At 67.6% G+C, this 53,925-nt stretch carries 62 protein-coding genes and 2 pseudogenes (1 of these 64 only partly in view); 15 read left to right on the forward strand and 49 right to left on the reverse strand.

Annotation, left to right across the window (positions count from 1 at the left end; translation table 11 throughout):
* The 3 genes and pseudogenes from V2B31_RS12240 to hemC form a co-directional block, all read right to left on the reverse strand.
* Window positions 1-401: pseudogene (locus tag V2B31_RS12240) on the reverse strand (hypothetical protein); the annotation flags it as partial.
* 7 nt (window positions 402-408) lie between these two features.
* Window positions 409-1,080, reverse strand: a complete 672-nt coding sequence (locus V2B31_RS12245; RefSeq protein ID WP_328278875.1) for a uroporphyrinogen-III synthase — start codon at window positions 1,078-1,080, stop codon at window positions 409-411.
* Window positions 1,077-2,003 (reverse strand): hydroxymethylbilane synthase, encoded by a 927-nt coding sequence (gene hemC, locus V2B31_RS12250; RefSeq protein ID WP_328278877.1) that lies wholly within the window; start codon window positions 2,001-2,003, stop codon window positions 1,077-1,079. Before hemC ends, V2B31_RS12245 begins: the two co-directional genes overlap by 4 nt.
* Window positions 2,004-2,047: 44 nt before the next feature.
* Here hemC and tsaD point away from each other — a divergent pair, with 44 nt between their 5' ends.
* The 3 genes from tsaD to V2B31_RS12265 are packed head-to-tail and all read left to right on the forward strand — an operon-like array spanning window position 2,048 to window position 5,616.
* Window positions 2,048-3,082, forward strand: a complete 1,035-nt coding sequence (gene tsaD, locus V2B31_RS12255; RefSeq protein ID WP_328278879.1) for a tRNA (adenosine(37)-N6)-threonylcarbamoyltransferase complex transferase subunit TsaD — start codon at window positions 2,048-2,050, stop codon at window positions 3,080-3,082.
* The gene (locus tag V2B31_RS12260; RefSeq protein ID WP_328278881.1) at window positions 3,079-4,050 is read left to right on the forward strand and encodes an NAD(P)H-dependent glycerol-3-phosphate dehydrogenase; all 972 of its coding nucleotides are present in this window, start codon (window positions 3,079-3,081) and stop codon (window positions 4,048-4,050) included. Before tsaD ends, V2B31_RS12260 begins: the two co-directional genes overlap by 4 nt.
* A gap of 45 nt (window positions 4,051-4,095) precedes the next feature.
* Complete coding sequence (locus V2B31_RS12265) at window positions 4,096-5,616, forward strand: lipopolysaccharide biosynthesis protein (protein WP_328278883.1); 1,521 nt, start codon at window positions 4,096-4,098, stop codon at window positions 5,614-5,616.
* On the opposite strand, the gene V2B31_RS12270 is transcribed toward V2B31_RS12265, so the two are convergent.
* The gene (locus V2B31_RS12270; protein ID WP_328278885.1) at window positions 5,613-6,611 is read right to left on the reverse strand and encodes an adenosine kinase; all 999 of its coding nucleotides are present in this window, start codon (window positions 6,609-6,611) and stop codon (window positions 5,613-5,615) included. The genes V2B31_RS12265 and V2B31_RS12270 overlap by 4 nt on opposite strands.
* A gap of 108 nt (window positions 6,612-6,719) precedes the next feature.
* Here V2B31_RS12270 and V2B31_RS12275 point away from each other — a divergent pair, with 108 nt between their 5' ends.
* Window positions 6,720-7,379: an EI24 domain-containing protein gene (locus V2B31_RS12275; RefSeq protein ID WP_328278887.1), complete on the forward strand. Its 660-nt coding sequence runs from the start codon at window positions 6,720-6,722 to the stop codon at window positions 7,377-7,379.
* Window positions 7,376-7,747: a hypothetical protein gene (locus V2B31_RS12280; protein ID WP_328278889.1), complete on the forward strand. Its 372-nt coding sequence runs from the start codon at window positions 7,376-7,378 to the stop codon at window positions 7,745-7,747. The genes V2B31_RS12275 and V2B31_RS12280 overlap by 4 nt, the downstream gene beginning before the upstream one ends.
* A 158-nt stretch (window positions 7,748-7,905) precedes the next feature.
* Here V2B31_RS12280 and V2B31_RS12285 read toward each other — a convergent pair whose 3' ends face one another.
* The 20 genes and pseudogenes from V2B31_RS12285 to V2B31_RS12375 all read right to left on the reverse strand — a co-directional run bounded on the left by V2B31_RS12285 (window position 7,906) and on the right by V2B31_RS12375 (window position 18,234).
* A complete protein-coding gene (locus V2B31_RS12285; RefSeq protein WP_328278891.1) occupies window positions 7,906-8,349 on the reverse strand; it encodes a hypothetical protein in 444 nt (147 codons plus the stop codon).
* Window positions 8,350-8,362: 13 nt separating this feature from the next.
* A pseudogene (locus V2B31_RS20060) lies at window positions 8,363-8,824 on the reverse strand (DNA cytosine methyltransferase); the annotation flags it as partial.
* A 4-nt stretch (window positions 8,825-8,828) separates the two neighbouring features.
* Complete coding sequence (locus V2B31_RS12290) at window positions 8,829-10,136, reverse strand: regulatory protein GemA (protein WP_328278893.1); 1,308 nt, start codon at window positions 10,134-10,136, stop codon at window positions 8,829-8,831.
* 4 nt (window positions 10,137-10,140) lie between these two features.
* Window positions 10,141-10,518 carry a helix-turn-helix domain-containing protein gene (locus V2B31_RS12295; RefSeq protein WP_328278895.1) on the reverse strand — a complete coding sequence of 126 codons (378 nt, stop codon included), beginning with the start codon at window positions 10,516-10,518 and terminating at the stop codon, window positions 10,141-10,143.
* Entirely contained in the window at window positions 10,515-10,682 is a 168-nt protein-coding gene (locus V2B31_RS12300) for a hypothetical protein (RefSeq protein WP_328278897.1), read from the reverse strand. The genes V2B31_RS12295 and V2B31_RS12300 overlap by 4 nt, the downstream gene beginning before the upstream one ends.
* A complete protein-coding gene (locus tag V2B31_RS12305; protein WP_328278899.1) occupies window positions 10,679-11,002 on the reverse strand; it encodes a helix-turn-helix domain-containing protein in 324 nt (107 codons plus the stop codon). The genes V2B31_RS12300 and V2B31_RS12305 overlap by 4 nt, the downstream gene beginning before the upstream one ends.
* Entirely contained in the window at window positions 10,999-11,982 is a 984-nt protein-coding gene (locus tag V2B31_RS12310; RefSeq protein WP_328278901.1) for an AAA family ATPase, read from the reverse strand. The genes V2B31_RS12305 and V2B31_RS12310 overlap by 4 nt, the downstream gene beginning before the upstream one ends.
* Before the next feature lie 70 nt (window positions 11,983-12,052).
* Window positions 12,053-14,020 (reverse strand): transposase domain-containing protein, encoded by a 1,968-nt coding sequence (locus V2B31_RS12315; RefSeq protein ID WP_328278903.1) that lies wholly within the window; start codon window positions 14,018-14,020, stop codon window positions 12,053-12,055.
* Entirely contained in the window at window positions 14,017-14,478 is a 462-nt protein-coding gene (locus V2B31_RS12320) for a hypothetical protein (RefSeq protein ID WP_328278905.1), read from the reverse strand. Before V2B31_RS12320 ends, V2B31_RS12315 begins: the two co-directional genes overlap by 4 nt.
* A complete protein-coding gene (locus tag V2B31_RS12325; protein WP_328278907.1) occupies window positions 14,471-14,887 on the reverse strand; it encodes a hypothetical protein in 417 nt (138 codons plus the stop codon). The genes V2B31_RS12320 and V2B31_RS12325 overlap by 8 nt, the downstream gene beginning before the upstream one ends.
* Window positions 14,887-15,435, reverse strand: coding sequence for a hypothetical protein (locus V2B31_RS12330; protein ID WP_328278909.1), 549 nt, complete (start codon window positions 15,433-15,435; stop codon window positions 14,887-14,889). The genes V2B31_RS12325 and V2B31_RS12330 overlap by 1 nt, the downstream gene beginning before the upstream one ends.
* Entirely contained in the window at window positions 15,435-15,704 is a 270-nt protein-coding gene (locus V2B31_RS12335) for a LexA family protein (protein ID WP_328278911.1), read from the reverse strand. Before V2B31_RS12335 ends, V2B31_RS12330 begins: the two co-directional genes overlap by 1 nt.
* Entirely contained in the window at window positions 15,701-15,847 is a 147-nt protein-coding gene (locus tag V2B31_RS12340; protein ID WP_328278913.1) for a hypothetical protein, read from the reverse strand. The genes V2B31_RS12335 and V2B31_RS12340 overlap by 4 nt, the downstream gene beginning before the upstream one ends.
* 2 nt (window positions 15,848-15,849) lie before the next feature.
* The gene (locus V2B31_RS12345; RefSeq protein WP_328278915.1) at window positions 15,850-16,089 is read right to left on the reverse strand and encodes a hypothetical protein; all 240 of its coding nucleotides are present in this window, start codon (window positions 16,087-16,089) and stop codon (window positions 15,850-15,852) included.
* Window positions 16,086-16,319 (reverse strand): hypothetical protein, encoded by a 234-nt coding sequence (locus V2B31_RS12350; RefSeq protein ID WP_328278916.1) that lies wholly within the window; start codon window positions 16,317-16,319, stop codon window positions 16,086-16,088. Before V2B31_RS12350 ends, V2B31_RS12345 begins: the two co-directional genes overlap by 4 nt.
* The gene (locus tag V2B31_RS12355) at window positions 16,316-17,023 is read right to left on the reverse strand and encodes a hypothetical protein (RefSeq protein WP_328278918.1); all 708 of its coding nucleotides are present in this window, start codon (window positions 17,021-17,023) and stop codon (window positions 16,316-16,318) included. Before V2B31_RS12355 ends, V2B31_RS12350 begins: the two co-directional genes overlap by 4 nt.
* Window positions 17,020-17,265, reverse strand: a complete 246-nt coding sequence (locus V2B31_RS12360) for a hypothetical protein (RefSeq protein WP_328278920.1) — start codon at window positions 17,263-17,265, stop codon at window positions 17,020-17,022. Before V2B31_RS12360 ends, V2B31_RS12355 begins: the two co-directional genes overlap by 4 nt.
* Complete coding sequence (locus tag V2B31_RS12365) at window positions 17,262-17,483, reverse strand: hypothetical protein (RefSeq protein WP_328278922.1); 222 nt, start codon at window positions 17,481-17,483, stop codon at window positions 17,262-17,264. The genes V2B31_RS12360 and V2B31_RS12365 overlap by 4 nt, the downstream gene beginning before the upstream one ends.
* Window positions 17,480-17,821 carry a hypothetical protein gene (locus V2B31_RS12370; RefSeq protein WP_328278924.1) on the reverse strand — a complete coding sequence of 114 codons (342 nt, stop codon included), beginning with the start codon at window positions 17,819-17,821 and terminating at the stop codon, window positions 17,480-17,482. The genes V2B31_RS12365 and V2B31_RS12370 overlap by 4 nt, the downstream gene beginning before the upstream one ends.
* Window positions 17,818-18,234 (reverse strand): MucR family transcriptional regulator, encoded by a 417-nt coding sequence (locus V2B31_RS12375; protein WP_328278926.1) that lies wholly within the window; start codon window positions 18,232-18,234, stop codon window positions 17,818-17,820. The genes V2B31_RS12370 and V2B31_RS12375 overlap by 4 nt, the downstream gene beginning before the upstream one ends.
* Here V2B31_RS12375 and V2B31_RS12380 point away from each other — a divergent pair.
* A complete protein-coding gene (locus tag V2B31_RS12380; RefSeq protein WP_328278928.1) occupies window positions 18,227-18,370 on the forward strand; it encodes a hypothetical protein in 144 nt (47 codons plus the stop codon). The genes V2B31_RS12375 and V2B31_RS12380 overlap by 8 nt on opposite strands.
* 809 nt (window positions 18,371-19,179) lie before the next feature.
* Here the strand turns inward: V2B31_RS12380 and queG are convergent.
* Window positions 19,180-20,205, reverse strand: a complete 1,026-nt coding sequence (gene queG, locus V2B31_RS12385) for a tRNA epoxyqueuosine(34) reductase QueG (protein WP_328279259.1) — start codon at window positions 20,203-20,205, stop codon at window positions 19,180-19,182.
* A 43-nt stretch (window positions 20,206-20,248) separates the two neighbouring features.
* Between queG and V2B31_RS12390 the strand changes: the two genes are divergently transcribed.
* The 3 genes from V2B31_RS12390 to msrB are packed head-to-tail and all read left to right on the forward strand — an operon-like array spanning window position 20,249 to window position 22,894.
* Complete coding sequence (locus V2B31_RS12390) at window positions 20,249-21,211, forward strand: ABC transporter ATP-binding protein (protein WP_328278930.1); 963 nt, start codon at window positions 20,249-20,251, stop codon at window positions 21,209-21,211.
* Window positions 21,208-22,398, forward strand: coding sequence for an ABC transporter permease (locus tag V2B31_RS12395; protein ID WP_328278932.1), 1,191 nt, complete (start codon window positions 21,208-21,210; stop codon window positions 22,396-22,398). Before V2B31_RS12390 ends, V2B31_RS12395 begins: the two co-directional genes overlap by 4 nt.
* Window positions 22,399-22,417: 19 nt before the next feature.
* Window positions 22,418-22,894 carry a peptide-methionine (R)-S-oxide reductase MsrB gene (gene msrB / locus V2B31_RS12400; RefSeq protein ID WP_328278934.1) on the forward strand — a complete coding sequence of 159 codons (477 nt, stop codon included), beginning with the start codon at window positions 22,418-22,420 and terminating at the stop codon, window positions 22,892-22,894.
* Here msrB and V2B31_RS12405 read toward each other — a convergent pair.
* The 6 genes from V2B31_RS12405 to V2B31_RS12430 all read right to left on the reverse strand — a co-directional run bounded on the left by V2B31_RS12405 (window position 22,881) and on the right by V2B31_RS12430 (window position 30,795).
* Window positions 22,881-24,641, reverse strand: a complete 1,761-nt coding sequence (locus V2B31_RS12405; protein ID WP_328278936.1) for a hypothetical protein — start codon at window positions 24,639-24,641, stop codon at window positions 22,881-22,883. The two genes, msrB and V2B31_RS12405, sit on opposite strands and share 14 nt — an antisense overlap.
* Before the next feature lie 5 nt (window positions 24,642-24,646).
* Window positions 24,647-26,182, reverse strand: a complete 1,536-nt coding sequence (locus tag V2B31_RS12410; RefSeq protein WP_328278938.1) for an NAD(P)/FAD-dependent oxidoreductase — start codon at window positions 26,180-26,182, stop codon at window positions 24,647-24,649.
* Window positions 26,183-26,469: 287 nt separating this feature from the next.
* Entirely contained in the window at window positions 26,470-26,802 is a 333-nt protein-coding gene (locus tag V2B31_RS12415; protein WP_328278940.1) for a UrcA family protein, read from the reverse strand.
* Window positions 26,803-26,957: 155 nt separating this feature from the next.
* Window positions 26,958-28,508, reverse strand: a complete 1,551-nt coding sequence (locus V2B31_RS12420) for a hypothetical protein (protein ID WP_328278942.1) — start codon at window positions 28,506-28,508, stop codon at window positions 26,958-26,960.
* Between the two features lie 53 nt (window positions 28,509-28,561).
* Window positions 28,562-30,151: a bifunctional phosphoribosylaminoimidazolecarboxamide formyltransferase/IMP cyclohydrolase gene (gene purH / locus V2B31_RS12425; RefSeq protein ID WP_328278944.1), complete on the reverse strand. Its 1,590-nt coding sequence runs from the start codon at window positions 30,149-30,151 to the stop codon at window positions 28,562-28,564.
* 86 nt (window positions 30,152-30,237) lie between these two features.
* Window positions 30,238-30,795: a DUF1993 domain-containing protein gene (locus tag V2B31_RS12430; RefSeq protein WP_328278946.1), complete on the reverse strand. Its 558-nt coding sequence runs from the start codon at window positions 30,793-30,795 to the stop codon at window positions 30,238-30,240.
* Window positions 30,796-30,942: 147 nt separating this feature from the next.
* Between V2B31_RS12430 and V2B31_RS12435 the strand changes: the two genes are divergently transcribed.
* Complete coding sequence (locus V2B31_RS12435) at window positions 30,943-31,554, forward strand: hypothetical protein (protein ID WP_328278948.1); 612 nt, start codon at window positions 30,943-30,945, stop codon at window positions 31,552-31,554.
* Window positions 31,555-31,558: 4 nt separating this feature from the next.
* Here the strand turns inward: V2B31_RS12435 and V2B31_RS12440 are convergent, their stop codons facing one another.
* The 4 genes from V2B31_RS12440 to V2B31_RS12455 all read right to left on the reverse strand — a co-directional run bounded on the left by V2B31_RS12440 (window position 31,559) and on the right by V2B31_RS12455 (window position 35,923).
* Entirely contained in the window at window positions 31,559-33,325 is a 1,767-nt protein-coding gene (locus V2B31_RS12440) for a heparinase II/III family protein (protein WP_328278950.1), read from the reverse strand.
* Window positions 33,322-33,984, reverse strand: coding sequence for a ribulose-phosphate 3-epimerase (rpe, locus tag V2B31_RS12445; protein ID WP_328278952.1), 663 nt, complete (start codon window positions 33,982-33,984; stop codon window positions 33,322-33,324). The genes V2B31_RS12440 and rpe overlap by 4 nt, the downstream gene beginning before the upstream one ends.
* A 90-nt stretch (window positions 33,985-34,074) precedes the next feature.
* Window positions 34,075-34,566, reverse strand: a complete 492-nt coding sequence (locus V2B31_RS12450; protein WP_328278954.1) for a diguanylate cyclase — start codon at window positions 34,564-34,566, stop codon at window positions 34,075-34,077.
* 52 nt (window positions 34,567-34,618) lie between these two features.
* Window positions 34,619-35,923, reverse strand: coding sequence for an RsmB/NOP family class I SAM-dependent RNA methyltransferase (locus tag V2B31_RS12455; protein ID WP_328278956.1), 1,305 nt, complete (start codon window positions 35,921-35,923; stop codon window positions 34,619-34,621).
* A 99-nt stretch (window positions 35,924-36,022) separates the two neighbouring features.
* Here V2B31_RS12455 and V2B31_RS12460 point away from each other — a divergent pair, with 99 nt between their 5' ends.
* Window positions 36,023-36,958 (forward strand): FkbM family methyltransferase, encoded by a 936-nt coding sequence (locus V2B31_RS12460; protein ID WP_328278958.1) that lies wholly within the window; start codon window positions 36,023-36,025, stop codon window positions 36,956-36,958.
* Window positions 36,959-36,961: 3 nt separating this feature from the next.
* On the opposite strand, the gene htpX is transcribed toward V2B31_RS12460, so the two are convergent.
* Complete coding sequence (gene htpX, locus V2B31_RS12465) at window positions 36,962-37,891, reverse strand: zinc metalloprotease HtpX (protein ID WP_328278960.1); 930 nt, start codon at window positions 37,889-37,891, stop codon at window positions 36,962-36,964.
* 91 nt (window positions 37,892-37,982) lie between these two features.
* On the opposite strand from htpX, the gene V2B31_RS12470 reads away from it, so the two are divergent.
* The 3 genes from V2B31_RS12470 to V2B31_RS12480 all read left to right on the forward strand — a co-directional run bounded on the left by V2B31_RS12470 (window position 37,983) and on the right by V2B31_RS12480 (window position 39,716).
* Window positions 37,983-38,156, forward strand: coding sequence for a DUF1674 domain-containing protein (locus V2B31_RS12470; RefSeq protein WP_328278962.1), 174 nt, complete (start codon window positions 37,983-37,985; stop codon window positions 38,154-38,156).
* A gap of 164 nt (window positions 38,157-38,320) precedes the next feature.
* Window positions 38,321-38,764 carry a hypothetical protein gene (locus tag V2B31_RS12475; RefSeq protein WP_328278964.1) on the forward strand — a complete coding sequence of 148 codons (444 nt, stop codon included), beginning with the start codon at window positions 38,321-38,323 and terminating at the stop codon, window positions 38,762-38,764.
* 73 nt (window positions 38,765-38,837) lie between these two features.
* Window positions 38,838-39,716, forward strand: a complete 879-nt coding sequence (locus tag V2B31_RS12480; RefSeq protein WP_328279260.1) for a UTP--glucose-1-phosphate uridylyltransferase — start codon at window positions 38,838-38,840, stop codon at window positions 39,714-39,716.
* A 138-nt stretch (window positions 39,717-39,854) separates the two neighbouring features.
* Here the strand turns inward: V2B31_RS12480 and ssb are convergent, their stop codons facing one another.
* From ssb to V2B31_RS12505, 5 genes are all read right to left on the reverse strand, one after another.
* Complete coding sequence (ssb, locus tag V2B31_RS12485) at window positions 39,855-40,448, reverse strand: single-stranded DNA-binding protein (RefSeq protein ID WP_328278966.1); 594 nt, start codon at window positions 40,446-40,448, stop codon at window positions 39,855-39,857.
* Between the two features lie 66 nt (window positions 40,449-40,514).
* The gene (gene feoB / locus V2B31_RS12490; protein WP_328278969.1) at window positions 40,515-42,371 is read right to left on the reverse strand and encodes a ferrous iron transporter B; all 1,857 of its coding nucleotides are present in this window, start codon (window positions 42,369-42,371) and stop codon (window positions 40,515-40,517) included.
* Window positions 42,368-42,634 (reverse strand): FeoA family protein, encoded by a 267-nt coding sequence (locus tag V2B31_RS12495; RefSeq protein WP_328278971.1) that lies wholly within the window; start codon window positions 42,632-42,634, stop codon window positions 42,368-42,370. The genes feoB and V2B31_RS12495 overlap by 4 nt, the downstream gene beginning before the upstream one ends.
* Window positions 42,635-42,706: 72 nt before the next feature.
* Entirely contained in the window at window positions 42,707-43,369 is a 663-nt protein-coding gene (locus V2B31_RS12500; RefSeq protein WP_328278973.1) for a COQ9 family protein, read from the reverse strand.
* 10 nt (window positions 43,370-43,379) lie between these two features.
* Window positions 43,380-44,261: a DMT family transporter gene (locus tag V2B31_RS12505; protein WP_328278975.1), complete on the reverse strand. Its 882-nt coding sequence runs from the start codon at window positions 44,259-44,261 to the stop codon at window positions 43,380-43,382.
* A gap of 86 nt (window positions 44,262-44,347) precedes the next feature.
* Here V2B31_RS12505 and V2B31_RS12510 point away from each other — a divergent pair, with 86 nt between their 5' ends.
* Window positions 44,348-45,430 (forward strand): alkene reductase, encoded by a 1,083-nt coding sequence (locus tag V2B31_RS12510; protein ID WP_328278977.1) that lies wholly within the window; start codon window positions 44,348-44,350, stop codon window positions 45,428-45,430.
* Between the two features lie 136 nt (window positions 45,431-45,566).
* Here the strand turns inward: V2B31_RS12510 and ribH are convergent, their stop codons facing one another.
* From ribH to V2B31_RS12550, 8 genes are all read right to left on the reverse strand, one after another.
* The gene (gene ribH, locus V2B31_RS12515) at window positions 45,567-45,992 is read right to left on the reverse strand and encodes a 6,7-dimethyl-8-ribityllumazine synthase (RefSeq protein ID WP_328278979.1); all 426 of its coding nucleotides are present in this window, start codon (window positions 45,990-45,992) and stop codon (window positions 45,567-45,569) included.
* A gap of 14 nt (window positions 45,993-46,006) precedes the next feature.
* On the reverse strand, window positions 46,007-47,293 hold the full coding sequence (gene ribB, locus V2B31_RS12520; protein ID WP_328278981.1) for a 3,4-dihydroxy-2-butanone-4-phosphate synthase: 1,287 nt from the start codon (window positions 47,291-47,293) through the stop codon (window positions 46,007-46,009).
* 213 nt (window positions 47,294-47,506) lie between these two features.
* The gene (locus V2B31_RS12525) at window positions 47,507-48,118 is read right to left on the reverse strand and encodes a riboflavin synthase (RefSeq protein WP_328278984.1); all 612 of its coding nucleotides are present in this window, start codon (window positions 48,116-48,118) and stop codon (window positions 47,507-47,509) included.
* Between the two features lie 134 nt (window positions 48,119-48,252).
* Window positions 48,253-49,245: a bifunctional diaminohydroxyphosphoribosylaminopyrimidine deaminase/5-amino-6-(5-phosphoribosylamino)uracil reductase RibD gene (ribD, locus tag V2B31_RS12530; RefSeq protein WP_328279262.1), complete on the reverse strand. Its 993-nt coding sequence runs from the start codon at window positions 49,243-49,245 to the stop codon at window positions 48,253-48,255.
* On the reverse strand, window positions 49,242-49,700 hold the full coding sequence (locus V2B31_RS12535) for a hypothetical protein (RefSeq protein ID WP_328278986.1): 459 nt from the start codon (window positions 49,698-49,700) through the stop codon (window positions 49,242-49,244). The genes ribD and V2B31_RS12535 overlap by 4 nt, the downstream gene beginning before the upstream one ends.
* A gap of 160 nt (window positions 49,701-49,860) precedes the next feature.
* Entirely contained in the window at window positions 49,861-50,541 is a 681-nt protein-coding gene (locus V2B31_RS12540) for an energy transducer TonB (RefSeq protein ID WP_328278987.1), read from the reverse strand.
* Between the two features lie 167 nt (window positions 50,542-50,708).
* Entirely contained in the window at window positions 50,709-51,974 is a 1,266-nt protein-coding gene (locus V2B31_RS12545) for a DUF445 domain-containing protein (protein ID WP_328278988.1), read from the reverse strand.
* A 59-nt stretch (window positions 51,975-52,033) separates the two neighbouring features.
* Window positions 52,034-53,925, reverse strand: partial view of an efflux RND transporter permease subunit gene (locus V2B31_RS12550; RefSeq protein ID WP_328278990.1) — the 3' portion only. Its footprint extends 1,273 nt past the window's final position; the window shows 1,892 of its 3,165 coding nt (coding positions 1,274-3,165); the start codon falls outside the window, past its right edge; the stop codon is at window positions 52,034-52,036.

Consider the following 53,925-nt stretch of genomic DNA (forward strand, 5'->3'; position numbering starts at 1 on the left):
CGGCGCGCGGCGAAGGCGACCAGCAGCCCTTCGGCGCGCGCGGCATTGCCCGACGCGGCCTGCGCCTCCACGGTGATGCGGTTGAGCCGTTCCTCCAGCTGCACGACGCGCGTGTCGAGCATCTGCGCGGCGTCGGCAGTGAGCGGGCGAGGGGCCACGCCCGTCGCCGCGACCGTGCCCACCATTGGCGTCGAAACGGCGGCCTGCGGCTTCGCGCCGCCGAAACGCTGCTGGATCTGCGGCCAGGCCCAGACGGTGACGCCCACGCCCACGGCAAAGGCGATCAGCAGCAGGATCAGCATGGGCAGCAGGCTGCGCCGACGCGGCGCGGGCGCGGGAGGCGTCACACCGATGCTGCCAGCCTCACCCACCTCGCTCATGCGGACCCTTTCGCCTGTCATTGCCCCGTCATTCGCATAATCGCGCGGCAAGGGCCAGCATCTCATCGTCGTCGGGCCGTCCGGCCGCCTGCGCGCTCGCCCAGCCGTCGCCGCAGGCCGCCAAGGCCGCCTCGCTGATCGCCACCAGATGCAGCATCGCGCGCCGCGCCTCGCCGATCTGCGCCGCCAGCCGCTCGCCCGCGCGCGGCGAATGGACCAGCAGCACCGCGCCATCGACCGCTTCGGACAGCAGGCGCGGATCGGGCGGCGTCGCGGTCATGCTGTAAACGGCAATGCGGGTCACGATAAGCCCGCTGCTGTCCATCGGCGCGACCGTGGTGCCGGCCAGATGCAGCAGCCGCCGATGCCCATCCCCCGCGATCCGCGCGGCAATCGCGCTGCCGTCCCCCGATCCGGCGACGACATCGGCAAAGCCCACCTGCTCCAATGCCCGCGCAGTCGCCGTGCCCACCGCATAGGCCGGCAACGCCCGATAGCGCGCCAGCCCCGGCCCCGCGAGCCGCGCCGCATGCGCGCTGGTCAGCAGCAGCGCGTCGAAATCATGGCGGTCTGGCGGCGTCCAGGCGATCGGCTCCGGCGCGAACAAGGGCGCCAGCCGCGCGTCCAGCCCCAGCGCCATCGCCCGCGCGGCGGTGGCGTCCGCGCCGGGCTGCGGTCGCAGGATCAGAACGCGGCTCACCCCTCGAACAGGCTGCGCAGCGCCGGGCTCGCCCGCTCCAGCAGCGCGCACCCCACAGCCGCCCCGCCAGCCAGATCGCCGCGCGCCAGCCTTGCTTCCTCGCGCACCGTCTCGGTCCCGTCCGGGCTGATGATTTCGGCGCGCAGGTGAAGCGCGTCCCCCTCGACCACCGCCAAAGCGGCGATCGGCGAATGGCAGGTGCCGCCCAATCCTTTCAGCACCGCGCGCTCCAGCATCACCGCGTCGAATGTATCGCGATGGTTGATCGCGCCGAGCGCCTCCAGCACCGGGTCATTGCCCGCCAGCGTCTCGATCCCCACAGCCCCCTGCGACGGCGCGGGCAGCGTCGTCTCGATCGCCATTGCGACGCCAATCCCGTTTTGCCCGAGCCGGTCGAGCCCCGCCGCCGCCAGCAACGTCGCATGAACCTCGCCCGCCGCCAGCTTGGCAAGCCGCGTCGCCACATTGCCGCGAAACAAAGTGATGGTCGCATCGGGCCGCAGCCGCTTGACCTGCGCGGCGCGGCGCGGCGAACTGGTGCCGACGATCGGATGGGCGGGCAGCGCGTCGAAGCTCTCCGCCCCCACCAGCCGGTCGCGCACATCGGCGCGGGGCAGCATCGCCGCAACCCTGAAAATATCGGGCCGGATCGTCTCGACATCCTTCATGCTATGCACGGCAAAGTCGATCTCGCCCGCTGCCAGCGCTCGGTCCAGCTCCTTGGTCCACAGCGTCTTGCCGCCGATTTCGGCCAGCGCCCGGTCCTGAATCCGGTCGCCGCTGGTCTGGACGGGCACGATTTCAACCGCCCCCTCGCGCCAGCCATGCGCCGCGATCAGCGCGGTCGCGGCCATGCGCGCCTGCGCCAGCGCCAGCGGCGATCCTCTGGTGCCCAGGCGCAACGGTCGTGTCGTGAACAGCATATGCGGCTTGCTCTAATGACCGGCGGCATTAGATGGAAGCGGCAATGACCATCATCCTCGGCCTGGAATCGAGCTGCGACGAAACCGCGGCAGCGCTGGTGACGGCCGATGGCCGCATCCTCGCGCATCGCCTCGCCACGCAGGAGGAAGCGCATCGCCCCTATGGCGGCGTCGTACCCGAAATCGCGGCCCGCGCGCATGTCGAGGCGCTGACGCCATTGGTGGAGGCGGCGCTGGCCGACGCGCAGATGACGCTGGCGGATGTGGACGTGATCGCCGCCACCGCCGGGCCGGGTCTGATCGGCGGGGTGATGGTGGGCCTCGTCACCGGCAAGGCGCTCGCCCATGCGGCGGGCAAGCCGCTGGTCGCGGTCAACCATCTGGAGGGCCACGCCCTTTCCCCGCGCCTCGCCGATCCGTCGCTGCAATTCCCCTATCTGCTGCTGCTGGTGTCGGGCGGCCACTGCCAGCTTCTCTATGTTCGCGGGCCGGGCGACTATGCGCGGATCGCCACCACCATCGACGATGCGGCGGGCGAGGCGTTCGACAAGACCGCCAAGCTGCTCGGCCTTGGCTATCCCGGCGGGCCTCGGGTCGAGAAGGCGGCAGCGCAGGGCGATTCCAAAACCGTGCCGCTGCCGCGCCCTCTGGTCGGCACGGCGGAGCCGCATTTCTCTTTCGCCGGCCTCAAAAGCGCGGTGATGCGTGCGGTCCAGTCCGGGCGATATTCGACCGAGGATATCGCCGCCTCCTTCCAGCAGGCGGTGATCGATTGCCTGGTCGACAGGACCGACAAGCAGTTGAGCTGGTGTCAAGATATGAGCGCCTTGGTCGTCGCAGGTGGCGTTGCTGCAAATCAGGCCGTTCGTTCGGCTCTGGAAACCTTGGCTGCTGAACATGGTGTTCCCTTCGTCGCGCCGCCGCTATGGCTCTGCACCGACAATGCCGCGATGATCGCCTGGGCCGGGGCGGAGCGCTATGCCGCCGGGCTGGTTGATGATCTGACCGTGCCGGCACGGCCACGCTGGCCGCTCGACCCGGCGGCGGAAAAGGCGCGGGGAGCGGGGGTGAAGGCATGAAGGCGGGAGTCATCGGCGCGGGCGCGTGGGGCACGGCTCTGGCGCAACTCATGGCGGCGGACGGGCGGGATGTCGCGCTCTGGGCGCTCGAACCCGACGTGGTCGATGCGATCAACGGCGCGCGGGAGAACCCGCTCTATCTGCCCGGCATCCCGCTCGCCCCCTCGATCCGCGCGACCGGCGCGATAGCGGAGCTTGTCGACTGCGACCTGCTGCTGGTCGTCAGCCCGGCCCAGCATCTGCGCTCCGTGGTCGCCCAAGCGCCGGAAGGCGTGCCGCTGGTCCTCTGTTCCAAGGGGATCGAGGCCGGCACCGGCCTCCTCATGTCCGAAGTCGCGGCGCAGGCGCAGCCCGCCTCGCCCATCGCCGTCCTCTCCGGCCCCACTTTCGCGCATGAAGTGGCGAAGGGGCTGCCCACCGCGATCACGCTCGCCTGCGAGGATATTGCCCTTGGCCAGCGCCTCGCCGCGCGCATCGCCCGGCCCTCCTTCCGCCCCTATGTCTCGGACGACGTCATCGGCGCGGAGATTGGCGGCGCGGTCAAGAATGTGCTCGCCATCGCCTGCGGCGTCGCGGAGGGAGCGGGGCTCGGCCTCAACGCCCGCGCTGCGCTCATCTCACGCGGCTTTGCCGAAATGACGCGCTTCGGCCTCGCGCGCGGCGCGCGGGCGGAAACGCTGGGCGGCCTATCGGGCCTCGGCGATCTCGTCCTAACCTGCTCCTCCACCAATTCGCGCAACTTCTCGCTCGGCAAGGGGCTGGGCGAGGGGGCAAGCGCCGCCGACCTGCTCGCCAACCGCCGCACCGTGGCGGAGGGTGCGCATACAGCGCCCGTCCTGCGGGATGCCGCGCGCGCTGCGGGTGTGGAGATGCCGGTTGTCGAGGCGGTATGCGCGCTGCTCGCCGACGCCGCGCCGCTTGGCCACGTTATCGACGCGCTGCTCGCGCGTCCGCTGCGGCCCGAATAAGCCGTCGCGCCTTCGCCCGAAACCGCCTACAACCCTCGCCCAGCCATGACCCAGGCCCCCCACCCCCTTTCGGCGAGCGATCGCATCTTGCCCGATGACGGCGACGACATCGCTGCGCTGGCGAAGGGCGGGCGGACCAATATCTTCGGCTTCCTGTTGCGCCTCGCCGCGCGGCTGCCTTTCCTCTTCATCGCCGGGCGCTGGTATGGCGCGGACGCGCTCGGGCGTTTCGCTTACGCCGTGCTGGTGGTGGAGTTCGTGGCGCAGATTGCGACGCTCGGGCTCAAGCGCGGCCTTGCCGGCGCGCTGGCGCAGACCGAGCGGCCCCATGCCCATGTCGTCACCGACGCGATGGCCGTGACCTTCGCCGCCGCTTTGCTGGGATCGGCGATCCTCGTCGCCTTCCCGCAGGCGATGTTCCCCAACAGCGCGATCAACGGCCTCGACCGGCTGCTCGCGCTGACGGTCATCGCGGTCGCCGGATCGGACGTGGCGCTCGCTGCCTGCGCCTATCGCTTCGACGTTGGCGCGACCGTGCGCGCGCGCTCGATCATCGAGCCGTGGGCGATCAGCATCGGCGCGTTCGCCTTCGCTTTCTATTCGACCCGCGACGGCCTCATCCTGTCCTATGCCGTGTCGATGATCGCCGCTTTGGTCGCCTCGCTCATTCCCATGACCCGCCATTATGGCGTTCCCCATGGCTGGCGACCCGACGCGCGGCGCTTGTGGCTGCTCGCCCGGCGCAACCTGCCGCTCGCTGCCGCCGACGGGGTGGAGTGGGGATCGCGCCGGCTCGACATGGCGATCCTCGGCCTCTTCGTCAGTCCCGCCGCGATCGGCATCTATTATGTCGCGCAGCAGGTCGCCTCGCTGCCGCAGAAGCTCAAGACCAGCTTCGACCCTATCTTAGGCCCTGTCATCACCCGCAATCTCGCCGAAAACAACCTGGCCGCCATCGCTCGGCAGGTGAGCCAGGTCGGATTCTGGATCATCGCCGCGCAGGCGGGCATCGCGCTCGCGCTCGGGATACCCGGCGAAGCGGTGATGGGCCTTGTCGGTCCGCATTTCGTCGGCGGCACCGGCGCGCTCGCCTTTCTGCTGCTGGCCGAAGTGATCGCGGCGACAGCGGTCGTCAGCGAATCGGCGCTGGTCTATATCGCCCGGCACCGCAACCTCATGATCTCGCTCGTCATGATCGGGCTCCAGGCGGGGTTCAGCTTTGCGCTGATCCTTGCAGCCCGGCGTATGCAGCTGCCCGTCATGTGGATCGCCGCCGCGCCCGCGCTCGCGCTCTGCCTGGCGCTGGGGGTCAGCGCCTTCGTCAAGGCGCGGCTGCTCTCGCGCCTGCTCGGCGCGCCAATCAATGCCTGGCGCTGGCCGCTGCTGAGCGCCGCTGGCGTCGCCTGCCTCGTCGGCGCGGCCTTCGTCGCGCTGCCGCCGCGCTTCGAGTGGGTCGAACTCGCGGTCGGCGTCTGGGCGATCCTCGCCGCTTACGGCGTCGTCATCTGGCGCTGGGGCTTCGGGCCGGAGGACCGCACCCTGTTCCGCAAGCAGAAGCCCGCTTAAGCGAACAGCCGGTCGCGGATCACGCCGAGATCATCCTCCGGCCGCGCGCCCCAGTGGGAAATGACCTCTGCCGCCGCCGCCGCGCCCAGCGCAAGGCAATCCTCGACGCTGCGCCCGTCGATATGGGCGGCCAAAAAGCCGGCGGCGAACAGGTCGCCCGCGCCGGTCGTGTCGATGATCTGGCTGACGGCAGCGGCCGGCGCTTCGTGCCGCACCCTATCGACGATCGCCACCGCGCCCTGTTCGCCGCGGGTCGACACCAGCACCGGCACCTTGTCTGAAAACCGCGCCAGCGCGCCCTCGAAATCCTCGACCTGCGCCAGCGACCGGATCTCGCCCTCGTTCGAGAAGAGAATGTCGATGAGGCCATTGTCGATCAGGTCGATGAAGTCGGCACGATGCCGGTCGATCACGAAATTGTCGGACAGGGTGAAGGCGACCTTGCGGCCCGCGCTCTTCGCCGCGTCGATCGCGGCGCGCATGGCGGCGCGGGGCTGCTCGGGATCCCAGAGATAGCCTTCCAGATAGAGGATGCCCGCCGACCGGATCATGTCGAGGTCGAGCGCTTCCGCCGGCAGGAACTGCGATGCGCCGAGGAAGGTGTTCATCGTCCGCTGCGCGTCGGGCGTCACAAGGATGAGGCAGCGGGCGGTGGGCACGTCGCCCTGGCGCGCCGGCGTGTCGAAGCGGATGCCGAGCGCCCGCACGTCATGCGCGAACACCGCGCCGAGCTGATCGTCATTGACCTGGCCGATGAAGCCGCATTTTTTCCCCAGCGCCGCCAGCCCCGCCAGCGTGTTGGCCGCCGATCCGCCGCTGATCTCCTTCGCCTGGCCCATGTCGGCATAGAGGGTCTCCGCCATGGCGGCGTCGATCAGCTGCATCCCGCCCTTGGTCAGCGCATGTTGGGCGAGGAAAGCGTCGTCGCTGCGGGCGAGCACGTCGACGATGGCGTTGCCGATGGCGACGACGTCCAGAGTGGGGGCAGCGGTCACGCAAATTCCTTCGGGCTGTTCGTAAATCGCGCCGTGTCTAGCCATCGCCGCGCGCCCGTGCAACGCCGCTGATTGACGCGGGCGGCGGGGGAGGGGATAGCTTGGCCCATGGTCCTGACCGCTGCCCTGCGCGCCATCCCCTCGCTCTTCCATGGCGCGACCTTGCGTCTGCTCGGCAAGACATTGGCGCTGACCCTGCTGCTCTTTGCCGCGCTGGCGGCTGGCCTCTGGGCGGGATTCCATGCGCTGCGGCTGTGGCTCGGCTGGGGCGGCGGCGGGCTGGCCGAGGCGACCGCGACGGTGATCGCGGTGATCGCGGCGGGATGGCTGCTGTTCCGGGCGACGGCGATGGCGGTGATGGGGCTGTTCGCCGACGACATTATCGAAGCGGTGGAGCGCGACGCCTATCCCCATGTCGCCGCCCGGCCGGTGGGGTGGGGGCGCAGCCTGCGCTTCGCGCTCGCTTCGCTCGGGCGGACGATCGGCTGGAACCTGCTGGCGCTGCCCGCCTATCTCCTGCTGCTGCCGACTGGGGTGGGCGCGCCGGCGCTGCTCGTGACCTTGAACGCCTATCTGCTGGGCCGCGACATGGCCGACATGGTGGAGCCGCGTCATCCCGCCCTCCCGCCGATCGGGCGGCGCAGCCGGTGGCTGATGGGCCTCGTCCCGGCGCTTCTGTTCCTGGTGCCGCTGGTCAACCTGCTTGCGCCGATCTTCAGCGCGGCTATGGCGGTGCATATGCTGCTCGGGCGAAAGATTTCCGCATGATCCTCCGCATCGGGCTGAGCGCTCTGCTGGCGCTGCCGCTCGCCGCCTGCGGCGCGGGGACGATCGTGCCGCCCGCCGCTTCGGTCGCCCCGCCGCCGGGGCCGCCGGCCAGCGCCTTCATGAAGCAGGGGCCGCTCCTCGGCTCGGACGCGCGGGGGTTGAACCAGATGTTCGGCCAGCCCCGGCTCGACATTCGCGAGACGGGCGTGCGCAAGCTGCAATATGGCAATGGCCGCTGCGTGCTCGACGCCTATCTCTATGCGCCCGCCAAGGGCAAGGAGCCGGTCGTCACCCATGTCGATGCGCGCACGCCGACCGGCGTCGATGTCGATCCGGCGACCTGCGCGACGGCATTGCAGGCGAAATAGGCCCGCCCAAGGTCACACCGGCGAAGTATACACTGTCGTCGGCTATTTTCGGCCCAAAGCCCCTGCGACGCCTCCGCGACGCGCTCGCGACGCGCCTGAAGCGCGACAAAAGCTTTTTGAGTGTCGGACAAGAGGTTTTGTAGCACTTCGCCATTCCCTCAGAAGCCTCTAAGCGGGTCCGAAAGCATCCTTGAGAGCTCGCCACGCGAGCGCTGCAGCCAAGCTGCAAACCCCGTTACCGGCTCCCCTGGTCCGGTCCAGCCGATCGGCCATCCCATCATCAGTTCGTAAAACAGCGGGTTGCAGGTGAGGCCAGCGAGAGAGGACTTGCGCCCATGCGTGAAGCTCACCCGGACCCGGAGCGAACAAGGGGATGTCGAAAACGTCGAAACCCCGAGCGCCTTGAGAACCAGCCACAGCTGGGTCCAGGCACGGCTCGCATTCTCTAGCGAAATTTGCCCGCCGCTCGTCTCCGATATCTCGGCAGGACTTGCCGGTTGCACCGACCCGTTGTGCACGATCAGGTCCGGCATATAGCCCGCGTCCGACGCCGTCGGCGTGGGCCAGGAGGAAGAGGCGGCGTCGCCGGTGGCTTGCGCCAACTTCTCGCGCCGTGAACAGTCCCGCCTTAACGCTGTAGCCCATGCGTTGAAGGTCTCTGACGACGTCGGACAATCCCAGAGAGAGGTGCCCTTCGACATTTTCGCAGAACACCCAAGGGGCCTCCATTTCGCCGGCGATGCGGGCGACGTGAGGCCAGAGGTGACGCGGGTCGTCTGCTCCTTTGCGATTGCCGGCGGTGCTGAACGGCTGGCACGGGTAGCCGGCAGAGACGATATGAACCTTTCCACACCAAGGTCGGCCGTCGAAGGTTCGCAGGTCGTCCCAGACAGGAGCCGGAGCCAAGGACGTGTCTTCCATCCGCGCCACGAGAGTGGCCGCAGCATGGGCTTCCCGCTCGACATAACACACAGTCCTATATCCGGGTTCGGCGATGTGGAGCCCGAGATCGAGCCCCCCGTAGCCTGCGCAAAGTGAGACGCCCCGTATTTCGGCATTTTCGGAACATGAAGCCACAATTTCATTCCCCTGGTGCCGCTCCGATTGCGGTCGTTTGGGGGCTCAAGGGCCTCATGATCGTGTATCGTCGACAACGCCGACATTTGATTTCGATGTCAGCAGCGATAGCGGCCGAGGCGGCTTTGAACAATAAGGCCCGGCAACCCGGACATCTGAACTCTTCCTTCACACTTTGCACCTCAAAAGCCCAACCGCCGGGGTGCCCGGTGGCGGGGATCGACTGCGCCTGATCAGCGCTGAGATGCAGGCTCATCCCCTGCGGTTGAGGGGCGTTGGCGCGCCCCTTGCCCCCCGCCTGATCGGCGGGGCATCCGTTCAATATTGCTCGATGAAGCTCACCGTCGTCGTCGCCGAGCAGGCGGCGTAGATCGCCGCGCCAGTGTCGAGGGTCAGCGAAGCCCCCACGGTCGCAGGCAGCGGGAAGCCGGTTGTTGTCGTGACGCCCGTATTGCCGAAGGCGCAGGTATTTGCCGCGCCGACCGAAAGCATGATCTTGCCCCGGCCCGACCGCGACGCCGCAACGAGCGTGCTGGAGGTGCCCACGCTTACCTGCCCGGTGGCGATCGCGCCGGTCCCCTTGCCCACTACGTAGAGGCCGGTGGTATCGCCCCGCGCGCGATCCCAGCTGGTTCCGTTGAACACGAAGGGCGCGGACCCGAGGATCAGGCCGGTGGTGGTCCGCCGCCTCGATGCCGCACAACCGGAATGCGGCTTCCTCCAAATTCCAGCTATCGGCGGCGATTCCCGCCCGCTTCAGCTTGGCGAGGATCGCGTCGCACAGCCGGACCTTGAGCGCATGGACATAGGTCGCCTTGGACAGCCCCTTGACCGACTGGTCCCAGCCGTGGCGCTCCGCCATGGCCTTCAGCGCCTCGATCAGCTTGTCGGCCTCGCTCTGTTTGGCCCATTGCAGCCGCTGGCATTTGAGCTGGCGCGTGGAGAAATGTTCCAGCGCCTTGTCGTCGCGGATCGCCGCCTGGGGATCGATGTCGATCGCGCACAGATGCGCGAGGCAGATCCACAGCACCCGCGCCTTGCGCGCCATCGGATGATCGGCGCGGGCCGTTGCGCCGGGCTTGCGCGGCTTGGCTTGTGCGGAAAAGCCAATCCGGCGAAATTCGGCCGCGAGCCGCTCCAGTTCCGCCGTGGTGCAGTCCTTTGCGGACATGCGCCCGGTCGCGCGCATCAGCACGGCGCGATAATCATCATCATCCATGCCGAGCTGCTTGGTGGCGATCTTGGCGACCGCGATCAGCTTGCGGCGGCGGGGATCGGCCGCGAAGGTCGCGGGCTTGGCGAGAGCGTTCATCGGATCAATCCTCCTGAAGGTCGCGGAAATGGTCGCGCAGCCGGTCGGTCAGCCGCTTGAAGGCAGGATCGGTGGCGCGAAATTCCTCGGCGCGGCGGCGTGCATCGACGATGGTCGAATGGTCGCGCTGGCCAAGCACCCGGCCGATGACCGTGGTGCTGCCGAGCTTCAGCTCGATCGCGAGCCAGCAGACGGCGGCGCGTGGCCGAAAGAAGGCGCGCGACCGGCCCGGCCCGCAAATGTCGCGGGGGGAGACGCCCATATACCATCCGACCAGATCGACGACGTTGGCGATCGCTTGGCCCTGAGGCACCGGGGGGATGACCAGCCGCGCCACCATCAGGTTAAGCGCGGCGCGAGTGGCGGGATCGAGCGCGCTCATTGTCCGCCTCCCAGCCCTAGCGCCAGGACGAGCATCGCCATGATGACGGCGATCGCGACGGCGAGGCCATAGGCCAGCGACGCGCGCTCGATTGCGGACAGGGGCGCGCCGGTCACCGGATCGGTCAGCAGCGCGCGCAGCGCCTTGTCGATCAGCCCGCTCATTGCGCACCGCCGATCGCCCGCGCGCGCGCCGCCAGCGCCTCCAGGTCGGCGGCGAGCCGGCCGGGACCATAGAGGAAATTGCCGAGCCGCTGGCTCAGCGCATTCAGCTCGGCCGCCAGCTTTTCCATATTGTCGGCCTTGCCGATCTGGCCATGCTCGATCAGCATCTGCGCGCGATGGCGGGCATAGTCGGACACCCGCCCGCGCCGCCGCCAGTTCTGGATGCAGCTTTTGTTGACCTTCAGCACATCGGCCAGCGCTACGTCCGTCCGCACGCCCATTGCAGCCTTCAGGGCGTCGATCTCGGCCAGCGGGATCATGCCGCAACCGCTCCCTTGGCGCGCTGCATATGCGCGGCCTGGACGTGCTTCAGCATCAGCTCGCTATTCTCGCCCCGCGCCAGCATCACCGCGATTTCCATCGTGTAGGTGGCGCTGCGCAGCGCGCCGGGCTGAAGCGCGATCCTGTGCAGGAACTTGAGGATATCCTCTGACTGGACGTTCCACGCGGCGGCGAACGCTTCGACATCGTCGCGCAGCGGCTGGGCGCGATAGTCGCTGAGGCCCACGCGGCTCGACAGCTGGGCGAACTCGGCCTTTCGCACCCCGCCGTTCATGCGGGAAATGACGCTTTCGTTGCCGAGTAGCGCGATCCCGACGCCCGTGCGGTCATACCAGCTGCGCACCACCTCGATCTGCTCGATGTCGAGATGCTGGGCTTCGTCCAGGATCAGCAGGCCCTGGCTGTCGCGCAGCTTGTTCGCGACATAGGCGGACAGCTTCTGCGCGCCGATCGGCGGGGTGAAGTCGCGCATCGCCATCAGGACCGCGATGCACAGCGCCGAGATGGAGTTGACCGACTTGTCGAATTCGACGTGCCAGACATTGCTGGCGCGCGCGGCATATTCCTTCGCCGCCTCTGTCTTGCCGGTGCCCGCGCCGCCGGCCCACACGCAGATGCGCCCGCGCGTCTGCGCCCAGCTCAGCAGGTTCATGATGTCGAGCGCGGTCCGCGTCTCGAAGAAGCTCGGGATGTCCGGCGCTTCCAGCGACAGCTCGCTCTGGCGGTTGAGCGTCTGGCGATAACGATAGATCAGCTTGGCGATCTCGCCATTGCCGCCCGCATACGGGCCGCCATTATATTTGCCGCCGCCGAACAGCGAGAGCGTGCTGCTCTTGCGCCCAATCGGCTGAGTGAGCTGCGACCAGGCGAGGCCGGTAACGGCCTTATGCTCAAGCAGCCAGGCGCGCTGGTCGGCGATGAAGTCGTCCGTCTCCTCTATGTCGTTCACGTTGTTCATGCTAATCATCCTTTCGCTTCGCGGCGTTTGGACCGTGGCGGCGGGCTACCAACGCGACCGCCACGGCCACTCAATCGACCAGGCGCAACCGCCCCAGGGCGGTCCCGAACTGGCCCATGAAATCATCGGTGAGAGGCGCCTCAGCGCCTTCTGAAACAGGCTTGAGCGCGGCGGCCGACTGGCCGCGATGGCGGGTCGGCCGCAGCACGGCGGGTTGCGGCATCGGTGTTTCGACCGTCTCCACCCGCATCCGCGCCGCGACTTCCTCGGCCCCGATGACGCGCTCGATCTCGCCGACGCGCTTGATCGCCTTCCGCATGTCGCCGCGCAGCTTCGCGTGGCGCTTGGCCGCCGCCATGTCGTCGAAGCGCGAGGCGTCCCAGCGTTCGGCGCTGCAGATGAAGCGACCGCCATTGTCATAGGCATGGACCGGCCGGCTGAGATCGTCGGGATCGAAGCGCACCGTCAACATCTGGCCCGCGTGCAGGCTCAGTTCCGGCGTCCAGTAGCGGTCGCCCGATGTCAGCATGACCGACCCGTTCTTGCGGTCTGCCTTGATCTGCTCGCCGGTCAGCAGCGCCAGGCGCAGATGCTCCTCGGTCGCCCGTCCGATCGGCGACCGGGCGTAGCTGTCGGCGAAGGTCTGCGCGAAGCTGCCCCCGTTCGTCGTCTCGGTGCGGCGGCCCGTGCGCTCATTGTGGATACGCATGCCCTGTTCGACGATGGTCAGGAAATGGTCGAGCGGCACCGCCGTCTCGCGATAATTTTCCGGCTTGTTATCGACATGGTTGCCCGACCAGGCTCCCGCGCAGCGCGGGTCCTTCGCGATCATGTCGGCGACATCGCGCCAGGCGCGCTCGATCGGTTTCGACTGGCCCGAATAGGGCAGCGTCCAGTGGACCGTGACGCCGAGTGCGGGCAGCAGACCGAGCGGTTCTTCCTCGCGGACGCGAAAGCGGAAGCGGTTTGATATGCCGCCGCTGATCCACTTCGAGGCGAAGGCGCGGCCATTGTCCATGTAGCAGTGGCCGGGAATGCCGTGGCGCTTGAACAGGTCAGCGAAGGCCAGCCGGGTCAGCAGCGCGCTTTCGGTGTCGCCCAGTCGCCATGCCAGCATCATGCGGCTGTAAAGGTCCTGGATGCCCACCAGGATCGGCCGCTCGATCCGCCCGTCGGGGAATCGCACGAACACATCGAACTTGTGCCCGTCGACATTGACGCTGTGCATGGCGTGCAGATGCGCGACGCTGCGCTTCTGCGCCGGCACCATGTCCTTGATGACATCCTTGCCCTTGCGCCGGGCGATGACGAATCGCGGGTCGAGTTCGCGCTCCAGCTTGCGATAGAGCGTCTTTTCCGACGGCAGGCTGATGCCGCGCGGCATTGCGTAAAGATGAAGCGTCCGCCAGTAGCAGCTCGAAAAGGTCGGCGCTTCGGGACGCAGATATTCGCCCAGCAACTGGTCCCACGCGCCTTGGTCGACCTCGGCCTCTTTGCCGCCGCCCTTCCGGCGCGGGGCGAGCGCAGGAAGCCTGTCGGCCCGCGCCACGCCTTTTACGGCGGCGAGGTAATTGTAGATCGTGCCGGCGCTGTCCTTGACCGACTGGGCGGCGGCGCTGACTGCCGCCGTCTTGTTCATGCCGGTCGCGACAAGGCGCTCCACCATGTCGATGATCGCGGCGCGGCGCAGCGCCTCGGCCTTCACCTTGTCCGTTTGCAGGTCGAACCATGCCCAGCCATGCGCCTGCGCCGCGATCGTTACCGCCTCCTCGTCATTGGCGGGCACCCAGGCGACGCCGCGCTTGACCAGCTCGCCCTTGGCCGCATCGGGCAGAAGCGACAGGTGATATTCCAGGCCGCCGCCGCGCCCCTTGCGAGGGCGCGCCAGGGCGACGCCATTCTCATCGACGCGCAGCGCCCAATTCTCGATGTCGGCCCGCTCGTTCACCTTGCGTTTCGTCCTCGGCAGGCCCGGCAGCGCGAAACCGGCGATTTCCGCAGCCGTGAACCAGATTTTGCTGCCCCCCAATGCGATCATTTGCGGCGATTCCTCGTTATCGTTGGGTGGAGCCGCTCGATGATTTTGAGCTGCTGGCTGAGCTGGGAAATTTCGCTGCGGATGTGGCTGGCCTGGGCGGCGTAGATTTCGTCGCCATCGAGCACCGAGACGCCGATGTCGCGCAGCTCGCGGTCGAGCAGATCGGCGCGGTGCGTGACAGCCACCAGCGCCTTCATGCGCCCGAAGCTGATATTATGCTCCTCACGCGAGGGGGCGGCGTAGGCGTCAAGCATCCCCTTGCCGATCTTGTAATTGAGCAGGACGCTCATTTCGGCCGCTATGACGCTGCGGTCGCGATCATCCTTCTTCAGAATTTCCGCGACCGTGCGCGCGGTGCGCGCATCGACCCCCGCCAGCGCCGCTGGCAGAGTGGGGCGCATCGGCACGCTCCAATCGAACGGGAGCTGATCGGGATGCGGGATGCGCGCCTTAGCCAAGGGTCGGCTCCCACCGGATGACGACGCCGTCGAATCCGCCCTCGCCATGCTCACGCAGCCAGAAGGCCCCCATCGCTAGGAGGGCGCTCTCGCCGTCCTTTTCGGCCCGGAAGCCATCCTGGTAAGCGAACGCATCCATATCGAAGAGGCCCAAGGAGACGCCCTCGATCTCGATCGACTTGATGAGCAGCGGCCACCCTCGATCGACGACGATCTGGATAGGCCGCACGTCGCGGCAGATTGGGTCGCAGTCGAGCAGCTTGCGGCAATGCTTGGTCCGCATGGCGGTATAGAGCTGGATCGGCTCACCCGGTCGCGCGTGACGGGCGCGATTCCCGCGCACGGTTTGCCGCTTTTCCAGCGCCACGATCGGCCCGGCGAACTGCGCCTTGAAGGAATAGGCGACCATTATTGCAGCCCCCGGAGGGCGTTCATGGTCAGGTCGAGCTGCTCGGCGAACTGGCTGCGCCGGACCTCGAACAGGTCGAACATGCGCTGAATATCGGCGATCTCATGACGCCACAGCTGCGCCGCGACCTGTTCCAGCGTGAAGCGAAAGACCGACCTCGCGACGAACACGGCGACCTGGCGCGCAGCCACCACCTGCCAATTGCCGTCACAGCTTCGAACGGACGCCGGCAGCACCTTGAACGCCATTGCCGCCGCCTGGATGATGTCGGCGACGGTGACGCCGCGCTTTTGCAGAGCGCGGCCCGCCCGGATCGCGGCGAAATCCGCCTCCAGATCGACGACGACGCGGCGCAGGCGGAACACCTCGCCCAGCAGGCCGGACAATATCTCGCGCTGGTTCCGGTCGGGCCAATAATGGAGCAAGAAATCGCCGGCCCGAAACTCGGCGCTGTCCACGTCGGCGCGCCGGTCCATCCACTCGATCAGGCGATCGCATGCGCCAGTGTCGAGCGCCTCGGGAGCGGGTTTGAGGTTGGGCGCAGACATCAGAGCCGCACTCCCCGGCGCTCAAGCTCCACAATCATGGCCTGCGTTGCCACCGCCCGCAAATTGACGCCGGGAAGCGACAGCCCCCGCGACCGGCCCCGATTGGATCGAAGATGGCCGTCGCGTATCAGCGCCTTGACGATCTTGAACACAGCGCTACGCGACCGGAGGCCCAGCGCGTCGCCCATCTCGACATAGCTGGGGCTGACCCCGGTCGCTTCGATGCGCGCGCGCACGAACTCCAGCAAAATGACCTGATGCTGCGTCACTTCGCGCCTCCCTTGTCGGGGCGCGGCGGTACGCTGCCGAGCATCCGCGCGACGGCGGCGCTGTCGAGCACAACCGGCGCGTCCTTGACGTTGGAGGTCGGCCCGAAATAGCCGTAGAAGGTGATGTAGCGCGGCTTACGCATCCTCAGTCCCTCATCATGTGGCGGCAGTCCCAGGCGCGAAAACCGCCCTGGATGGCTGCGCCATCGTCCATCATGTCGGCGGTGCGGGCGGCGACTTGCGCGCAGGCGCGTTCGCGCAAGGCGACGCGGATCGCGACCTTGCGGCGGCGTAGCTCCAGGATGGAGCAGCCGGCCGCCGTCGCCTCCTCGAATTCGGCACGCGCGCGGTGGAAGCGCTCGGCCTGGGCGGATGGCTCGGTCATGCGGCGGCCCTTTCGGCGCGCTCAATTGTCAGGCTGGGCGACCAGTCCATAAATCGGTCATCAATGGTGAAGATGACGCAGGGGCCGGGATGGCCGTCTTGAATGTATGAATGGATCGCGAAATCCACCTCGAGCAAGTCGAAGACAATGTCTGGGACTATCCTCCCGCCAGTTAGTCGATCGACTTGGCAAGGGGGTGCGGGGTAGCTCCCGTTGCGAACGATGCTCATGCGGCCATCTCCAGCTGGGGAAGCACGCCCACCCGACGCAGGTCGAACAGCCGGTCGATGACCTTCTGCTCTGGCGCGCGGGGCGGGATGATGCGGGTCACGGTGTCGGGCTTGGGGATATGCCGGTCCCAAACATACCAGGCATAATCCGTTTTCCCGCGCCGCCAGGCGGTGGGCCGGCCGGTCGCCGGATCGATATCGGCCAGCGCCGTGCCGGGCGGCATCGACGGGCGATCGCAGAATTCGAGGATCTGGAGCGGCGGGAAGCGCTGGAAGAAATCGAAGCGCTTCTCGCTCGCCCGCCAGCGGATCGGCAGCAGCGCGCACACCTTGCCCGACGCCACCGACAGCGCCCGGCGCACGCACCGCTCGGCAATGTCATCGGCATAGCTGTAGGGCGGGTTGAAGACGATCGAAAGCATCGCCCAGCTTTCCAGCATGTGGCGCTGCTCGCCGATCATGTCATGCTCGCCAAAGAACAGGTGCGCCGGCTCGGTCGGTAGCCAGCGGTCGACCAGATCGGTGCCGACCGCGTCGAACCCTGCCGCCGCGAAGGCGGTGGGTATGGTCCCCAGTCCGCAGCACGGGTCCCACACCAGATAGTCGCGGTCGAACGCGACCATCCGCATCAGCGCCTGGACGGTCCATGTCTGCTCGACATACCAGTCCTGCGGATGCCGATCAGGGCGGAGCGCGGCGGTCACTTCGCCGTTTCCTTGGCAATGCGGCGCTCAGCCGCGCGAACCCAGGCACCGAGCAGATGATTTTCGCTGGTGCAGCTGGCCGTGACCCCCGCAAGCCTTAGATGGTCGGAGCCGCAATTGTAGCGCCTGCGCGCGCCGCGTTCGCGAACCAGCGCATCCACGATCTTGCAGGGCGACTCCCCGCTGTCGAGGCTCATGCGAATGTCGGCAACCAAGGTGCGCAGCTCGGCAACACTGCTCATGCCGCGCCCCTTTCATCAAGATAGCGGCAGCCTTCGTCGGTCAGCGTCCATATCTTGCTGCTGTGGAGCCGTCCGTTTACTCCGAAGGCGAGCGTTTCTGAAACGAGCTTCTGCTGCGAGAGTTTGACTAGGTCGATCGTGGACCAGGGGGCGACAATCACGCCCTTCGCCAAGGTTTCCAAGAGGCCGATCTGCTTCTTTGTCAGGTGGCGCGTCACAGCATCCTCCCATTGGCATAGGTGACGCGCTCGCCATCGGCGGCGATCGCGACGGTGGTCATCGCCTCGGCCGTTGTGGCACGCGCGGTGCGCAGATGTTCGCAGCAGTTCTGGAAAGCGACTTGGTAAGCGGCATTGGCGGCGGCCTGCTCGACGCGCGGCTTGCAATCCCGTCGGGCGTTCATCGCCGCGCGCCATGCCCCCCAGAGCGCATCGCGAAGGGCGCGCGGCAGGCTGAAATAATGGCCCTTGCAGAAGAGCTGCCCCTTGCCGACCGGCACGTCGCAGCCCTCGGCGGAACAGAGGACATCGGCCTTGTAGAAGGTGCGGCGGATCACTTCGCGCCTCCCTTCAGCCCGAGCTTCATGGCCTGCTCACGGCGTTCTTCGGCGTGATTGGGGGCGACCAGGGGATAGTCTGCGGGCAGCCCCCATTTGGCGATATACTGGCCCGGCTGCAGGCCGTGGGCGGAACGAAGATGGCGCTTCAACTGCACCTCGCGCGCGCCGCATTCCAGGCAGGCGATGTAGTCAGGCTTGACCGAGGCGCGCAGCGGCACGGCCGGCGTCGGCTTCTCGGCGGGCGCGGCTGGCGCATCCGGCACCGCCAGTCCCTCGGCCTGCATCCGCGCGACGATGGCATCGCGCATCGCCTCCAGCGCGCTCGGCTTGATCGTATCCGCAAACGCTGGTGCCCAGCTGCGCTGCTGTTCGGCGGACAGCCGCGCGATGTTCGCGCCGGCATTGTCCATATACTTCGTCGCCCCGGTCGCGGCCGGCGCCGATCCGCCCGGCCGGCCCGGCTGCCGCTTCGTCCTGGCCGCGTTCGTCGGCCTCGCCATCGCCGCCTTTCTCGCCAGCCTGGTTCTGTCGATCCTGGGCGACTGAGCGCCAAAAAAATTCGGCCCAGTTCGATCAGCCCAAACCTGCCGCACACCCTCGCCGCGGCTGGCATTATCCGCGCATTTCCGCCGATTTTTGGAAGTGGGACCTCCCGCGCAAACTGGGACCTCCATGGTCCCACTTCTTTTTGCCCCATTCATGGCGTCGCGCCCGTCCGCGCCCCTCTTATCCGCCTCTCAGAGGCCCGAAAATGGCGGATGAGAGCCATTTAAGCGCCAAGGGCCGCACATCCTCTAAAACCCTCTCAGAAGACGCCCACTCCAAACGCTCTGGTCCCACCCCTGTATATTTCGGCGACCACTCTAGACACAGCGCCCCGTGCTCCCCGATCGCCCAATTTTTTACAGCGCCCCCACAAAAGCACGGCAATCCGCCAATTCTGTCCCACGTAATCCCGGATTGTCGCGGATAATCCCGCCTCAACGCCCAATTCTTGGGGCGTCAAATCCCTCTAAATCCTTCTGTCCCCTTACAGCGCCCGTAAGGTATCGGTCGGGTCACTGTCGGGTCATGATGAGGCAACCGCAGGGTCACAACCGGGTCACAGGCACGCGCCTGTTGCGCGCCGGGGGGGGGGGCTGCGGTGCTGGACGAAGGGCGGGATCATCCAGGAGGATAGGGCATAGAAAATCCTACTAGGAAAGGCTTTTCCCGTCGCGTCTTCGTGCCCCCGCGCGAACCAGCTAACAGCCCTACTCCGTCATGCCGGGCTTGACCCGGCATCCCGCTTTCCTTTCTCGGAGGCGAGGAGAAGGAGCGGGATCCCGGCTCAGGGCCGGGATGACGGGGTCAATTCATGTTTTGAGCCGCGATATCGCCCAAGCCGCCGCTTCCGCCACCACCGGATCGGCATCCTGCGTCAACGGTTGTAGTCGCGCCAGCAGCCGCGCGTCGCCGCTGTTCCCTGCCGCGATCGCGGCGTTGCGGACCATCCGGTTGCGGCCGATGCGCTTGATCGGGGAGCCGGAGAAAATCTCCCGAAACGCCGCGTCGTCGAGGTCGAGCAGGTCGGCGAGCGCGGGCGCGGCCAGTTCCGCGCGGCCCAGGAACGCGCGGTTCGCCGCCCCCATGTCCGCAAACTTGTTCCACGGGCACACCGCCAGGCAATCGTCGCAGCCATAGATTCGGTTGCCGATCCCGGCGCGCAGATCGTGCGGGATCGGCCCCTTATGCTCGATCGTGAGGTAGGAGATGCAGCGCCGCGCATCGACCCGGTAGGGCGCGGGGAAGGCGTCGGTCGGGCAGGCGGTCTGGCAGGCGGTGCAACTGCCGCAATGATCGCTCTCCGCCGCGTCGGGCGCCAGCGCCAGCTCGCTGTAGATCGCCCCCAGGAACAGCCAGCTGCCATGGCTTCGGCTGACGAGATTGCTGTGCTTGCCCTGCCAACCCAGCCCAGCGCCTTGCGCCAACGGCTTTTCCATCACCGGCGCGGTATCGACAAAGACCTTGAGGCTGCCGGGCCGCTGCTCCACCAGCCAGCGGGCGAGGCTTTTTAGCCCCTTCTTGACGACATCATGATAATCCTTCCCCTGCGCATAGACAGAGATGCGCCCCCGGTCGCCCACGCCCTCCAGCGCCAGCGGATCGCGCCCCGGCGCATAGCTCATCCCCAGCATCACGACGCTGCGCACCTGCGGCCACAACTCTTTGGGCGACCCGCGCTGCGCGGCCCGCTCCTCCATCCACAGCATGTCGCCATGATGCCCGGCGTCCAGCCAGGCGCGTAGCCGCGCCGCCGCTTGCGGCGCAGCGTCGGCGGGTGCGATGCGGCAGGCGGCAAAGCCCAGCCGCGCGGCCTCATCCTTCAACCGCTGCTCCAAGGTTTCGGTTTGCACAGGCCCAGGTCCAGACTATCAGGGCGGGATGAACGGTGACGTCCCGGCCCCGGAAAGCCCCTATGCCGTCGAAGGCCATGGGCTTGTCAAGAATTTCGGCAGCTTCCGCGCGGTGGACGGCATCGACATCGCGGTGCCGGCCGGCGCGATCTACGGCATTCTCGGCCCAAACGGCGCGGGCAAAACGACCTTGCTGCGGACCCTGCTCGGCATCGTCGATCCCGATGAAGGGCATCGCGCGCTGCTGGGCGCGGATCAGCCGCTCAGGATGGCGCGGCAGGTCGGCTATCTGCCCGAGGAACGCGGCCTCTATCCCTCGATGAAGGCGGCCGAGGCGATCGCCTTCATGGGCGCCTTGCGCGGGCTGCCGCTCGCCGAAGGGCGCAGGCGGGGGCGGGCGCTGATGGAGCGGCATGGGCTGGGCGGCGCGATCGACAAGCCGATCCGGCAGCTCTCCAAGGGCATGGCCCAGACGGTCCAATTGTTCGGCACCATCGTCCATCAGCCGCGCCTCATCGTGCTGGACGAGCCCTTTTCCGGCCTCGACGCGATCAACCAGGAGAAGCTGGAGGCGCTGATCCGCGATCAGGCGCGGCGCGGCGTCACCATCCTCTTTTCCACCCATGTCATCGCTCATGCCGAGCGCCTCTGTGAACGGATCGCGATCGTCGCGGGCGGTCGCATCCGTTTCGAGGGCACGCCGGGAGAAGCGCGCGACCGGCTGCGACCGCAGGTGCGGCTGCGCACGCGCATGATCGACGGCGCATGGCGGCGGGCGCTGCCGGCGGATACGGTCGCCGACGACGGGGCATGGCATTTCGCGCTGCCCGAAGAAGGGATAGAGCCGCTGCTGCGCGCGCTGATAGACGATAAAGCAGGCATCGAAAGCCTGTCGATCGAGCGGCCGGGGCTGCACGACGCCTTCGTCGCCATCGCCGGGGCGGACGCGGCGCGGGCGATGGATGCGCGCGCGGAGGAGGAGGCGGCATGAGGGAACTCTGGCGCGCCGCCTTCGTCATCGCGCGGCGCGATTTCAGCGCGGTAGTGCTGTCGCGCACCTTCATCCTGTTCCTGTTGGGGCCGTTGCTGCCGATCCTGATCGGCTTCGCCTTCGGCGGCCTGGGTGAGCGGATCAGCAGCACCGACCTGCGCCCGATCGTCGGCCTTGCCATGCCGGCGGCGGACATAGCGGCTATCGAGCGCGCCCATGCGCGGCTGACCGAGCGGATGGGCGAGCGCGCGCTGCCGCGCCTGCGCCGCGTGCCGGCCAGCCCCACGCCGCGCGCGCAGCTGGCCCGCCCCGATTCGGCGGTGGTCGCGATCCTGTCGGGCAGCGTTTCCCGCCCGGTGCTGACCGGAAAGCCCGAGGATCTGGACAGGCTCCAGGGCGATCTCAGCCTCCTTGCCAGCGCGGCCAAGGCGGAAAAGACGCTGCGCCTCGTGAAGGTCGAGCGGCAGGAAGTGGCGACGAGCCTCGGCGCGCAGGCGCAGGCGCGGCTGTTGATCGGGCGGATCGCGCAGGTGGTGATGTTCTTCCTCACCATATTGCTGGCGGGCATGATCCTGTCCAATCTGGTCGAAGAAAAGACAAACAAGATCATCGAGATACTCGCCGCCGCCGTGCCGATCGACGCGATTTTCCTCGGCAAGCTGATGGCGATGCTGGCGATGAGCTTTGTCGGCATCGCCTTCTGGGGCGCGACCGCCTTCGGTATCTTCGCGGCGCTGGGCGGCCATGCGACCGCGCTGCCGACGCCGGCGGTGGGCTGGCCCCTGTTCCTGATCCTGTGCGTCCTCTATTTCGCCATGGCCTATACGCTGCTGGGATCGCTGTTCCTGGGGATCGGGGCGCAGGCGGCGACCGTGCGCGAGGTGCAGACGCTCAACATGCCGATCACCATGGGGCAGATGCTGATCTTCTTCTTCGCCAGCTACGCCGTCGATCATATCGGATCGCCGGCCGAGATCGCGGCCTGCCTCTTCCCCTGGAGTTCGCCCTTTACCATGATCGCGCGGGCGGCGCAGGACGGGGCGGTCTGGCCGCATCTGCTCGCGCTCGTCTGGCAGGCGGCGTTCGTGGCGCTCATCATCCGCGTCGGCGTGCTGCTGTTCCGGCGGCATGTGATGCAGTCGGGCGGGCGCTGGTGGAAGACGCTGTTCAGGCCGGCGACAGGCTGAGCGGACTAGGGGAGGGGCCATGAACCGGCGGCATTTCCTTGGTATATTGGGCGGCGGCGTTGCCGGCATCGCGCTGTGGCAGATGTTGCCCGGCGCGGCGGAAGCCGCCTATCCCTATGCCCTGACCGACGAGCAATGGCGCAAGAAGCTCAGCCCCTGGGCCTATAAGGTGCTGCGCCAGCAAGCCACCGAATATCCCGGCAGCAGCCCGCTCAACAAGGAGCATCGCAAGGGCGTCTTCGCCTGCGCCGGCTGCGACCAGCAATTGTTCAGTTCGGCGACCAAGTTCGACAGCGGCACCGGCTGGCCGAGCTTCTGGCGGCCGCTGCCCAAGGCGGTGGGTACGAGCCGCGACTTCGACCTGGGCTATGCGCGCACCGAAGTCCATTGCGCGCGCTGCGGCGGGCATCTGGGCCATGTGTTCGACGACGGGCCGAAGCCCACCGGGCTGCGCTACTGCATGAACGGCGTCGCGATGCGCTTCATTCCGGCCTGATGCGGTAGAGGCGCAGCGGCCCGGCGCCGGGCAGCGGCTCCAGCCAGGCGGGCACGCGCCCTTTCGCCAGCATCGCCGCAAGGCCGTTGGGATAGGCGCGGCGGTAGGCCGCCACTTCCGAGAGGCTGTCGCAGCCGAGCAGATAAGCGGCGCTCGTGCGCATGATGACGCTGCGCGCCCGCTCCGGCGGTTGCACGAAGCCATCGATCACGGCGGTGATGCCCGCCGCATTGCGATGATGCGCGGTGGCGATCACGCGGTGCCGGGTCTGGACGAGAATGTCGGGGCCAAGGTCGATGGGCGCGAACAGCGTCGTCGGCGGCAGGCGGCGGAGCAGCGCGAAACTTTCCGGCGTCTTGCAGCCAAGGCCGGCGGGTTTCGCCGGCTCGGACTTGGCCGCCACCGCGATCCAGGCGCCGCACAGGCCCGCCGGCGTCAGCAGCACCAGCGCCACCGATCCCAGCACCCGCACCGGCATGGACAAGCTGGCCTGCACCCGCCGGAACAAGGCCAGGATCGCCCAGCCAAGGGCGGGCAGCGCGAAAACATGCGCCAAGGACAGCGCGCGCATGACGAGGCACGCCACGCCCGTCGCGCCCGCGATCAGCAGCGCCAGCGCCAGCCAGCGCATCCGCGCCTCGCCCTGCGCGCGCCGGCCGGCGGCGATCGAGGCGATAAGGCCGGCGAGCGGCGGCAGCAGGATCACGCCCCACATCGACGCGCTCTGCTCCCAGATCGGCCGGCCCTCCATCACCTGAAGATACCAGAGGCGATAGGCGGTCGGCCCCAAAGCCGCGAAGGGATCGCCGGTCAGGCATGGTCCGCCGGTCAGCGCGAAGACCAGCACCGCCGCCCCGCCGCCGATCGCCGCGATGGCGAAGCGGTCGGCGCCCGAAGCGGTCCCCCGCCAGCGCGCCGCCACCAGCGTCGCTCCGGCAAAGGCGGCGAGCGGCCAGGCATAGACTGCCGAAAGGGCGTCGCAATAGGATGTGATCGCCGCGCCCGGTCCACGCAGCGCCACCAGCATCGGCAGCGCCGTGCCGCCCAGCGCGCCGGCAAAACCGATGAAGCGCGCCGCCTGATCCTGCGCGATCCAGTGGCGCAGCCCAAACACCGCGCCGAACAGCGCGGCATAGGGCAAAGCCTCGCTCGAAATCTGGAGCCATGTCGCGATCGCCAGGCCCGCAACGATCCCGCCGCGCCGCGCCCGCGCATCCATCGCGCCAGCCAGGGCCAGCGTCGCCAGCACTATCTGCCAGCCATGATGGTCGATCCGCAGCGGCGTGAACTGGACGAGGATGCTGGGGCCGGTCAGCAGCAGCGCGACGGCGATCAGCGCGACCATCGCCCCCGCCATCCGCCGCGCCGCGACGAACACAGCGGCGACCAGCCCGCCCAGCAGCAGCAGCGGCACGGCAAGACAGGCGACCAGCTCCGCCGCGCCCGCGCCCAGTATCGGCCGCAGCACCAGGATAAGGGCGGTGACGGGCATGTCGACGATCCGGCTCCAGTGCATCGGGCCGCCGACGGGCGGGTTCACCCGATGCTGGCTGACGTCCCAGAAGGATTGCCCGCCGATCCAGTCGCGTATCTGCGCCAGACGCATCGCATCGTCGGGATCGCGAAAGCTCAATCCCGCATAATTGGCGCGGAACAGCCAGAGCATGACGACAGCGCAAGCCAGCCACGCCAGCAGCGCCCAGAGCGCGGCCCGGCGCAACTCAGGCGCGCGCCGCTCCCGCGACATCGGCGTCAGGCGGCCTTCAGCCGCGACGGCACGGCGCGCACGCTGCCGAGCGCGGCCTGCGCGTCGGCCTCGGTCGCGCCGATCTGCCCTTCGTCGCCCGCCTCATGATATTCGGCGTCCTCGTTGACTTGCCACACATCATGGACCCGCGCGCCCGCGACGATATTGCGGACGGTCAGCATCGCCGTCATCATCGCATGATCCTGATTATTGTAGCGGTGCATCCCGTTGCGCCCGACCATGTGGAGCGTGGGATAGCGCGCCTCCAACTCGCCGCGCATCGCCTGCACGTTCGCCGCATAGGCATCGTCATAGACCGGATAGGCTTTTTCCTGCCGCACCACCGCGCCGCCGACGACCGCGTCGGGGCTGCACAGGCCAAGCTGCGCCATTTCCTTTGTCGCCAGCGCGATCAGGTCCGCGTCGGACGACGACCAGAGCCCGTCGCCCTCAAAGCAGAAATATTCAAGGCCGACGCAGGCGAGCGAAGGATCGGGCACCATTTCGGGCGACCAGCTGCGGAAATTCTGGATGCGGCCGACCTGCACGCGCGGATCGTGGATATAGATCCAGTTGTCGGGAAAGATGTCGTCGCCCTTGACCATCAAAGCGACCGTCAGGAAATCGCGATATTTAAGGTCCATCGCCTGCGGCAATGTATCGGGCAGCGGATGGATGCGCCCCGCCAGCTCGCGCATCGGCGCGGAGGAAATGACATGGCCCGCCTCGATGACGGTCTCGCCGTCCGGTCCCTGCGCGATCAGCCGCCAGCGCTCGCCGCCCGGCACCTGCTCCAGCCGCTTGAAGCTGTGCGCCATCAGCACGCGGTTGCCGCCCGCCACCACATGATCGCGCGCCGCCTCCCACATCATGCCGGGGCCGAGGCGCGGATAGCGGAACGTCTCCAGCAAGGTCTTGGTCGCCATGCCGTCATTGGGCCGCTTGTTGAGGCCCAGGCTGCGCTTCAACCCGTCGGTCACCGCGCCCCACAGCGACAGCCCCTTGATCCGCTGCGCCGCCCAGTCGGCCGACATTTCGTCGCACGGCATCCCCCAGACCTTTTCGGTATAGGTCTTGAAGAAGATCGAGAAGAGCTTGTGGCCGAAGGCGTTGACGGTCCAGTCCTGGAAGGAACGGACGTTGCGGTTGGGGAAGAGCCGCGCCTTGGCGAAGCTCGCCATGCACAGCGTCGAGCGCCAGACGCCGAGGTTCCACAGCGCCTCGAACGCGCGCAGCGGATAGCTGTAATATTTGCCCTCATAATAGATGCGGCTCATGCGCGGGCGCTGGATGAAATCGTCTGGGAGAATCTCGTTCCAGAGATCGACCACCTGACTGGATTTCGAGAAGAAGCGGTGCCCGCCAATGTCGAAGCGAAAGCCGTTCAACTCCACCGTCCGGCTGATGCCGCCGACATAGGTGGCGTCCTTCTCGATCACCGTCACGCTATAGCCCTGCTTGGTCAGCAGATAGGCGGCGGTGAGGCCGGCGGGGCCTGCGCCGATGATGGCGACGTCCACGCTATGTTCGCTACGCGACATGACAGGCATTTCCCCCGGATGGTCCTTCGTCAGGGCCTGAAGTGAAGGAAATCCTCTAAGGACTGGTTAACGGCCGGTAAGCACGATGCGGGCGGCGGATAAAGGCAAGGCGATGATGTGCTTTGCAAACCTGGTGTCGTGTGCCGAGCAGGGCATCCTCCCCTTACAGGGGAGGATTTTCCTTCTGGGTCTTTAAAGGACATAATCGCCAAAGGCAAAGGGCCGCCCCGACTCGCATCGGAACGGCCCCCTGCAGTCCCCTTCGTGAGGGGAAGGCGGGATAGGGGTCAGCCCTGGCGCTGGGCCAGGCTGTTGAGGTCGCTGCGCGCGCCCTCGATCGCGCTGCCGTAGCAGGTGCGATAATCGTCGGTCACGGGCAGCACCGACCCGTTCACATAGCCGCACACCTGCTTGGACGCGCGGATCAGGCGATAGTCGGCGCGGCGCAGGCCGCTGGCGCTGTTGAGATTGAGGTCGTGCACGGGAACGGCGATCGAGCGGGTCTCCGCGCCGTTACGGCCATCCACGATCACGTCCATGCTGTTGCTGCCAGCGCTGGCCATGCCGGGCAGCGCGAGCGTAAGCGAGGCGGCGAGCACCGCCAGCGTCGTCTTGCTCATCCTGTTTCTCCTGTCGAACGGGTCTTATACTTGGTCCGCCCCACGTCTGACGTGGATGTAGGGTCGCCGCTCTAAATAATCGCACAGGGTGAGCAAGAAAAGAGGCCACTTCAGAAAAAGTGGCGGATTCGCGTTATTTTGCGGGTGCGAAGGGATCAGCGCCGCAAGGGCGGTTGCGGAATTCTGGGCGAAAGATCGCTGATGACCTTTTCCGCATTGAATGTCGCCGATGTCGGGAAGCCCTCGGTTCCGGCATTGCCGAAACGAATGGCCGTCGATGTAATACGGGTGCGGTTTTGGGGCACGACAAAGCCGTTAACCCCACGCGCGCTGGCGATAAGCGCGGCATGGAGCAGGACCGCTTCGCCCGAAGACAATCCCCACAAATTCGGCTCGACGCTGATAAACTCGAAATCGGTCACGTCCTTGGGCAGCTTTCGTACCAGATAACGCGGCTTGTTGCCGATCTTCCAGACCGATCCCGATGCGCGGTTGTAGTCGGATTGCCGCACGCTATTTGCGACCTTTGCATAATAATTCTTCATAAGATCAGGGTTTTGCAACAGCTTGAGGTTGCCGCGCATCGCTTCGTCTCGATAAACTTGGCGCGATCGTGTCCAAAGGCCGGTGCGTTCGGCTGCCGGCAATCCCGCCTGAAGTCGTCCGAACATGTCTGCGACCACCGGTGGCGGCACAGCTAGCCATCGTGTCCGCCCCGCAAAGGCGGTCCGTGCTTCGGCCCATCTGCCCTGCGCCGCCTGTGTCCCGAGTTCGTGGAAGGCCAGCAATTCCTCAATATTGGCGACGCTTGATGCGTCCGACCGCGCGCCCCCTTCCGCGACATAGGCGTCCAGCCCTTGGCGGGCCTTTGCTGCCATGGCAGCAGCTTGTGGATCGCCGGCCATCATCAGATACAGCGCGACCAGTGCATCGGTGAAAAACGGCTTTGCCTTGGGTGCAAATCCCTGAACGAGCTTCAGCCGGTCGCTTTCATCCTTCGCCGCCGCAGCATAGTCACCGATCCAGGCGTTGAGTTCCGCGCGCAGCGAAAGATGTTGCGGGCACATGCGCACGAGCTGATCGAGATAGGCCTTTTTCTCGGGGCTGATCGTGGGAGTCAGCTGGACATAGGCGGGAACCCGATATTGGGCGACCAGATCATAGGGCGCGAAGGCAGCCGACCGCAGCGCGGCGGCTTCTGCTTCGGCGGGACGGTCGAGCCGCACGAGAACCACGGCTTCCAGGAAAGCGGCGGACGATCCCAACCCCGCGTTGAACGCCCAGTCCTGCACGCCGATCGGGGCGAGCGTGGACAATGCGCGCGCGCTTTCGAGCGCCGCGTTCAGATCTTCCGCCTCGATCAGGTGGATGGTTCGCGCCAGTAGCAGTTGCGCGCGGCGTTCTTCATTGCTCTCCTGCGCAATCGCGAGGTTGCAAGCATCGGCACCGGCGCGCCCGGTCAGCCGCTTTTCGACATTGCCGTCGTCCTTGGTGAAGACGTCCCCGGCAAGGCCCGCCGTCACGCTGATCGCCAGCAACTGGCCCAGCAATTCCCCCGCGCCGGCATGGCCTTTGCGCCCGTCGCACTGGATGAAGGGCGACGGAGTTTCGGCCGCCGTGGGCGCTGGCTTGGGCGCTTCGGCCGCAACAGCCATGGATTCGAGCAGCATCGCGCCGCTGAGCAGCACGCCAGAAAAATTTCGCATGATAGCCCCCAGGTCGAACAGGGCCGCCTTCCCCGAGGCGGAGCCCGGCCGGTTCAATGCCTGAAGTGGCGCATCCCTGTAAAGACCATCGCCAGCCCCGCCTCGTCCGCCGCCGCGATCACCTCGTCGTCGCGGATCGATCCGCCCGGCTGGATCACCGCCGTCGCGCCCGCGTCCACCGCCGCCAGCAGGCCGTCGGCGAAGGGGAAGAAGGCGTCGGAAGCGACCGCCGATCCGATCGTGCGCGGCTGCGCCCAGCCCGCCTTGTCCGCCGCGTCCTTCGCCTTCCATGCGGCGATGCGCGCGGATTCGAGCCGGTTCATCTGCCCCGCGCCGATACCGGCGGTGCTGCCGTCTTTCGCATAAACGATGGCGTTCGACTTCACATGCTTGGCGACGGTCCAGGCGAACAGACAGTCCTTCAGCTCCTGCTCGGTCGGTTCGCGCTTGGTGACGACCTTCAATTGCTCGCGCGTCACCTGGCCATTGTCGCGGCTTTGCACCAGCATACCGCCGGCGATGCTCTTGATCTGAAGGCCGGGGCGCGCCGGATCGGGCAGGGCGCCGGTCAGCAGCAGGCGCAGATTCTTCTTCTTCGCGAAGATCGCCTTGGCGTCCTCATCCGCATCGGGCGCGGCGACGACTTCGGTGAAGATGCCGCTGATCGCTTCCGCCGTGGGGCCGTCGAGCGGCCGGTTGACCGCGATGATGCCGCCGAAGGCCGATACGCTGTCGCAGGCGAGCGCGGCCTCATAGGCTTCGATCAGCGTCTCGCCGGTGGCGACGCCGCAGGGATTGGCGTGCTTCACGATCACCACGGTCGGCGGCCCGTCGCGAAATTCGCTCACCAGCTCCAGCGCGGCGTCCGCGTCGTTATAATTATTGTAGCTGAGTTCCTTGCCCTGCACCTGCCGCGCCTGCGCGATGCCGTTGGCCGAAGGACCGACCGGCAGATAAAGCGCGGCCGACTGGTGCGGATTCTCGCCATAGCGCAGCGTCGCGCCCAGCGTGCTCGAAACCGCCAGCGTTTCGGGGAACATCACGCCCTGATCGGCGAAGGCGAACCAGCTCGCGATCATCGAATCATAGGCCGCCGTCGCCGCATAGGCTTTCGCCGCCAGCATCCGGCGGAAATCATAGCTGGTCGCGCCTGCCTTCTCGTCCATCTCCGCGATCAGCCGGGCATAGTCGGCCGGGTCGGTGACAATGGCGACGCTCTCATGATTCTTCGCGGCGGAGCGGACCATCGACGGACCGCCGATATCGATATTCTCGATGATCTCCCCGCGCCCCGCACCCTTCGCCACCGTCTGCGCGAAGGGGTATAGGTTGACGACCACCAGATCGATCGCGCCAATCTCATGCGCCTCCATCGAGGCGACATGCGCCGGGTTGTTCCGCACCGCGAGCAGCCCGCCATGCACCTTGGGATGCAGCGTCTTGACGCGGCCGTCCATCATTTCAGGAAAGCCGGTGAGGTCGGAAATATCCTTTACGGTGAGGCCCGCCTCGCGCAGCGCCTTGGCCGTGCCGCCGGTCGACACCAGCTCGACGCCATGACGCCCAAGCGCCTGCCCCAGCTCGATCAGCCCCGCCTTGTCGGACACGGACAGGAGGGCGCGCTTGATGGGGACATCGGTCATTTACAGGGACTTTCTACTGGCGGAACGGCGTTGCGCGGTCCCTTAGTGCCATTTTGCGGCAGAGGGAACAGCGCAGGCGCATCGCATCACTGCCCCGGCACCGTCCCAGTGCGCAGGCAGGGCAGCAGATGCGCGACATAGTCGCCCTTGCCAAGCGCCACGCCTTCCTTCCGCAGGATCGCGTAGGCGGCCATGAGGTGGAAATAAAATTGCGCCAGCGTCCAGTCGCGCGCGTAGCCGAGCGCGCTCAGGTCGAAGATCATGCCGTTGGGCAGGTCATGCGCCAGCGGCGCGTCGGCTTCCCGGTCGAGCGCATCGGGCGAGAGCGCATCCAGCATCGCGATCGTCTCGGCGATGCGCGCCTGCGCTTGGCCCAGCGTGCCCGGCCGCTCGCCCGCAGCGCGCCCTTCGTCCAGCATTGTCTGCACGATCGGCGGGAAGGGCATGTCGCGCAACCGATGCACCCCCTCCCACGCCTGCACGCAGGCGAAGCGTATCTGCGTCGCCAGCGGATACATGTCGGGCGCGATCCGCGCCGACAGCAGCGCGTCGGCATCGGGCAAGCCTCCCGCCTTGTCGAGCCAGGCCGACAGGCTGCCGAGCATCTGGCGATAGGTGGGGACGAGCAGGCTGGTCAGCGACATGGAACGGGTCTCCTCAAACAAGTCCTGCCGCCTATAGCCGGCTTTCGCCCCTGCACCATGCCAATCCGGTGTCGCATTAACCATCGCCCGGAACCCCATCTTCATATCCGCCTGCCATATAGGCCACGGGGAACACGGGATTATTCCATGATGAAGACTGCTGGATCGACCATCGTCGCCGCTTGGCTCGCCATCGCGCCCGCTCAGGCGCAATATGTCTATCATTTCGCCGCGCCCGAAAGCCCGGTGGTCAGCACGCAGCGCTTCGTTCTGCCCGCCGGCACCCCGCTGCGGCTGCGCACCACGACGCAGATTTCGTCCAAGGATAATCTGCCGGGCGACCGCATCCATCTGGAGGTCGCGGAGCCGGTCTATTTTCGCGATCAGGTCGTCATCCCGGCCGGCGCGCCGGTGATCGCCGAAGTCACCTCGACGCAGCGCAACGGCCATTTCGGCAAGAAGGGCAAGATCGCGCTCCGCTTGGTCGAAGCGATGACCCCGCACGGCCCGGTGCGCCTCACCGGCGCTAGCTACGACGAGGGGAAAAGCGGCACGGTTGCCTCAATCGGCACGATGTTGTTCGTGACCTCGCTCGGCTTCCTGATCCACGGCACCAGCGCCTATATCCCGGCCGGAACCCTGGTCGACGGACAGCTCAACGGCGATCTGCGCTTCCGCTACGCCCCGGCCCTGGCCGCGACACCCGCTTATGGCGGCGCGGAGCAGGCCGCGCCCGTCGCCAGCGGCCTCGGCCGCTAAACGCTCACCCCATCCGCTTGAAGATCCAGCCGATGCTGGAGCCGCCGGGCAGCGCCTCGCCGGTGACAACGAGCTGGCGGGTGGGGTGGGGGCGGCCTTCGTGGTCGACCCAGAGGCTTTCCTCGACGCTGAGCACGCCCGCGCCGGTGCGGAACTGCCAGAGCGCGCCCAGTTCGATCCGCAGCAGCGCGCCCTGGCTGTCGGCCGTCAATGTCGGCTCGACGCCGGGCGCGAGATGGAAGCGTAGCTGCACCGGCTGCTTCGATGGCTTGCGGCGGCGCTCGGCGGGGGTCAGCATATCCTCGCCGCGTATCTCCTTGCCATCGCCACTCACCAGCAGCAGGCGGCGGTGAACATAACCCATGCGGCGGACATAGCCGTCATGGGCCAGCTCCAGCCGGCTGCCCTGGTCCAGCTCCTGCCGGTTCAGCTCCACTTCGGTCACGCCCTTGCCCAGCGTGCCGTCGGGCAGCAGGGCGGTCGAATTGCTGTCGTTGAGGACCAGCGTGCTATGCGCCGCCGTGGTGCGCAGTCCCTGCGCCAGATCACGGGGAATCCATGCCCCCTCCAGCGCCGCGCCGCCGCAATTGACGATGAGGCGCAGCGGCCCGTCGCTGATCTCGATCGCCCCGGTCGAGGCGCAGCCCGCCTCGGCGAGCCGCGCGACCGGCGGCGGAGCGGCGTCCACCTGCACCACGGTCGATCCCGCGGCGACCCGCTGATAGCCCCAGTCGCGCGCCTGGCGCAGCGGACGGGCGCGCACCCGGCTCGCCTGCACCACCGCCTGTACCGCCTGCGGCGCCGTCGCCCCCGCGCCCTGCCAGCTGCCAAGGCCGCCGTCGCCATGGGCCAGGCCGAGCAGCGCCGGCACCGCGCGCCCCAGCGCATCGGTGAGGCAGGCGGGCGGCGTTTCGCGACGCACGTCATAGACCGACTGGAGCATGGCGAGCAGCATCACCGCCTCCATCTGCGCCAGCGGCGATCGCGACACGATCCCGCCATCGCCATGGAAGCCGCTGTCGATCGCCCGTTTCAGCCCCGCTTCGCCGAAGACCTTGCGCGCCGCGCCGCCGGGGATCAGCAAAGACGCCGCGACGATGCCGCACCAGGCGACAAGGCGCGGCAGGCCGATCGGCGCCTTGTCGGCGCTGCGGTCGAGATGCCGGGCGGTGCGCGCGATGCAGGTCAGCACCAGCGATCGATAGACGAGGTCGCTCGAAGACAGGATCAACGGCGCGTGCGCGGTCCAGAACAGCAGCCGCCAGCCGGCATTGTCCGCGCGCCAGGCGGGTTCGCTCGGCGTTGCTGCATGGGTCTCCAGCCATTTGCGCATCACCGTTTCGGCGATCGGCGCGCCCTGCTCGCGCGTCGCGCTGCTGGCGAGGTCGCGCAGCCAGCGGAAGCCGTGCAGATAATCGCTGAACGCCGGACCGACGCCGGGCCGCGCGAAATCCAGCGTCTCGATCGGCAGCTTCTGCCCCCGAAACAGGAAATAGCCCGCGCGCATCGCCGCCCCAGCGCGGCTGTCGCCCGGAATGTCGTCGTCGGGCACGGCGAGCAGCTTCAGCGGATATTTGCCCTTGAGCTTGCGGCCGTGGATCGGCGTCTTCCAGCTCAGCAGGTAGAATTGGTTGGCGATCTTCTGGGTAAGCGACAGCCCCTTGTCATCCGCGACGCGGATGAGCCGCTTGCCCTGCTCGATGCCGTCCTCGCCCTCGTCGGGTGCTGGGTGTGGGCTCTTGCGGGGGGAGATGCGCCGATGGTCGTTCACCCGCCCCGCAGCTTCCTGATATTGTCGGCATAGGCGGACGGCCCGCCCCGGAAGGTCGCGGTGCCCGCGACCAGCACGTCCGCGCCCGCGGCGATCGCCTTGGGCGCGGTCACAAGGTCGATGCCGCCATCGACCTGAAGCCTTATGTCGCGCCCCGACTTGGCGATCATCTTGGCGCAAGCCTCGATCTTGCGCAGCTGGTTCTCGATGAAGCTCTGCCCGCCGAATCCCGGATTGACGCTCATGATGAGGATGAGGTCGATATCGTCGATCAGATAGTCGAGCATCTTCGCCGGGGTGCCGGGGTTGAGCACGACGCCCGCCTTCACCCCCAGCGACTTGATATGCTGGACGGTGCGGTGGATGTGGGGTCCGGCCTCCGGGTGGACGGTAATGATGTCCGCGCCGGCGCTCGCGAAGGCGTCAAGATACTGGTCCACCGGGGAGATCATGAGATGAACGTCGAAGGGCTTCTTCGTATGCGGGCGCAGCGCCTTCACCACCATCGGGCCTATGGTGATATTGGGCACGAAATGCCCGTCCATCACATCGATATGCACCCAGTCGCAGCCGGCCTCGTCGATCGCGCGCACCTCCTCGCCCAGGCGGGCGAAATCGGCGGACAGGATGGAGGGCGAAATCAGGATGGAACCGGTCATTAACCGTTCGCCTTAGTGCCCGGCGCAGCGCAGGGCAACGGGGATTTGCGGGCGCGGCGGGATTGTTCGGGCGGCCCCCGCCAAGCCCTTTCAAAGCATGACGAAAATGCCGGGATCAAGGCCATGGGAGGGCTTGGCTCCGGCCGGGAGCAGTTGCTTGACGCCGTGCAGGCCGATCACCGCGCCCTTGCCGTCCAGGATCGGCGCGCCGATCAGCCGCATCGCGCACCGCCCCGCGCCATCGGCCTGGTTGATGTCCACATCGATGGTGAAGCCGCGCTTGTGCCGGATCGCATAGGCGCGCAGCCGCTCCATCGGCTCGCGGGATTCAGGCGCGTAGAGCGAGAGCGCCAGCGGGCGGGGCACGTCGCAGTCGCGCTCCAGCCCGAATATGTCATAGACCCCGGCGGTCCAGCGCAGCCGGTCGTCGGCCAGATCGCAATGCCACAGCCCCAGTCCGCGCTCGGCGAGCGCGGCGTCGCTGCGCGCGACCGCATTGTCCAGCATCACCGGCGCGAGATGGGCGCGCAGCTCGTAAAGCGGCCAGCTATGATGAAGGGGCAATGGCTCGATCGGACGCATGGCGGACCTGCGAAGGGTTGACTGGGGACCATAGGGGAACCGAGGTTAAACTTCAGTTGTCCTTTCGGGCAATCCGCGCGATGAAAAATCCGTCGGTCCCGCCCTCACCCGCGAGCGTGTCCGGCAGGGTGCGGAGCCAGCCCTGCGGCGTCGGGACGATGCCGGCGGGCAGCGCGCTGGCTTCCGCCGGGACCAGCGCGAAGCCGGGGCGGTCGCTCAGGAAGCGCGCAATCTGCGCCTCGCCTTCCTCGGGCTCCAGCGAGCAGGTCGCGTAGATGAGCGTCCCACCGGGCTTCAGCCAGTCGGCGGCGCGGGAGAGCAGCGCGCCTTGCAAGTCCGCCAGCTCGGCGATCTGGCGCGGGCCGATGCGGTGTAGCACGTCGGGGTGGCGGCGATAGATGCCGGTCGCCGAACAGGGCGCGTCGAGCAGGATCGCATCGACCGGCGCTGGCGGCGACCAGTCGCGCAGGTCCGCCTGCACGATATCGGCGGCAAGCCCGGTGCGCGCCAGATTCTCGGTCAGCCGCTCCAGCCTCTTCTTCGACTGGTCCACCGCCGTCACCGTCCAGCCGGCGGCGGCGAGCTGCATCGTCTTGCCCCCCGGCGCGGCGCAGAGATCGAGCACGCTCCGCCCTTCGCCCGCGCCCAGCAGCCGCGCCGCGCAGGCGGCGGCGATATCCTGCACCCACCAGGCCCCTTCGGCAAAGCCGGGCAGGTCGGGGATCGATGCGCCGTCCGGGAGCCTGACATGGCCGGGCGCGAAGGACACGCCGCCGGTCGCTTCCGCCCACTTGGTTGTCTCACCTGCATCGCGCAGGCTGATGTCCACCGGCGGGCGGACGGCATAGGCGCGCGCGGCCGCCGCCGGCATCGCTTCGCCCCATGCGGCGGTCCAGCGCGCCGCCACGTCGGCCGGCAGCGTCGGCGGATCGGGCAGCGCGGGCGCGCCGCGCGTCACCGTGCCGAACACGCCATGGACCAGCTTGCGCGGCCCGCCATCGACCAGCGGCAGCGCGGTGGCGATCGCCGCGTGGGCCGGCGTGTCGAGCTTCAGCGTCTGAGCGAGTGCTATCCGCAGCACCATCCGCGCCTTGGCGTCGGGTGGCAGCGGCTTCTGCGTCGCCCCGTCGATCAGCGCATCGAGATCGGGCAGGTGGCGCAGCACTTCCGCCGCGATCGCATGGGTCAGCGCCCGGTCCTCGCGGGGCAGACCCTGCGCCGCGCCATGCAGCGCCAGCTCCAGCGGCTCGCCCCGGCGCAGCACTGCGTCGAGCAGCCTCAGCGCCGCGCGGCGGGCGGGGAGGCCGGGAACATCGTCGGGGCGGGGGGCAGGGCGGCGGCGCGGGGAGGGGGGCATGGCGCGGCCCTACGCCTTTTGGCGCGGTGGCGGAAGCCCGTCCCCCTTGCGCGCGCCGGCCGAGGCCTTCATCAGGGGCGTCATCCTTGGGGAGAGGCCATGCTGCGCGCGCTCTATTTCTGGTTGAGGGGGTTGGCGCGATTGCCGGGGGATTATGGCCGGCGCGGATCTCTCGCGGCGACGGTTCGCCATGATCTGTTGTTGCCGGCATCGCTGCGGCGCGCGGATCGGGCGCGCAACGAAGCGCTGATCCGGGGCCGTTGCGCCACCGTGCCGCTGCCGGGGAATGACGCGCTCTGCTGGTGCCTGGGGCGCTATCGCATGTTCGTGGCGACCGACGATATCGGCTTTTCCACCTTCATGATGATGGACGGCTATTGGGAATTGCCGATGACCGAAGCGGTCGTCGCCGCGCTGCGGCCGGGGATGCACGTCGTCGATTGCGGCGCGAATCTCGGCTATTACAGCCTGCTGGCGGCCGACCTGATCGGCGAGAGCGGGCGGCTCCACGCCTTCGAGCCCAATCCTGACGTGGCGCGCCGGCTGCGCCAGTCGATCAGCGTCAACGGCTTTGCCGGCCGCACGACCGTGCATGAAATCGCGCTGGCCGACGCGCCGGGCGCCGCCGCCTTCACCGTGCCTATGGGCGAGCCCAAGAACGGCCATGTCGGCGCGGTGGGCAGCCACGCAGCGGAGGGGGGCGACGGCCTGCGCCGGTTCGACGTCAGGGTCGATAGGCTCGACGCGATACTGGGCGACGCGCCGGTCGATCTCATCAAGATCGACGTTGAGGGGGCGGAAGAGCGGCTCTGGGACGGGATGCGGGGGATTTTGGCGCGGGGGGCGCCGCTCACCATCTTCCTCGAATTCACCCCCGACCGCTACGCCGATCCCGCCGCCTTCCTCAACCGCATCGCCGCCGCCGGTTTCGCGCTGGCGCGGATCACCGAAAGGGACGGCGTCGTAGCGACCAGCCGCGCCGAGATACTCGCCGCACCCGGCAATCGCGACCAGATGCTGGTGCTGATCCGGTGAGCATCAGCGCCCGTTGGGGTCGAGCGCGCTGCGGCGGCGGGGCGGGGCGCTGAAAGGCGACGGGGCGGACGCGCTCGCCGGCCTAGCGAGAAGCGGCCCACCCATCTCCGCCGCGATGTCCTGCAACGCCGCGATCCGCTTCTCGGTCGCGGGGTGGGTGGAAAACAGTTCGCTCACATGCGTCGGCACGATGTAGAGCTGCGCCGCGGCCGGGTTGCGCTCGGCGACCGGATTGGGGATCATCTGCGCCCGGCCCGAAATCTTCGCCAGCGCGGACGCCAGCGCCTGCGGGTTGCCGCTGATCTCCGCCCCGGCGCGATCCGCGCCATATTCGCGCGTCCGGCTGATCGCCATCTGCACGATCATCGCGGCAAACGGCGCGACGATCACCGCCAGCAGGCTGGCGACGATATTGCCATGCCCATTCTCATGGTCGCCGCCGCGAAAGAACAGCCCGAAATTCGCCAGCATCGAAATCGCGCCCGCGATCGTCGCCACCATCGTCATGATGAGCGTGTCGCGGTTCTTCACATGGCCCAGCTCATGCGCCATCACGCCGGCCACTTCCTCGCGGCTCAGCATCGACAGCAGGCCGGTGGTCGCGGCCACGGCGGCGTTTTCCGGGTTTCGGCCGGTGGCGAAGGCGTTGGGCGCGTCCTGGTCGATCACATAGACGCGCGGCATCGGCAGCTGCGCGCGCTGCGCCAGTTCCCGCACCAGATTGTAGAAATCGGGCGCGCTCTGCGCGTCCACCTCCCGCGCGCCATGCATCGACAGCACGATCCGGTCGGCGTTCCAGAAGGTGAAGAGGTTCATGCCCGCCGCCACCAGCAGCGCGATGATCGCCCCGCCGCTGCCACCCAGCGTATAGCCCAGCGCCATGAACAGCGCCGTCAGCGCCGCCAGCAGCATGGTCGTCTTCATCCCGTTCACTTGCAATGCACTCCTTGTCGGCCCAGATAGCCACCATGGCATGAATATGGGGTTGACGGTCCCCGCGCGCAAATAGGGAAAGGCGGCGAGCATGGGAGTTTTCAACGGCAAGCGTCCCGCGCATGTGAAGCCGCCCGCGCACCTCTCCAAAAGCCCGCCTGTGCCGGAGCCCGATCCTGTGGACGCCCCCTCGCGCCATACCGAGGAACTTAGCCCGGTCCGCTACGGCGATTGGGAGCGCAAGGGAATCGCGATAGATTTCTGACGGTTGGGCGAACGGCTCGTCGCCCATTTCGCACGTTCCCCGCTGGCCCGTGCCGCTCGCGCGGGGAGCCTTGCCGCTCGCCTCTGGCCTTTTCGCGCGTCCGCCGTGCAGGCTTTGCGTCCAAAGGGAGTGACAAGAGCGTGGGCGTGCAACTGGTTTCGGACATGAGCGGGAAGAGAGTGGCGGATTATGCGCCGGAGGATGCGGCGCTGCTGTGCGCGGTGGGGCGGCTGGTCTGCGCCTGGACGATGCTGGAGCAGAGCCTGGAAGCGAAGATCGCCCATCTGCGCGAAGCGATGGGCGACGTGCGCACCATCGGCGCGCGCACGCGCCCCAGCATGGCGAAGCTGATGACCGAGCTGCGCACCATGGTCGCGATGCGCGACCGCCGCAACGCCAGCGCCTTGACCGAGATTTCGGATATCGAGCGCGACATGCAGCGGATCGACCGCTTTCGCGCGCTCATCGTCCAGGGCTTCCACCAGCCCGAACCCGGCGGCTTCACCTGCCGCGACGCGCGCAACAATATCCAGCATGTCGCGTTGGAGCAGCTCGAAGGCGAGATCGCCGCGCTGGAAATCGTCGCCAATCGCCTGCTTGCGGTCTGACCGACGCAGACTTGACCTTTTTCGTTGGCAAGGCGATCCAAAGGCGGCTCGCGTCCGCGAACAAGGGGATAGCATCTTGAACAAGCCCATCCGTAAAGCCGTGTTTCCCGTGGCGGGGCTCGGCACCCGCTTCCTGCCGGCGACGAAGGCGGTGCCCAAGGAATTGCTGCCGGTGGTCGATCGCCCGCTGATCCAATATGCGGTGGACGAGGCGCGCGAGGCGGGGATCGAGCAGATGATCTTCGTCACCGGGCGCGGCAAGGGCGCGATCGAGGATTATTTCGACATCGCCTATGAGGCCGAAGCCACCCAGCGCGAGCGCGGCAAGGACTTGTCGGCGCTGGAGGGCACCCGGCTCGCGCCCGGCAACGCCGTGTTCCTGCGCCAGCAGGAGCCGCTGGGCCTGGGCCACGCCATCTGGTGCGCGCGCGACATCGTCGGCGACGAACCCTTCGCGATCCTGCTGCCCGACGAATTCATGAAGGGCGCGCCGGGACGGGGGTGTCTCAAGCAGATGGTCGACGCCTATGAGAAGGTCGGCGGCAACCTCGTCTGCGCGCTCGAAATCCCGATCGAACAGACGCCGAGCTATGGCGTGATTGATCCCGGCGCGCGCGACGGCGCGCTGACGGAAGTCAAGGGCCTGGTCGAAAAGCCCGCGCTCGGCACCGCCCCCTCCAACCTCATCCTGCCCGGCCGCTACATCCTCCAGCCTGAAGTCATGAAGATATTGGAGACGCAGGAAAAGGGCGCTGGCGGCGAGATCCAGCTGACCGACGCGATGGCCGCGCTGATCGGCCGGCAGCCCTTCCACGGCGTCACCTTCGACGGCCGCCGCTTCGATTGCGGATCGAAGGCCGGCTATATCGAGGCGAACCTGGCCCTGGCGCTGGAGCGCGCGGATTTGAGCGACCATATCCGCGCCTTCGCAACCGAGGAACTGGCGCGCTAAAAATCATCCTCCCCTGCAAGGGGAGGTGGCAGTCACGTAGTGACTGACGGAGGGGTGTCACCGTCTCGATAGGGCGACACCCCCGTCACGCGCTTCGCGCGCGACACCTCCCCTTGCAGGGGAGGATTTCAGCACCCCTCAAAACGGCACTTCGTCGTCCAGGTCATTGTCGAAATTCGGCCCGCCGGCGCGACCGCCGCCATAATTGCCGCTGCCGCCCTGCGACCGGCCGCCGCCGCCTTGACCGCCGCCATAGCCGCCGCCCGACCCGCCGCCCTGCGAACCACCGCCAAAATCATCATAGTCGCCGCCGCCGAAGCCACTGGACCCGCCGCTCCAGTCGGACACGCCCTGGCCGCGCCCGCCACCGCCGCCGCCCGGCGCGCTGTCCAGCATCGTCAGCACGGCCCCTGGGCCTTGCACCATCACTTCGGTCGAATAGCGGTCATTGCCGTTATTGTCCTGCCATTTGCGGGTGCGCAACTGGCCCTCGATATAGATTTTCGAGCCCTTGCGCAGGAAGCGTTCGGCCACGCCTACAAGGCCCTCGCCGCCGATGACGACGCTGTGCCATTCGGTGCGCTCCTTGCGCTCGCCGGTGTTGCGGTCCTTCCAGTTTTCGGACGTGGCGATGCGCAGATTGCAGATCTTGCCGCCATTCTGGAAGCTCTTGACCTCCGGGTCCGCGCCCAGATTGCCGACCAATATGACCTTGTTGACCGAGCCTGCCATGATTCCTCCGATAGATTGATCGGCCCTTATAGTCCGGCTGCTTTACACGTCCAGAAATGAAGGTGGTCAAAGTCCCGCTGCGGTCGCGGTCCAGTAAGTGATGCCGGCGGCGGCATAGGCGAGGACGAAGAGATAGCCTACCATGAACAGCGGCCATCGCCATCCGTTCGTCTCCCGCCGGGTGACGGCGATGGTCGAGATGCATTGCGGCGCGAAGATGAACCAGGCGAGGAAGGCGAGCGCGGTCGGCAGCGGCCACTGGCTCTTGAGCCGGTCCCCCAGGCTCTGTTCCAGCGCCGCCTCGTCATCGCCCGCGTCGATCGAATAGACGGTGGCGAGCGCCGACACCGCCACCTCGCGCGCCGCCATCGCCGGGATCAGCGCCAGCGAAATGTCGCGGTTGAAGCCGACCGGCTCCAGCACGACCTGGAGGCCGCTGGCGATCCGCCCCGCGATCGAATGATCGACCTGGCTCGTCGGATCGCCATCGGGAACGCGCGGGAAGCTCAGCAAGAGCCACAGGATCACGGTCGAGGCGAAGATGATCGTGCCGGCGCGCTTGAGGAAGATAACCGCCCGCTGCCACAGGCCGAGCGCGATGTCCTGCGGCCGGGGCCACTGATATTTGGGCATTTCCATCAGGAAACCGCCGCTCGCCCCCTTGGTCACGGTCATCCGCAGCACCAGCGCCACCAGCATCGCGCCCACGATCCCCGCGACATAGAGGCAGAAGAGGACCAGGCCCTGTAAGCCGACGCCATAGCCCACATCGCGCGCCGGGATGAACGCGCCGATGATGACCGCATAGACCGGCAGCCGCGCCGAACAGGTCATCAGCGGCGCAATCAGGATCGTCGTCAGCCGGTCCTTTGGGTCGGCGATGGTGCGCGTCGCCATGATCCCCGGCACGGCGCAGGCGAAGGAGGAGAGCAAGGGGATGAAGGCCCGCCCCGACAGGCCGACCCGCGCCATCAGCCCATCCATCAGGAAGGCGGCGCGGACCATATAGCCGGTCGCCTCCAGCATCAGGATGAAGAAGAAGAGGATCAGGATCTGCGGCAGGAACACGACCACAGATCCGACCCCGTTGATGACGCCATCGATCAGGAAGGAGCGGAGGATGCCGTCGGGCAGCGTGTCGCGCACGGCGGTCGCGGCGGCTTCGGCCAGCCCCTCGATGAAGGCGATCGGCGCTTCGGACCAGGCATAGACCGCCTGGAACATGACGAACAGCAGCGCCAGCAACAGGACGAGGCCGGCGACGGGATGCAGCGCCACCCGGTCCACCGCGGCGGTCAGCCGCCGCGAGGGCGTTTCCCGCACGATCGCGGCGCGGGCGATACGCCGCGCCTCCGCGCGGTTCGCGTCGAAATCGCGCGGCTCGCCCGACGGATAGGCGCGCGGCGCGCCGTTCAGCAGGCTCTCCAATGCCTCGCGCAGATGGTCGAGCCCGCGCTTGCGCACTGCGACGGTCGAGACCACCGGCACGCCGAGTTCGCGCGAAAGCACGGCGGCGTCCAGCTCTAGCCCGTCGCGCGTCGCGAGATCGACCATGTTGAGCGCCACCACGGTCGGCAGCCCCAGCGCGATCAGCTCCAGCGCGAAGCGGAGGTGATTGTCGAGATTGGCGGCGTCGACCACGATCACCAGCGCGTCGGGCCGCCGCTCGCCCGCCTGCCGGCCCATCACCACGTCGCGCGTCACCTGCTCGTCGGGGCTGCCGGGGGACAGGCTGTAGGTGCCCGGCAGGTCGACCAGCTCGATCGGCCGCCCGTCGGACAGCGCCAGCCGCCCGGCCTTCCGCTCCACCGTGACGCCGGGATAATTGCCCAGCTTCTGCCGCGCGCCGGTCAGCGCGTTGAACAGCGCGCTCTTGCCGGCATTGGGGTTGCCGACCAGCGCCACCAAAGGCAGCGCGCTCATGCTTGCTCGTCCGCCTCTGTCACGGGGCCGGTGCGCACGATGACAGCGGCGGCATGGGCGCGCCGCATCGCGATGGTCATGCGGCCGATGCGGCAGGCGACTGGCCCCTTGCCCCACAAGCCGCCCCTGTGCAGCGCCTCGACGCTCGCCCCTTCGCACAGGCCGAACTCCCTCAGCCGCTGGCCTTCGCTGGCAGACAACAGGGTCCAGTCGATCAGGTCGACATAGGCGGGCTGGCGCAGGGGCAGGTCGGTGAGGCGCACGGGATCGGGTTACTCGCAGGGCGGTTTCTGCGAGTGACTATCAATGTCGATAACAAATGGCTAGCGCGAATCTCAGACGGCGGGATAGCGCAGCCGGCCGATGAAGCGCGAGAGGCTCAGCCGCTCGCCGCCGCTCGCGCCCTTGACCTGCGCCTTGAGCTTCTCGAACCGCATGACATCCTCGATCCGCCGGGCGAGGAAGGCGCGCGTGTCGGCCAGTCCCTCGCTCTCGTCGTTGAGAAAGACGAGCAGGGTGGAGGCATAGACCGCCGAAAGCGTCAGCCGCTTGCTGTAATGCGCGAAGTCGGTCGCGGTGTCGCCCGCCGCGCGCCACATGGCGTCGGCCGCGCGCCAGCCGAGCTTGGCCGCGCGCGGGGCGTTGGTGGGCAGCGCCAGGATCGACCAGGCGCGGCGCAGCGCCTCGCGATCGCGCGCGATCACGTCGATCCGCGCTTCGACCAACGCGGTGATGCGGCGGCGGATCGACAGGACGGCGAGCTTTTCAGGCGGCAGCGCCGCCAGCATGGCGGTGTCGACATGCGCGAACCAGGCGTCGATCATATCCATCGCGCCGCCGGCGAAGGCCAGCGCGGCAATGTCGGGATCGACGCCCTTCTCCCGCGCCGCCATCGCCACCGCCTGGGGCCGCCACCCGTCGAAGGCGGCATGGCGCGGCAGGATGGGGGCCAGCAGGGCGCGGACTTCGTCCAGCGTCAGGTCGCTTGTCTCGGTCATGGTTGCCAATCTAGGGCCGCGCGGGCAAGCGCACAAGCACCAGCGCGGCGGCGACCGCGACCAGTCCCACCATGTCGCCCGCGCTCAGCCATTCGTCGAACAGCAGCCATCCCAGCACCGCCGACACCGCCGGCTGGAGCAGGAGGCTCAATCCCAGCACCAGCGGCGAGAACCAGCCGACCGCATAGGTGAGCAGCCCTTGGCCCACCAGTTGGCTGGACAGCGCGAGCAGGATCAGCGGCGTCCAGTTGCCCGGCATCACCCGCTCGCCCAGCGCCAGCGCGCAGAGCAGCAGCGCCGGCGCGCTCGCCAGGCTCGATCCGGCGAGCACCGACCAGCTGTCCAGCCGCCCGCGCGCGCCCTGCACGATCAGCAGATAGGCGGTGTAGAAGAGGCCCGCGAGCACGCAGAGCAGGTCGCCATGCAGGTTGCGGATCGACAGTTCGTAGCTGCCCGCCATCATCACCATCATGCCCGCCGTCGCCAGCGCCAGCGCGATCGCCTGGTTGCGGTCTGGCCGCTGGCGCAGCACCAGCAGCGCCCAGGCGGGCAGGAACAGCCCGCTCATATTGCCGAACACGGTGGCGTTGGCGACCTTGGTATAGAGGATGCCGACATGCCAAGCGGCGAGATCCGCCGCGAACACGATCCCCGACAGGACCAGCGCGCTCCATTCGCGCGCCGTGGGCGGGGTCCGCCGCCAGCCCCGCGCCGCCAGCAGGCAGAGAAAGGGCAGGGCGATCGTCACCCGCCAGAAAGCGGCGGCGACCGGCCCCACATCGGCAAAGCGCACCAGCACCGCGCCCGCCGGCAGGATGAGGTTGGCGAGAATAAGCGCCGGAAACGCGAAGCGGGGGGTTGCCATATGGGCGACAGGGGTTGAAGTCTGCATCGCGGCTCCCTAGCTGGCTTTCCGCAGCACGTCCCGTTGCATATTGCAACTTTATTGGCATTTTCTGCGTCAAAAGGGAGATTTTCGTGACGACCCTGTTCGATCCCATCCAGCTCGGCGCGATCGACGCGCCCAACCGCATCCTCATGGCGCCGCTCACCCGCGCGCGCGGCACCCGCGATCATGTGCCGACCCCGATCATGGCCGACTATTATGCGCAGCGCGCCGGCGCGGGCCTTATCATCAGCGAGGCGATCGGCATTTCGCGCCAGGGGCTGGGCTGGCCCTATGCGACGGGCCTCTGGAACCAGGATCAGGTCGACGGCTGGCGGCGCGTGACGGACGCGGTGCATGACGCGGGCGGGCGGATCGTCGCCCAGCTCTGGCATATGGGCCGGCTCGTCCATTCGAGCGTCACCGGCGAGCAGCCCGTCTCCTCCAGCCCCGTTGCCGCGCCCGGCCATGCCCACACTTACGAGGGCAACAAGGACTATGAAACGCCGCGCGCGCTCGCCGTGTCCGAAATCCCCCATCTGCTCGACACCTATGCGACCGCCGCGCGCAACGCGATCGCCGCCGGCTTCGACGGGGTTCAGCTCCACGCCGCCAACGGCTATCTGATCGACGAATTCCTGCGCAACGGCGTCAACGCCCGCGACGATGACTATGGCGGCAGCCCGGAAAACCGCGTCCGCCTGCTGCGCGAAGTCGTCGGCACGCTGACCAGCACGATCGGCGCGGACCGCACCGGCGTCCGCCTCTCGCCCAACGGCAATACGCAGGGCACGGACGACAGCGACCCGCAGAGCGTCTTCCCGGTCGCGGCCCAGGCGCTCGACGCGCTCGGCATCGCCTTCCTCGAACTGCGCGAACTCAAGCCCCACGGCACCTATGGCGCGAGCGAGGTGCCGCCGCTGTCGCCGATCATCCGCCAGCGCTATCGCGGGCCGCTGATCCTCAACAGCGACTATACCGGGGAGACCGCGCAAGCGGCGCTCGACAGCGGCATTGCCGACGGCATCGCCTTTGGCCGCCCTTTCCTCGCCAACCCCGACCTGGTAGAGCGCCTGCGCACCGGCGCGCCGCTCAACGATTGGGATAGCAAGACCTTCTACACGCAAGGGGCGGAAGGCTATACCGACTATCCCGCGCTGGAGACTGTCGCCTGATTAATCCTCCCCTTGTAGGGGAGGTGGCAGGCGCATAGCGCCTGACGGAGGGGTGTCCGCCTTTCGAGACGTGGACACCCCTCCACCATTTGCTGCACTCATGGTTTCCTTCCCATTGCAGGGGAGGATTTCTGCTTCACGCCACCCCGAACCGCTCGCGCAGGGCGAGCATGGCGATCGCCGCCTTGGCCGCTTCGCCGCCCTTGTCCTTCTGGTCGGGGCGCGCACGCACCAGCGCCTGTTCCTCATTTTCGACCGTCAGGATGCCATTGCCGATGGCGATGCCGTCCATGCTCAAAGCCATCAGGCCGCGCGCGCTCTCGTTCGACACCACTTCGAAATGATAGGTTTCGCCCCGGATCACCACGCCGATCGCGACGAAGCCGTCATAGCGCCCGGTCTCCGCCGCCAGCGCCGCCGCGCCCGGTATCTCCAGCGCGCCCGGCACCGTCACCACCTCATATTTATGGCCGCCCTCGTCCAGCGCCGCCTTCGCGCCCTCGATCAGCAGGTCGTTGAGATGGTCGTAGAAGCGCGCCTCGACGATCAGGAATTTCGCCACGGGATGTCCTTTGGTCAGAGTTCGATCGGGCGATGCCCGACCACGGAGAGATCATAGCCGTCGAGCGCGATCAGGCTGTGGTGGCTGTTGGTCAGCAGGATCATGTCATGGACGCCCAGTTCCGCGAGCAATTGCGCGCCCACGCCATAGTTGCGCAACTCGTCCATGTCGCCGGGCGCGCCCTTGCTCGCCCATCGCGTGATCGATTTGGAGAGGAACTCCCCATCATCCGCTCCGGCGAGCAGTACGATCAGCCCCGATCCTTCGCGCCCGATAATCTCCATCGACCGGGCGAGGAGGTCGCTGCGCTTGCCCTCCGCACCGTAAATGTCGTCCAGCAGCGACAGCTGGTGCATCCGCACCAGGGTCGGCTGGTCGGGCACGACATGGCCCTTCTGCAACACCATCTGCTCGGTGCGGGTGGCGCGATTGTAGAAGCTGATCGCTTTCCATTCGCCGCCCCATTTGCTGGCGAAGCTCGTTTCCGCGCGCCGCTCCACCATATGGTCGTGCCGGCGGCGATAGGCGATGAGGTCGCGGATCGTGCCGATCTTCATCTTGTGCTTCTGCGCGAAGGGGATGAGGTCGTCGAGCCGGGCCATCGTCCCGTCGTCCTTCATCACCTCGCAGATGACGCCCGACGGGTTGAGCCCGGCCAGCCGCGCCACGTCCACCGCCGCTTCGGTATGGCCGGTGCGGACGAGCACGCCGCCATCCTTCGCCACCAGCGGAAAGACATGGCCCGGCGTCACGATGTCGGTGCGCCCCTTCGACCCGTCGATCGCCACCGAGATGGTGCGGGCGCGGTCGGCGGCGCTGATGCCGGTGGTCACGCCTTCGCGCGCCTCGATCGACACGGTGAAGGCGGTTTCGTGCCGCGTGCCGTTGTTGCGGCTCATCAGTTCCAGGCCGAGCTGATCGACCCGATCCTTGGTCAGCGCCAGGCAGATGAGCCCGCGCCCGTGCGTCGCCATGAAGTTGATCGCGTCGGGCGTCGCCATTTGCGCGGGGATGACCAGGTCGCCCTCATTTTCCCGATCCTCGTCATCGACCAGGATGAACATGCGCCCGTTGCGCGCTTCGTTGATGATCTCTTCGGGACTGGCGAGCGCGGTCCCGCCCTCGCGCTTCAGCAGATAGGTTTCGAGCTTGCCGAGCGTATCGGCGGTGGGGTTCCAGTCCGCCTCGCCCAGCCGGCGCAGCGAATTGGCGTGGAGCCCGGCGGCGCGGGCAAGGCCCGACCGGGACATGCCGCCTTCGGTGACAAGGCTGCGAACGGTATCGAGAAGCGCGGACGACATGGGTGAACTCCTTCCAGACAGGCGTGCTGACCAACCCCAGCCCGTCATCCCCGCGAAGGCGGGGATCCATCTCCGGCGCTATCCTCTTGGTGGGAGGTTGGGAGATGGATTCCCGCTTTCGCGGGAATGACAGTCTAAAAATGACAATGTCAGGCAACAAGCCCGTAGAACGCCGCCCATATCACACTAGAATGTGATAATTACAAGCCCCAATCACATTGTGCGGTTGCGAAAGCCCTGCATCCGGTCGAGATAGCGCGCCAGCACGTCGATCTCCAGATTGACCTTCGCCCCTTCCGCCAGCCGGCCGAGCGTCGTCACGTCCCAGGTGTGCGGGATGAGGTTGACGGAGAAATGCGCGCCGCCCTCGACATCGCGCACCTCGTTCACCGTCAGCGACACGCCATCGACGGTAATGCTGCCCTTGGGCGCGATCATCGGGGCGAGCGCCGCGTCCACCGCAAAGCCGACCTTGTGCGAATCGCCGTCCCGGCAGACGCCTACGACCGTACCAAGGCCATCGACATGGCCGGTGACGATATGGCCACCCAGCTCATCCCCGACCTTGAGCGCGCGTTCGAGGTTCAGCCGCGCGCCTTCGTCCCACAGGCCCGGCGCGGTGCGCGCGACCGTCTCGGCCGACAGGTCCACCGCAAACCAGTCCGCGCCCTTCTCCACCACGGTCAGGCACGCGCCCGAACAGGCGATCGACGCGCCGATCGCGACCGTCTCCATCTCGTAAGCACAGCCGATCACGAGCCGCAGGTCGCCGCGCTGCTCATGGCTGCGGATCGTGCCGATGTCGGTGATGATGCCGGTGAACATATGCGTCAGTCCAATTTTTCCGTTCGCCCTGAGCGAAGTCGAAGGGCCAGACCGACCGGAGGGAGGTCACTTCGCTTCGCTCAGCGACGGGCTTCGACTTCGCTCAGCCCGAACGGGTGAGTTTGGAGGGTGATCTAAGCGCTCCGAACCCGCTCGTAAACCTCCAGCCGGTCGACGCCCAGCGCGCGCGCGTCGCTCATCCGCCAGCGCCCATGGGCCGCGCTCAGATCGGCAAGACCGATGTCGCCGATCCCCGCCAGCCCGTCCCCCACGATGATCGGCGCGCGATAGAGCAGCAGCCGATCGACAAGGTCCGCGCGCAGGAAGGCCGCCGCCACGCCCGCGCCGCCCTCCACCAGCAGATGATCGACCCGATCGAGCGTGGCGATCTCTTCGGGCGCGCCGATCCGCTCCCACCCCGCCGGCGCATCGCCCCGGCTCAGCAGCAGGCGGCGAGGGGAGCGATCCGCAAGGCCCGGCAGCCGCACATCGAGCAGCGGCGCATCGGCGCGCAGAGTCCCGCCGCCCACCAGGATCGCGTCGTGCCGCGCCCGCTCCAGATGGGCATGGGCGCGCGCGTCCGCCCCAGTGATCCAGCGGCTCGATCCATCCGCCAGCGCGATCCGCCCGTCGAGCGACAGGCCGAGCTTCAGCGTCACATGCGGCCGCCCCAGCGTCTGCCGCAGCACGAAGCCCGCCATCGCCTCCGCCGCCTCCCGCGCCATCAGCCCCATCTCGACCGCGACGCCATGGTCGCGCAGCCAGTCCGCACCCTGTCCGTCGGTGCGCGGATCGGGATCGCGGAGCGCTATGACCACGCGGCCCACTCCGGCGCGTGCGATCAGGTCGGCGCAGCGCGGTCCGCGCGGGGAAAGGTGGAAGCAGGGCTCCAGCGTCACATAGGCCGTGGCCCCCTGCGCCTGGTCCATCGCCTGGTCCAGCGCCTGCGCCTCGGCATGGGGGCGGCCGCCCTTCTGGGTCCAGCCGCGCCCGACGATCCTGCGTTCGCGCACGATCAGGCAGCCGACATTGGGATTGGGGGTGGAAAGGCCGCGCCCGCGCCCCGACAGGGCGATGGCGGCGGCCATATAGCGCCGGTCGTCCGCCGGTGAGGGGAAACCGCTCAGGGCCGGGCGATCCCGTCCTTCGCGCCCTTCTCGGCGGCTTCGGCCTTGGCCAGCCGCTCGTCGAGCATCGCGTCGATCGCCTTCACCGCTTCCTTGCGCTTCGCCGTATTGCGCTTCTCATCCTCGCGCCAGTCGATGCCAAAAGCGTCGGCATAGCCCTGCATCTTGCGCTGCTGCCTGATGAGCGCCGCCTCGCGCTTGGCGAAGTCGATCTTCTGCTGGAGGATGATCGCCGCGTCGGAGCGGTTCGCGTCCCAACTTTCGACATAGATGATCTTGTTGCGGGTCGGCATCGTGTTGGTGTTCGCGTCGATCACGAATGTCCACACGATGACCCAGGTCAGCGCCGCCGACAGGCCGAGCAGCGGCCATTTATGCCGTCGCGGCTGCCGGAAATAGCCCCAGAAGTCGCCGAGCGCGCTCTTGGGGGAAACGGGACGGGGAAAGATCGCCATGCCCCGCCTATAAGGCAGGACCGCGCCGGATGCAAAAGGGGTCATGGGCCGCTCCCTGTCGTTTTCATCCTTCCCCGTCATTCCCGCGCAGGCGGGAACCCATATCCCGCCCTGTCGTCACGCACGACGCCGGCATGACGATCAGGGCGGCCAATTGCTGCTACCGGTCGGTCAGGGTGAAGCGCACCGTCAGCACCTTGGTCGATGGCACCGGCACCCCGTCGCGAGTCGCGGGGCGGAAGCGCCATTTGCGCAGCGCGTGGCGCTCGGTCGCGGCCCAGAAACTCTCGTCCGTGGCGCTGACCTTCTCGATTCCCGTCACCCGCCCCTCGGCGCTGATGCTCACCCGCACCGTCACCTTGCCTTCCATCTGCTGCCGGATCATCGCGCCGGGATAGTCGGGCTGGAAGGCGGGCAGGGCGCGCGGGTCGATCTGCGGCTCGGTCAGCACCGGTTCGGGGATCGGCGGCGGAGGCGGGATATAGGGCGGGATCAACGGGCCTGTATCGGTCGGTCCGGCCGTCCCGCTGATCGGGGGATCGCCAGGCAGCGCGACTTCCGGCTTGGGGGCGGTCGGCTGGTCCGGCCGGGGCTGCGTCGGCAACTTGGTGTCCACTGGCTTGTCCGGCGTAACCTCGGGCGGCGGCGGGTCGTCTTCGACGGCGTAGGTCTCGATCGGCGGCGTAGGCCGCACGATCTCGATCACCTCCTTGGGGATCAGCAGAAACGCCCCGACCACCAACGCATGGACGGCGATCGTGCCGCCCAGCCCCAGCGGCGATTTCCGCCCCGCGCCATAGCGCGCCTGTTCCATGTCGCCATTCACGCTCATGAGTCGCATCGTTCGGCTCCTCTCGTCCTGCGCATCCTCTCCATATCGCCGCGCGCCGGTGACTCGGTCTGTTGCTACGATGAAATGATACAACATCATTCAATGATATGTTGCAACATTAAAATTGAGCCACGAAAGTGCGATTCAGCTGTCCCACTCGCTGTTCGCTTAAGCTATTAAGTGAGTGTCTCGATTAAATGGATGACCAGCCCCACCAGGCCGCCCACCAGCGTGCCGTTGATGCGGATATATTGCAGGTCGCGGCCGACCGCATGCTCCAGCCGGCTCGTCACCGTGCCTGCGTCCCACCCGCGCACCGTGTCGCTCACCAGCCGCACGATCGCGTCGCCATAGCTCGCCGCCGCCCCCACCGCCGCCCGCCGCGCGAAGCGGTTGATGACGACGCGCAGCCGCGCCTCCTGCTGGAGCGTCGCGCCCAGCGCCCGCACCGCTTCGCCCAGCCGCCCCGCCATCGCCCGCCCCGGATCGCGCGCCGCGCGCAGCAGCCCGGCCCGCGCCTGCTCCCACATCCCCTCGATCCAGCGCTGCATCGCCGGATTGTCGAGTATCTCGTCGCGGATGCCCGCGACCTTGGCCTGCATTTCCAGGTCGAACTGAAGGTCGAAGGCGAGCTTCGCCATCCCCTCCTCGGCCTTCAGACGCAGGCTGTGCTCGGGGTCCGCCGCCATCTCCGCCAGCATCTTGCGCAGCCCCGAAAGGATCGCGTTCGCCAGATTCTCGTCGAGTCCCGTCCAGCGCAGCACCTTGCCCGCGCGCTCATGCACCATCGCGCGGATCAGATGCTCGTTCGCCTCCAGCGTCCGGTCGGCCCAATGGATGATGCCGTCCAGCACCGGCCCGTGCCGCCCGTCGCGCATCGCCGCCTCTATCGCCTGGCCGATCAGCGGGGCGAGGTTGAGCGCGCGCAGCCGCTGGCCGATCGCCCCTTTGACCATGCCGCCCAGCCGCTCCTGGTCGAGCGCCTCCAATATGTCGGCGGCGAGCCGCGACGCGCCCTCGCGCAGCCGCCCGTCGCCGCCTGAGGGGCTTGCGAGAAATCGCCCGGCCGCGCTCGCGACATCCATATGCCGCATCCGCCGCGCGACCACGGCCGGGGTCAGGAAATTGTCGCGCAGGAAAGCGGCAAGCGTATCGCCGATCCGGTCCTTGTTGCGCGGGATGATCGCGGTGTGGGGGATGGGGAGGCCGAGCGGATGGCGGAAAAGGGCCGTGACCGCGAACCAGTCGGCAAGGCCGCCCACCATCGCCGCCTCGGCAAAGGCCTGGACGAAGCCGATCGCCGGGTGGAGATGCGCCGTCGCCCGCGCGATCGCGAACACAGCGGCCATGGCGACCAGCATCCCCGTCGCCACGATCCGCATCCGCCGCGCGGGATGCGCGGCAGGGGCGTCCTTGACGCGGGGCAGGCGGAGCATCGTCATCACTCCACAACGGTTACGCCGCCGTTTCGTTCAGGCAAGCCCCGTTCGGCCCTCCGGCGCTATTCGGCCGGCTGCGCCGCCCCGCCGCCATGCTTGTGCTCGGGCCGGTAGGTCAGCAGACCCCGGCCGAGGCGCGGGCCGATCCAGGCTTCCAGGCCGATCGCCAGGCTGAACACCGCCGGCACGATCACCAGGGTCAGCACCGTCGACAGGATAAGCCCGCCGATCACGGTGACGCCCATCGGCGCGCGCCATGCCCCGTCGCCCGAGAGCGAGACGGCGGTTGGCACCATGCCCGCGACCATCGCGACGGTCGTCATGACGATCGGCTGCGCGCGCTTGTGCCCGGCGTCGATGATCGCCTCCTTCTTGGGCACGCCCTTCTCCATCTCCTCCAGCGCGAAGTCGATGACCAGGATCGAGTTCTTGGCGACGATGCCCAGCAGCATGAGCAGGCCGATGAACACCGGCATCGACAGCGGCTGGCCCGCGATATGCAGTGCGATCGCTCCGCCAAGCGGTGCTAGCAGCAGCGACCCCAAATTGACGAAGGGCGGCATGATCCGCTTGTAGAGCAGCACCAGTACCGCCAGCACCAGCAGCACGCCCGAAAAGACGGCGATGACGAAGCTCTGGAGCATCTCCATCTGCCATTTGGCGTCGCCCGCGTTGATCTTCTGCACGCCCTGGATGCGGCCTTCGTTGATCGCCTTCATCGTCGGCAGCGCGTTGATCTTCGCCGTCGCCTGGCTGGTGACAAGGCCCGGTGCAAGGTCCGCGCCCACCACGACGCGGCGGATCTGGTTGTAGCGGCGGATCTGGGTCGGCCCGGCGCCGAAGCTGATGTCGGCGACCACGCGCAGCGGCACCGATCCGCCGGTGACGGTGGGCACCGGCATATTCTCGATCGTCGCCATGTCGCGGCGGCTGTCTTCGGACAGCGACACGCGGATCGGGATCTGCCGGTCGGACAGCGAGAATTTGGCGACATTCTGGTCGATGTCGCCGATCGTCGCGATGCGGATCGACTGGCTGAGCGCGGCAGTCGTCACGCCCATGCTGGCGGCGAGGTCGAGGCGCGGCTTGATGATGATCTCGGGCCGCTGCATGTCGCCCTGTACGCGCGGATCGCGCAGTTCCTTCAGCCCCGCCATCTCCTTGACCAGCTGGTTCGCGGTATTTTCCAGCAGCACCGGATCGTCGGACCCGAACATCATGATGACGTCGCGGCCGAAGCCGCCGCCCGACTGCGACTGGAAATTGACCCGCGCGTCGGCGATCGTCTGGAATTTGGGCGCAATCGACCGCTCCCAGTCGACCGAGGATGTCGGCCGGTCCTTCTTGAGCGTCAGGAAGATGTCGGCATTGGTCGGATTGATGTCGGCAAAGGCGGCCTCGACCGTATCGGTGTCGGCGGCCAGCATGTCGGCGACCTTGCGGGTGATGGCGGTGGTCTGCGCCAGCGTGCTGCCCGGCACCGTCTCGATCTTCACCTGGCTGAAATCGGTGTTGGTCGTCGGCTGGAAGGTCATCGGCAGCGTCGCAAAGGCGATGATCGTGCAGATGAAGGCGAACAGACCCGCGCCCAGCGTCCACACGCGATGATCGGTGAAGAAGCCCGCCAGCTTGTTGCGAAAGCCGCCCCGCGCCCGGCGTTCCTTCGCCTTGCGATCCTCCAGCGACCAGCGCAGCACGCCCATATAGCGGTCCATCAGCCAGCCTTCGCCATGCGTCTCCTCGCCATGGGCTTTGAGGAAATAGGCTGCGATCATCGGCGTGATGAGGCGCGCGACGGCCAGGCTCATGAGGACCGAGACGACCACGGTCATGCCGAACTGGATGAAGAATTGCCCGGCAAGGCCCGGCATCAGCGCGACCGGCAGGAACACCGCGACGATCGCCATGGTGGTGGCGAGCACGGCAAGGCCGATCTCGTCCGCCGCGTCGATCG

The organism is Sphingobium sp., from assembly GCF_036170395.1.
Taxonomy (GTDB): Bacteria; Pseudomonadota; Alphaproteobacteria; order Sphingomonadales; family Sphingomonadaceae; genus Sphingobium.

Excerpts from the sequence above, each read along its gene's own strand:
- hemC (WP_328278877.1), bottom strand. The coding sequence starts at position 2,003 with ATGCTGTTCACGACACGACCGTTGCGCCTGGGCACCAGAGGATCGCCG.
- tsaD (WP_328278879.1), top strand. The coding sequence starts at position 2,048 with ATGACCATCATCCTCGGCCTGGAATCGAGCTGCGACGAAACCGCGGCA.
- V2B31_RS12260 (WP_328278881.1), top strand. The coding sequence starts at position 3,079 with ATGAAGGCGGGAGTCATCGGCGCGGGCGCGTGGGGCACGGCTCTGGCG.
- V2B31_RS12265 (WP_328278883.1), top strand. The coding sequence starts at position 4,096 with ATGACCCAGGCCCCCCACCCCCTTTCGGCGAGCGATCGCATCTTGCCC.
- V2B31_RS12275 (WP_328278887.1), top strand. The coding sequence starts at position 6,720 with ATGGTCCTGACCGCTGCCCTGCGCGCCATCCCCTCGCTCTTCCATGGC.
- V2B31_RS12280 (WP_328278889.1), top strand. The coding sequence starts at position 7,376 with ATGATCCTCCGCATCGGGCTGAGCGCTCTGCTGGCGCTGCCGCTCGCC.
- V2B31_RS12290 (WP_328278893.1), bottom strand. The coding sequence starts at position 10,136 with ATGAACGCTCTCGCCAAGCCCGCGACCTTCGCGGCCGATCCCCGCCGC.
- V2B31_RS12295 (WP_328278895.1), bottom strand. The coding sequence starts at position 10,518 with ATGAGCGCGCTCGATCCCGCCACTCGCGCCGCGCTTAACCTGATGGTG.
- V2B31_RS12300 (WP_328278897.1), bottom strand. The coding sequence starts at position 10,682 with ATGAGCGGGCTGATCGACAAGGCGCTGCGCGCGCTGCTGACCGATCCG.
- V2B31_RS12305 (WP_328278899.1), bottom strand. The coding sequence starts at position 11,002 with ATGATCCCGCTGGCCGAGATCGACGCCCTGAAGGCTGCAATGGGCGTG.
- V2B31_RS12310 (WP_328278901.1), bottom strand. The coding sequence starts at position 11,982 with ATGAACAACGTGAACGACATAGAGGAGACGGACGACTTCATCGCCGAC.
- V2B31_RS12315 (WP_328278903.1), bottom strand. The coding sequence starts at position 14,020 with ATGATCGCATTGGGGGGCAGCAAAATCTGGTTCACGGCTGCGGAAATC.
- V2B31_RS12325 (WP_328278907.1), bottom strand. The coding sequence starts at position 14,887 with ATGGTCGCCTATTCCTTCAAGGCGCAGTTCGCCGGGCCGATCGTGGCG.
- V2B31_RS12330 (WP_328278909.1), bottom strand. The coding sequence starts at position 15,435 with ATGTCTGCGCCCAACCTCAAACCCGCTCCCGAGGCGCTCGACACTGGC.
- V2B31_RS12340 (WP_328278913.1), bottom strand. The coding sequence starts at position 15,847 with ATGCGTAAGCCGCGCTACATCACCTTCTACGGCTATTTCGGGCCGACC.
- V2B31_RS12345 (WP_328278915.1), bottom strand. The coding sequence starts at position 16,089 with ATGACCGAGCCATCCGCCCAGGCCGAGCGCTTCCACCGCGCGCGTGCC.
- V2B31_RS12350 (WP_328278916.1), bottom strand. The coding sequence starts at position 16,319 with ATGAGCATCGTTCGCAACGGGAGCTACCCCGCACCCCCTTGCCAAGTC.
- V2B31_RS12360 (WP_328278920.1), bottom strand. The coding sequence starts at position 17,265 with ATGAGCAGTGTTGCCGAGCTGCGCACCTTGGTTGCCGACATTCGCATG.
- V2B31_RS12375 (WP_328278926.1), bottom strand. The coding sequence starts at position 18,234 with ATGGACAATGCCGGCGCGAACATCGCGCGGCTGTCCGCCGAACAGCAG.
- V2B31_RS12390 (WP_328278930.1), top strand. The coding sequence starts at position 20,249 with ATGAACGGTGACGTCCCGGCCCCGGAAAGCCCCTATGCCGTCGAAGGC.
- V2B31_RS12395 (WP_328278932.1), top strand. The coding sequence starts at position 21,208 with ATGAGGGAACTCTGGCGCGCCGCCTTCGTCATCGCGCGGCGCGATTTC.
- msrB (WP_328278934.1), top strand. The coding sequence starts at position 22,418 with ATGAACCGGCGGCATTTCCTTGGTATATTGGGCGGCGGCGTTGCCGGC.
- V2B31_RS12405 (WP_328278936.1), bottom strand. The coding sequence starts at position 24,641 with ATGTCGCGGGAGCGGCGCGCGCCTGAGTTGCGCCGGGCCGCGCTCTGG.
- V2B31_RS12410 (WP_328278938.1), bottom strand. The coding sequence starts at position 26,182 with ATGTCGCGTAGCGAACATAGCGTGGACGTCGCCATCATCGGCGCAGGC.
- V2B31_RS12415 (WP_328278940.1), bottom strand. The coding sequence starts at position 26,802 with ATGAGCAAGACGACGCTGGCGGTGCTCGCCGCCTCGCTTACGCTCGCG.
- V2B31_RS12420 (WP_328278942.1), bottom strand. The coding sequence starts at position 28,508 with ATGCGAAATTTTTCTGGCGTGCTGCTCAGCGGCGCGATGCTGCTCGAA.
- purH (WP_328278944.1), bottom strand. The coding sequence starts at position 30,151 with ATGACCGATGTCCCCATCAAGCGCGCCCTCCTGTCCGTGTCCGACAAG.
- V2B31_RS12430 (WP_328278946.1), bottom strand. The coding sequence starts at position 30,795 with ATGTCGCTGACCAGCCTGCTCGTCCCCACCTATCGCCAGATGCTCGGC.
- V2B31_RS12435 (WP_328278948.1), top strand. The coding sequence starts at position 30,943 with ATGATGAAGACTGCTGGATCGACCATCGTCGCCGCTTGGCTCGCCATC.
- rpe (WP_328278952.1), bottom strand. The coding sequence starts at position 33,984 with ATGACCGGTTCCATCCTGATTTCGCCCTCCATCCTGTCCGCCGATTTC.
- V2B31_RS12450 (WP_328278954.1), bottom strand. The coding sequence starts at position 34,566 with ATGCGTCCGATCGAGCCATTGCCCCTTCATCATAGCTGGCCGCTTTAC.
- V2B31_RS12455 (WP_328278956.1), bottom strand. The coding sequence starts at position 35,923 with ATGCCCCCCTCCCCGCGCCGCCGCCCTGCCCCCCGCCCCGACGATGTT.
- V2B31_RS12460 (WP_328278958.1), top strand. The coding sequence starts at position 36,023 with ATGCTGCGCGCGCTCTATTTCTGGTTGAGGGGGTTGGCGCGATTGCCG.
- V2B31_RS12470 (WP_328278962.1), top strand. The coding sequence starts at position 37,983 with ATGGGAGTTTTCAACGGCAAGCGTCCCGCGCATGTGAAGCCGCCCGCG.
- V2B31_RS12475 (WP_328278964.1), top strand. The coding sequence starts at position 38,321 with ATGAGCGGGAAGAGAGTGGCGGATTATGCGCCGGAGGATGCGGCGCTG.
- ssb (WP_328278966.1), bottom strand. The coding sequence starts at position 40,448 with ATGGCAGGCTCGGTCAACAAGGTCATATTGGTCGGCAATCTGGGCGCG.
- feoB (WP_328278969.1), bottom strand. The coding sequence starts at position 42,371 with ATGAGCGCGCTGCCTTTGGTGGCGCTGGTCGGCAACCCCAATGCCGGC.
- V2B31_RS12500 (WP_328278973.1), bottom strand. The coding sequence starts at position 43,369 with ATGACCGAGACAAGCGACCTGACGCTGGACGAAGTCCGCGCCCTGCTG.
- V2B31_RS12505 (WP_328278975.1), bottom strand. The coding sequence starts at position 44,261 with ATGCAGACTTCAACCCCTGTCGCCCATATGGCAACCCCCCGCTTCGCG.
- ribB (WP_328278981.1), bottom strand. The coding sequence starts at position 47,293 with ATGTCGTCCGCGCTTCTCGATACCGTTCGCAGCCTTGTCACCGAAGGC.
- V2B31_RS12525 (WP_328278984.1), bottom strand. The coding sequence starts at position 48,118 with ATGTTCACCGGCATCATCACCGACATCGGCACGATCCGCAGCCATGAG.
- V2B31_RS12535 (WP_328278986.1), bottom strand. The coding sequence starts at position 49,700 with ATGGCGATCTTTCCCCGTCCCGTTTCCCCCAAGAGCGCGCTCGGCGAC.
- V2B31_RS12540 (WP_328278987.1), bottom strand. The coding sequence starts at position 50,541 with ATGCGACTCATGAGCGTGAATGGCGACATGGAACAGGCGCGCTATGGC.
- V2B31_RS12545 (WP_328278988.1), bottom strand. The coding sequence starts at position 51,974 with ATGACGATGCTCCGCCTGCCCCGCGTCAAGGACGCCCCTGCCGCGCAT.